Origin of the sequence: Streptomyces johnsoniae, from assembly GCF_031845565.1 — a bacterium.
Lineage (GTDB): Bacteria > Actinomycetota > Actinomycetes > Streptomycetales > Streptomycetaceae > Streptomyces > Streptomyces johnsoniae.
The window spans coordinates 169879-227549 of the sequence record NZ_JAVREV010000005.1; the positions used below are offsets into that span (position 1 = coordinate 169879).

Sequence of the window (57671 nt, forward strand, 5' to 3'; positions counted from 1 at the left end):
TGCGCGCCGGAGAACGAGGCCGTCCGCCGGTTCCTCGCCGAGGACCGCCGACGGACCCAGGGGCTGCTGCGCGACCGCATCGAACGCGGCGTCGCGGAAGGGGACGTGCCCGCGGGCGCCGACACGGCCGCGCTGGCGTCGTTCTACACCACGGTCTTCCACGGGCTGTCGATCCAGGCCCGCGACGGTGCCCCGCGCGCGGAGCTGCTCGGCGTGGTCGACGCGGCGATGGGTGCGTGGGACGGGCTGGCCGCCCGCGGGTGAGGCGGCCCGGCGTCAGCCGGGGATGAGCGCGCGCGCCAGGGTGTCGAGGCCCGACCTGATCCGGTCCCGGTCCATGCCGAGGTCGCGCGTCTGGTGCACGATCAGCGGCGCGGCGAGCGGGGCGAGCAGCGCGTCGGCGAGGTAGCCCGCGTCCGCGTCCGGGCGTGCCTGGGCGGCCAGGCCGGCCAGGTGCGCGCGGTGCGCGGCGTACGCGCCGGTGTGCCGGCCGGTCGGGGCGCCGGTCTCGGCGGCGAGCAGCAGGTCCGTCTCGGCGAGCAGCCGGTCGAGGTAGGCGTGGAGGAACGCGGTGATCCGCTCCCGCGGGGGCGCGCCGGGGCCGAGCGGGGGTGGGCCCTGGAGGAACGCGGTCTGGAGGGCGCGTTCGCTGTCGTCGAGGAGGGCGTAGGCGAGCCCGGACTTGTCGCCGAAGCGGCGGTAGACGGTGCCCACGCCCACGCCCGCGGCGGTGGCGACCTCGTCGAACGAGATCGAGTCGAGGCCGCGCGAGGCGGCCAGCGTCCTGACGGCGGCGAGGATCTTCCTGCGGTTGCGGGCGGCGTCCGCTCGCTCGGGCAACTCGGCGCCCACGACGGGGAGTTGGCCCCGTCTGCTTCCTTCGGCGCGCGGCATGGTGCTCCCCGTGTCTCGGCTCAGGACAGTGGCGAGTGTACCGGCGGGCGACCGGCCGCCTTGCTAAACGGAGGGCTCTCCACTTAATGTGAACGGAGAGTTCTCCGTTTCTTGTCTGCGTCCGTCCGGTCGGTGTGCCGGGCGTCTCCGGCGGGCGGCGAGGCCGGGGCCGTGGTGTGGATGCGAATGTCTGCCCATGCCCCGCCACTTCACCACCATGGCAAGAACACGCCAATAACCTTTCGCCTCCCCCGGTTGAACACCCCAGGTCATGGGCCCGGCCGGGGCCGTGTGCCCCGCCGCCGCACCACTCGGCATACCATCACGGGGGCAGGCAGCCCGGGGGCCCGCGACGCGCATGGAGCGCTCGGCCCCCGTCAACAGGCCACACGGGTGAGGGAATCCACGACCATGCCGACCAAGACGTTCGAGTTCCAGGTAGAGGCGCGACAGCTCCTCCACATGATGATCCACTCGATCTACTCGAACAAAGACGTGTTCCTGCGCGAGTTGATCTCCAACGCGTCCGACGCACTGGACAAGCTCCGCATCGAGGCACTCCGCGACGACACGCTGAACGCCGACGTGTCCGACCTGCACATCGCCATCGAGGCCGATACGGACGCCAGGACGCTGACCATCCGTGACAACGGTGTCGGGATGTCGCACGACGACGTGGTGCAGCTGATCGGCACCATCGCGAAGTCCGGCACCGCCGAATTCCTCCAGCAGATGAAGCAGGCCGAGAACACCGCCGCGGCGGAAGGGCTCATCGGGCAGTTCGGCGTCGGCTTCTACTCCAGCTTCATGGTCGCCGACGAGGTGACGCTGCTGACCCGCCGCGCGGGGGAGACCACCGGCACCCGCTGGGCGTCCACCGGCGAGGGCACCTACACCCTCGAAACGGTCGACGAGGCGCCCCAGGGCACGTCGGTCATCCTGCGGCTCAAGCCGGAGGACACCGAGGACAAGGTCTTCGACTACACGGACCCGGCCAAGATCAGGGAGATCGTCAAGCGGTACTCCGACTTCATCACGTGGCCCATCAGGCTGGCCACGCGGGCGCCCGCGGCGGCGGAGCCGCCGGAGCAGGAGAACGACGAGGCCGGGGAGCGGCCCGAGCCCGAGACGCTGAACTCGCGCAAGGCCCTGTGGGCGCGGTCCAGGGACGAGGTCTCCGACGAGGAGTACCACGAGCTGTACAAGCACATCAGCCACGACTGGGCCGATCCGCTGGAGATCATCCAGATGCGGGCGGAGGGCACGTTCGAGTACCAGGCGCTGCTGTTCCTCCCCTCGCACCCGCCGCGCGACATCTTCTCGCAGGACAACAAGCGGGGCGTGCAGCTCTACGTGAAGCGCGTCCTCATCATGGAGGACTGCGAGGCGCTGGTCCCCGAGTACCTGCGCTTCGTCAAGGGCGTCGTCGACGCGGCCGACCTCTCGCTCAACGTCTCCCGCGAGATCCTCCAGCAGGACCGCCAGATCCAGCTCATGCACCGCAGGCTGGCCAAGAAGGTGCTGTCCACCATCAGGGAGATGAAGGCGAACCGCCCCGAGAACTACGCGTCGTTCTGGCGGGAGTTCGGGCGCGTCGTCAAGGAGGGGCTGCTCAGCGACTTCGACAACCGGGACACCATCCTCGGGATCTCCTCGTTCGCCACGACGCACGACGCGGAGCGGCCGACCGGCCTCCAGGAGTACATCGAGCGCATGAAGGAGGGGCAGCAGCACATCTTCTACATGACCGGCGAATCCCGCTCCGCCATCGAGCGCTCGCCGCATATGGAGGTCTTCCGGGACAAGGGCCTGGAAGTGCTGCTCCTCACCGACCCGGTCGACGAGGTGTGGGTCGGGTCGGTGCCCGAGTACCAGGGCAGGGAGCTGCGCTCCATCGCCAAGGGCGAGCCCGAGCTGGGCACCGAGGAGGACACGGAGGAGGCCAAGGCCGACCGGGAGCAGCAGCGGGAGGAGTACGCCGCGCTGCTTACGTGGATGACGGAACGGCTCGGCGAGGACGTGAAGGACGTGCGGCTCTCCTCGCGCCTCACCGTCTCCCCGGCCTGCGTCGTCTCGGACACGGGCGATGTGACGCCCGCCCTCCAGAACCTGTACCGCGCCATGGGACAGGACATCCCCGCGGGCAAGCGCATCCTGGAGCTGAACGCGGGACACTCCCTCGTCGAGGGCCTCCGCCGGGCCCACGCCGAACGGCCGTCCGACCCGGCCCTGCCCGGCACGGCCGAACTGCTCTACGGCATGGCGCTGCTGGCGGAAGGCAGCCAGATCAACGATCCGGCCCGCTTCACCCAGCTCCTGGCCGAACGCCTGGAACGCACCCTGTAACCGCCGTCCGGGCCCGGCCCGTTGCCGCCGCCCCTTCGACCACCGCCCCGCACAGGAGACGGCCGCGGACCTGTCACCCGCCATGGCCGCGGCCGTCGACCGTGCGGTCGACGGGGGCGGCGGCCCGATCCGCTGTCCGCGTCTCGGCCCTCGACGGGGCCGTCTTCGGCACGCAGCATCCCGATCGCATGACGGCGGCCATCGTCCTCCTCCACCTGGGAGGCATGGAGATCGACGCCATCGTGCGGCTGGCCGGGACCGACTGGCGCGACCTCCTGGTCGCCGCCGGTCTCGAACACCGGGACTGGCCGGACGTCATGGCCGGGCGGGGCCGGGCGGGCCGTGCCCTAAGGCATCGCGGCGGGCCGGAAGGACTCGAAGATGCTGGAGAAGCCCTGCTCGCCCAGGCCCTGCCCGATCCGCCGGTCTATGAGCCGCTTGACGTGGCGCAGCCGCTCGGCGTCCACGCCCCGCGAGGCGCGCGCCTCCACCAGGCGCCCGGAGATGACCTCGTGATCCACGAGCCGGCCGAACGTCTCGGGATCGTAGCGGCCGGTCTCCACCTCCGTGGCCAGGGCGCCGAAGTGCTGCACCAGATCGTCGACGATCTTTCCCGCGGCCGAGGCGAACGACCCGACGGGCAGGCCCTCGGCACCGATCAGGGCCAGGGTGTGGAGGTAGCCGATCCACAGCTCGTAGACCAGACCGAGCAGCGCCAGGTCGAACAGGGCGGGCAGGGCGTGGTCGGCGCCCAGGAAGCGGGTGTCGGGGCCGAAGACCCGCAGGGTCTCCTCGTGGGCGCGGAACAGCGGCTCGCGGCCCGCGTACATCAGCAGCGCCTCGGGCCGGCCGATGATGTGCGCGCCGGCCTGGATGGCGCCGTCGAGGTAGTCCAGGCCCCGCGCCGCCGCCCGCGCCGCGGCGTCCCGCGCCTCCTCCGGGCTGCTCGTCGTCAGATTGACGACCACCCGGCCGGGTGCGGGGTCGATCGCGTCGAGCACGGTCCGCGCGGCCGGGGCGTCCCGCACGCACAGGATCAGCAGCCGGGAGGCCGCCGCCGCCTCGGCGACGTCCCCGGCGTGGACGGCACCGAGGGCGGTCAGGGCCTCGGCCTTGGCGGACGTGCGGTTCCAGACGGTGACGGGGCGGCCCGCCTTCAGCAGGGCCTCGGCCAGGGCCGCGCCCATCAGGCCGGTGCCGAGCACCGTCACCGGCTGCGGGTGGGAAGCGATGTCGGTCATGGTGGTGCATCCGATCTGCCGGGTCAGGGACCCGCCGGCGGGCCCCGCGTAGGTGCCCCCAGCGTGCGGCCCGCCGCTTCCGGTCCGCTTCGGATTCGCTCACGGCCCCCCTGCGGCCGGGCCCGCGGTCATATCCGCCGCACGTAGGCTGCGCGCCACTCCGGCGCGGGGTCGGCACCAGGACTGGTCCAGTACTCCCGGCCCCGGACCACCTTCCCGTCCGCGACCGTCCAGAACGACGCCGCTCGGAACAACCCCGCCGCCTCGTGCGGGACCTCCACCTCGGAGACGACCTCCTCGCCGTCCGCGACGATGCGCAGGACCCGGATCGACCACCCTTCCGGGTACTCCGCGTTGACCGCCACGACATTGTCGCGGCCCACGATCCGCTCGCCGCTGACCGGCCACTCGACCACCACTTCCTCGGCCAGCAGCTCCCCGACCCCGGCCCAGTCCCGCGCCTGCATGCGCGCCCACAATTCCCGCACGATCTCGTAGGACTCCATGGCGCAAGCCTGCCAGCCGGCACTGACAGTCGGCGTCGGCCGCCCGCCGCCGCCCCGCGGGCCCCGCCGTGCCTCCGCCGCGATCGGGCCCGCGGTCGTTACGCTCGCCGCACCGACCGGCCGCCCAGGGACCTCTGAGCAGCCCGCGTGCGGCCGGCCCGCCCGCGAGCCGCCGGGGGAGCCCGGAGAGAGGACGCCATGCCAAGCCCGGTTGTAGTGGGGGTCGACGGATCACCGGAGAGCCTGGCCGCCGCCGCGTGGGCCGCCGATGAGGCGGAGCGCCGTCAGTCGCCCCTGAGTCTGCTCAACGCCTGGGCCGTCCCGGCCGCCGCGTACCCCGTCGGCGTCCTCCCCGAGACGTCCAGGCGGGACGCCGCGGAGGACCTGGTCGGCCGCACCCGCGAGGACCTCGCCACCCGCCACCCGGGGCTGCGCATCGAGGCGCGCGTCGTCGCCGAACGGCCGGTCACCGCGCTGGTCGACGCGGCGGCCGGGGCCGGTCTGCTGGCCGTCGGTTCCCGCGGCCTCGGCGTCATCGGCGGCTTCCTGCTCGGCTCGATCAGCTCGCACGTGGTGGCCCACGCGCCCTGCCCCGTCGTCGCCGTCCGCGCCACCCCGCCCGCGGAGACCACCGAGATCGTGCTCGGACTGAAGCGGACCGGGGAACCCGCGGGCGCGCTCGTCGACTTCGCGTTCGGTGTCGCCGCGCGCCGGCGGCTCCCCCTGCACGTCGTGCACGCCTGGCCCGCCCCGACACCGCTGGTGTCCCGCCACCGGGCCGTGCCCCGGGACCACGCGGGCCCGGACGACGCCCTGGTGCGCGACCTCGCCGCGGCGCTCGCCCCGTGGCGCAGCCGTCACCCGGACGTCTCCGTGCGCGAGACCCTGGAGCCGGGGAACGCGGCCGAGGCTCTCCTCGGCCCGGCCGCCGGGGCCGGGCTGATGGTGGTCGGGCGCCGCAGCACCCGCGGCCCGCGCCTGGGCGGCGTCGCGAACGCCCTGCTGCACCACTCGCCCGCCCCGGTCGCCGTCGTCCCGCACGACTGACCGCGTCCGGGGCTCCGCGGCGGACGGGCCGTCAGGCCGGGGTGCCGGTCACCGTGGTGCCGGTGCGGGTGATGTGGTAAGTCGCGGTCGTTCCGCTCCAGTAGTGGAACGTCAGCGTTACACGGGACCCGTCGTCGACCTCGGCGAAGAACTCGGGCGTCAGGGTGGTGGCGCCCGCCGCGTAGTCCGGGGCGAACGCCCGGTCGAACTCCTTGAAGGACGTCCAGTCGTGCGGGCCCGCGTTGGTCCCGTCGTCGTACGTCGCCTCCATGGTGGCCAGCTGGTCGCCGCGGAAGTCGGTGGGGATCGCGAAGGAACTCGTCGTGCCGGTGGCGGCGTCCAGGGCCGGCGGGTCGTAGGTGATCAGGTTGATCCGCCACGGCACGCCCTGCGAGAAGTGCGCGGACAGCACCGCGTTCGTGCCGTACTCGCGCGAGCCGGAGAGCCGGGTGAGCAGGTCCGCGGTGAGCGTGAGCCGGTCGCCCTCCACCACGTAGTCCGTCCCCGGCGTCAGCTCGGTGTCCCCGTGGCGCAGACCGGTGAACGTGGTGCCGTTCGTGTGCAGCGTGAGCGTCTTGTCGGTGACGGCCTCGGAACGTGCGCTGAACACCAGGTCGGACGACGCCGTGCCCGACCTGGTCGTCCAGCTGGATTCGATCTGCCCGAACAATTCCGGGTCGTTCCACTCGAATCCGGTCCGCTGGAAGTGCTGGCCGTTGTCCCACAGCATGGTGGTGATGTTCTTGGTGCGGGCATAATGCCCGAGGAATTCGAAGAACTTCAGCTTTTCGCCCTGCTGAATGGTGCCGGTGTGCCGGTCGAATCCGAGCAGGCCGTACTCGCCGAGGACGACCGGGATGCCGCGCGCGACCAGGGTGGTGTGGACGCGGTCGAACGCCTCGGTGAGGTCCGCCCGCGCGGTCTCGTCGAAGTGGGTACCGCCCGCCACGTTCACGCTGAACGGCCAGTAGCCGTAGTAGTGCACCGTCGCGATGAGGTTCGGGTCGTCGAGGGCGTCGAACGTGGTGACCAGCTCGTCGAGCCGCGCCTGGTCGGCCGAGGTGTGCAGGGTCGGCAGGACGAGCAGGCGGGCGGCGTTGCCGCCGCCGGAGTCGCGCACGATCCCGTGGAACGAGGTGTTCAGCTCGTGGAGCAGCTCCGCGTTCTCGGCGTCGCCCGAACCGCCGGTGAACTGCGGCTCGTTCACGCTCTCGAACATCAGCTTGGGCGAGGCGTCGCGGAACGCGGCGGCGAGCTGCGTCCAGAGGGCTTCGTAGCGGGCGAGCACGCCGGTGCGGTCGGCCGGCATGTTCGCGATCCACTGCCAGGAGTCGTGGTGGACGTTGAGCATGACGTAGAAGCCGTCCTCCAGGGCCCAGCCGACCACTTCCTGCACGCGCTCCAGGTACGCCGCGTCGATGGCGTGCTCGGGCGCGGGGCCCTGGTGCTGCCCCCAGGTCACGGGGATGCGGATGCTGTTGAACCCCTGCGCCCTGACGTTGTCCAGCAGCTCCTCGGTGATGCGCGGGTTGCCCCACGAGGTCTCGTCCTCGCCGGTGGCGTCCAGCGAGTTGCCGAGGTTCCAGCCCGGCTGCATCGCCGCGACAGCGTCCACCGCGTCCACCGCGTCCCGCGGGGCGGCCGGGGCCGTGGGGGCGGCCGCCCCGGCCGTGCCCGCGGTGGCGATGCCGAGTACCGCGAGCAGCGCGGCCAGGCCGCCCGCGATCAGGCCGGCGAACCGGCGAATCGTTCCAGGACTGCCGCGACGGCCGGCCATGACGCACCTCGTCATTACGTGAAAGGGGTGGGGGGAATAGCCGGACGCATTCGCCGGCCGGGCGGGGCGGCGCGTCCCGGCGCTGCCCCGCCGTGATGGTGGCAGCGTCTCGTCACCGGATCAAGAGCGCTGACAGAATTCGATTGGCGCCTTATCAGGGACCGCTTATTCGATGGCGTTTCCCGATGGCCGGGCGGCGCGGTATTCGCTGTTCACGGCCGTCGAATGGAATTCGACGGTCATGGCCCGAACGCGCGCGCCGCCCGCGTCGTCCTGCCTCAGCAGGTCGAACGGCTGGTGTTGTTGAGGGTCAGGTTGCGGTACGTGATGTTCGTACCGCAGGGACTCTCCCTGAGCGACGTGTTGTTCAGCGTCATGTTCTGGAGGGTGATGTCACGGTTGCCTGGGAACTCGGAACGGGCCGCCAGCCGCACCTCACCGCCGCCGCTGACCGTGCCGCTCTGGCCGGCGATGGTCACGTTGTAGCAGTTCTCGATCAGGATGCTGTTGTTGCCGGTGTTCGTCAGTGTGACCCGGTCGATCACGGCGCCGCCGCTCTCGGAGACGCAGAACACCCCGCGCCCGCCGCCGCGGGCGATGACCTCGCCGACACGGATGTTGGTCGGGTAGCTGTCGCCGACGCGGCCGTTCCTGTTGGCCATGCGGAAGGCCGCGTACCCGGTGCCGGTGCCGGTGTTGTCCGCGTCGACCCGCGTGATGTTGGCGTTGATCGTGTCGTTGAGCAGCAGTCCCGAGTAGCCGACGTCGCGCGCCGTGACGGTGCCGACGGTCAGCCCGTCCACGCCGTAGGTCTCCACGCCCTGATTGGTCGCGCCGGACACGTAGACGTTGTCGATGCGGATGTTGCGCGAACGCACGGAGCGGTCACCGTGGTTGTCGATGCGGATGCCGAGCCCGCCGGACAGCCGCAGGTCGATCTGGCCGAGCACCACGTCGGTGACGTTGCGCATGAAGATCCCGTACAGCGGGGAGCCGGTCACGTTCAGGTGCCCGACCTCGACGTTGGTGGTGCCGCGGGAGTAGATCGGCGCCTGGTCACCCGAGCCGGAGCCGGTGACGTTGATGGTGCCGCACACGTCGATCGCCGTGTGGCTGGGCAGCGATACCCGGGTCCCGGCGCTGATCGAGCCGGACCCCCGCACGACCACGCGTTCCTTCGACGAACGGTTCGGCGTCAGGCTGTTGATCGCCGCCTGCATGGCGTCCCGCATGCTGCCGCCGGTGTAGACGGTGCCGCCGTTCCTGCGGGCCGTCCAGGTGCTGCCGTTGAGCGTCGCCTCCGCGTGGTAGGTCCCGGAGCCGCAGTCGGCGCTGCTGCCGTCGACCGGGACCAGCGCCCACTGCTGGTTGGCGCCGTCGAGGTCGGTGAACTGCGATACCCGCGCGCCGTCCTCGGTGGACCACTCCCATACCTCAAGCGCCTTGCCGCTGTTCCGGTTGATGAGCTGGATGTAGCCGTCGCCCGCGTCGGTGACGGAGAACTGCTGGTTGGCGGTGTTGCCGTCGGTCCACTGCTGGACGTGCGCGCCGTCCGCGGTCGACCACTCGGAGATGTCGAGCACCTTGCCGCTGTGGCGTGATCTCAGCCGGTACTGGCCCGAGCCGGAGTCGACGAACTGCCACTGCTGCCAGGCGCCGTCGTTCCGCGGCCACTGCACGATGCCGGCGCCGTCCTCGGTGGCGAGGTTGTACACGTCGAGCGCTTTGCCACTGTGCCGGTTGACCAGGACGTACCACGTGCCGGTGTCGATCTCGGCCGCGTGCGCGCGCGGCGCGGGCAGGGCGACGAGGGACGCCCCGGCCATCATCGCGACCAGCAGGGCGGCGAGCAGCCCTCGCAGGCTGCTCACACTTCGGAGAAACATGGCGGCTCCTTCTCACTGGAACGTTTCAGTGCGGGATCGCCCGGAGGCCACGCCATGGTGAATCGATTCACGTCCGGGGCGTGCGCCGCTCGGGCGAGGCGTATCTTGGGAGCGCTCCCAGAGCGGCTGGAACGTACCACCGTGATCATGCTCAGGACAAGAAGCGTGCGGGGTGGCGTTCGGCGCCCGCCCCGAGCGGTCGCGCGCCCGGCGGGCGGCGAAGCCGGTCTGCTGCCGCAGCGTGTCCCCGGCCCGGCGGCGGGGCCGCCCGCGTCCGGCCCGAACGCTCCCGCGCGCCGTGGCGAGCCCCCGTTCCGTGTGCCACGCGGGCACGAACCGCGCGTCGGCCCCGACCTCGTCGTCGACGCCGGACACGACGCCGTCCCGGCCCGCACGGTGCGGGCCGGGGCCCGCACGCGCCGCGGGCCCCGGCCCTGAGGTGCCCGCCCGCCCCGGCCAAGAGGGGTGCCGCGGCGGGAGGCCGGCAGGAGAGCCACCGTGCCGGGCCCCGTCAACGCCCCGGGGCGGTATCCGCGGCGCACGGGGGCGAAAGGCGCGGGGCCGGGAGGAGGGCCTTTGCCTCCCGGCCCCGCGGTCATGCGGCGCGCGTCCGGCGCGGCCACGCGGGGTCCGCGGCGGTGCGGACGACGGCGGGGCGGACGACGGCGGCGCGGTGCCGGCCGGCCGCGCCGGCTCACCCGGGTGCTTCCCGGGTCGGGTGACCCGGGCTCAGCCGGGTGCTCCCCGGGGCGGGTCGGGGTGCGCATCGGGTGCGTCGCTGCCGCCGGGAGGTGGGGCAGGTGCCGCTGTGGCCGGGCGGTCGGGCCGGGCGCGGGTCACTGCCGCGGGGTGCGTGCCGGGAGGTGCCAGTCGCGGGCCTCCCGGTACTGCTCGTAGAGACGGGCGAAGTAGCCACCGGCGCGGCGCAGTCCGGCGGGGTCGCCGGTCTCCACGACCCGGCCTCCGTCGAGGGCGACGACGCGGTCGGCCGCGGCAAGGGTGGCGGGCGCATGCGCGATCACCACCACGGTGCGCTCCGGATCGCCGGCGAGCGCCGCGATGGCGTCGCCCACGGCGCGTTCGTTCTCGGGGTCGAGGGCGGAGGCGGCCTCGTCGATGAGCACGATGCGGGACCGCTTGAGGAAGGCGCGGGCGATGGACACGCGCTGGCGTTCGCCGCCGGAGAGCCGGGCGCCGCCCTCGCCGACGCGGGTCAGCCAGCCTTCGGGCAGCCGGTCCGCCACCTCGTCGAGCCTGGCGGCCCGTGCGGCGGCCAGGAACTGTTCGCGGGTGGCGTCCGGGTGCGCAATCCGCACGTTCTCCTCGATCGTGTCGTCGAACAAGTACACGTCCTGGAAGACGATCGCGATGTCCTGGAGCAGTGCGTCGTGGTCGTAGTCGCGGACGTCGAGTCCGCCGACGCGCACGGTGCCCGCGTCGGCGTCGAAGAAGCGGGCGATCAGCCGGGTCACGGTGGTCTTGCCGGACCCGGAGGGGCCGACGAGGGCGGTGGTGCTGCCGGGCGGGCAGCGGAAGGAGACGTCGCGCAGCGCAGGCTCCGCCCCCGGGGCGCCGTAGGAGAAGGTGACCCCGGAGAACTCCACGTCCGCGCGGGCGACGGTGGTGACCGGCGCGCGCGGGGCCGGCAGGGCGGGGGTGCCGAGGACGGACCGGACGCGGCCCACGGCGTTGTCCATCGCCCGCAGTGCGCCGATGAGTTCGATGAGGGTGCCCAGCGGTTCGAGGAACCGCACGGCGAGGACCAGCAGCGCGACGGCCTCGGCAACGGCCAGGGAACCGCTGGTCACCCGGTGGGCGCCGACGAGGAGCACCGCGACGAAGCCGCCCATCACCACGGCGGTGTATGACAGGTCGGGCAGCAGCGAGCGGCGCAGCCCGCGGCGGTAGACCTCGCGGTGCTCCTCCAGCGCGGCCCGCATCCGGACCGTTCCCGTGCTGCCCTGTCCGGCGGCGCGCAGCACCGGCTGGGCCTGGCCGAACTCGACGGCACGGCCCGCGATTCCCGCCGCCGCCCGTTCGAGCTCGATGTCGGCGGCGGAGGCGACGCGCCCGGCCCTGCGCAGCGTCAGCCAGGCGAACGGCACGACGGCGAGGAACAGCAGCGCCGTGCGCCAGTCGACGGCGAGGGTGACCACAAGGACGGTGGCCGGCACCAGGGTGGCGGTGATGGCGGGGGCGCCGATGGTCACGGCGAGCTGGCCGATGGCGCCCGCGTCGGAGGTGACGGCGCGGGCCAGCCGGGCGCGGTGGCCGGCGGTGAACCAGCCGAGCGGCAGGGTGGCGACGTGGCGGACGATCCGGTGGCGCAGCCGCGCGCCCAGTTCCATGGAGGCGGCGAAGCCGACGGGGGTGGCGATGACGGTCAGCACGCCGTGGCCGAGCACTCCGGCGCAGCCGAGCAGCAGCCAGGGGGTGGCCGCGCCGAAGTCCGGTTCGGGGCGCAGCAGGGCGTGGAGGACCGGCACCAGCAGTCCCAGGAGCAGGCCCTGGAGGACGGCGAGCACGGCTTGCAGCGCACCGAGCCGCAGGAGGAGCCCGGGGTCGGGGAGGAGGGCGTGGAGACGGCGGATCATGCGGGGGCTCCGTTCTGCTGGGCGTGCCACATGCGGGCGTAGAGCCCGTCGTGGGCCAGGAGGTCGGTGTGGGTGCCGCGTTCGGCCAGGCGTCCGCCGTCCAGGACGAGGATCTGGTCGGCCCGCCGGATGGTGCGCAGCCGGTGGGCGATGACCAGGACCGTCCGGCCGGCGGCGAGTTCGGCCAGCGCCCGCTGGACCGCGGTCTCGCTATCCGGGTCGAGGGAGGCGGTGGCCTCGTCGAGGACGACGACGGGGGCGCCGGACAGGATGCAGCGGGCGATGGTCAGCCGCTGCCGTTCCCCGCCGGACAGGCCGGCGCCCCCCGAGTCGAGCACGGTGTCGTAGCCCTGGGGCAGTGCCTCGATGACGTCGTGGACGTGTGCCGCCTCGGCCGCCTTCCGCACTTCTTCCTCGCCGGCGCCGGGGCGGCCCAGGCGGATGTTCTCCCGGACGGTGTCGTGGAGGAGGACGACGTCCTGGAAGACGAGCGCCATCGAGGACAGCAGGGTGGTGGTGTCGAGCGCGCGGATGTCGGCGCCGCCGAGCTGGATCGTTCCCGAGGTGACGTCGTGGAAGCGCGGCAGCAGTCCCGCCAGGGTGGACTTGCCGGCGCCTGAGGGGCCGACGACCGCGGTGACGGTGCCGGGTTCGAGGACCGTGCTGATGTCCTCCAGGGCGTGGGTGACGCCGTCGTAGGAGAAGGTGACGCGGTCCAGTTCCACCCGGTGCCCCTGCGGAGTCAGGGGCCGGTCGGGCCGCGGCAGCGGGGGCCGCGCGAGCAGGTCCTCGATGCCCGCGGCGGCGGCCCGGCCCTTGCGCACGCCCTGCGCGCCCTGGATGGCGGGGGTGATGGAGGTGGGCAGGCCGACGCCGACGACGAGGAACGGCAGCAGGTCCGCCATGGTCATCAGGTCGGCGCGGACGAACGCCAGGCCGGCCGCCATGACCACGGCGAGCACGGTCATCTCGGCGGCGAGCAGCCGGGAGGCGGCGGAGCTGTAACGGGTCTGCCGCACCCAGGCGCGCATGGCGGCGGTGTGCTCGCACACACCCTCGTCGAAGCGCTCCAGGACGCGCCCGCCGGTGCCGTACGCCTTCACCACCGCGATCCCGTCGGCGTATTCGACGGCGGCGGCGCTGATGCGCCGCTCGGCGGCCAGCAACCGGTTCACGTGTTCCGTCATCGACCGCATCGCGACCCGGTAGGCCACGGCCATGCCGGCGAGCACCCCGGCGGTGACCAATGCCATGCGCCAGTCGACGAGCAGGAGGTAGCCGAGGCCGACGGTGATCGCGGTGGCCGCGCCGATGACCTCGCCCAGGGCGTGGGCGATGACCTGGTGCATCTCCTCCAGGTCGTTGGTCATGCGCCTCTTGACCAGTCCGGAGCCGCTCGCCCGGAACCAGCCGAGCGGCACCACGCCGAGGTGGTGCACCATGCGCACCCGCAGCCGGTGCAGGATCTCGGCGTCGGCGTAGTGGCCGACGCGGGAGGAGGCGAGGACCAGCACCAGGCGCAGGCAGGCCCCGGCGGTGCCGGTCCAGGCCCACAGCCGGATCGTGTCCGCGGAACCGGAACCGGAACCGGAACCGGAACCGGCAGCCGAGGCGCCGCCATCGCCGAGGGCGAGACGGGCGATCTCGGCGACGGCGAGATAGGGGACGACCCCGGCCGCGGCGCCGAGTGCGGAGAGCAGCGCGCACGTCATCAGGTGGCCGCGGACGGGGCGCAGCAGGCGCGCCAGCGGGCCGGAGGGGAGCAGCCGTGGCCGCGCCGGGAGCGCGTCCGGCACGGCTGCCGGGTCCTGGGAAGGGGAGAGAGCTGTCATCCGCATTCCTTGCTGGTGGTGACCGGGCCGGGGCCGGCGAACCCGGGTGAGGTAAGGCTGTCCTTACCTTGCCGGTTGAAGTCGACGTGATGTCAAATGGCGTCATGACGGATTCCGGAGTCACCATCGGCGAGGCCGCCGCGCTGTACGGCGTCGCGCCCTCGACGCTGCGCTGGTGGGAGCGGCAGGGAGTGCTGCGCCCGCCGGCCCGCGCGGGGGGGCGCCGTTCGTATGCGGCCCACGACCTGCGCCGCATCGGCCTGGCCTACCTGTGCTGTGTGACCGGCACCATGCCGCTCGACCGCGCCGCCATCGTGACTTCGGGCAGGTCGGCGCACACGGCCTGGCAGGAGACGGTGCGGGAGCAGATCGCCCGCCTCGACCGGGAGGCCGAGCAGTTGATGGCGGCCCGCGCCTATCTGGAGCACCTGCTCGGCTGCACGGACGACGATCCCGCGGCGCACTGCCCGGTGCTCGACGGCGACCTCGCCGCGCACACGCCCCGGGGCCGGGTGTCCGAGCCGGGCCTGACGGCCGCGGCCCGCGCCGCCCGCGCGCACCCGCTCCCGGCGCGGCGGGACGGGAGCCGGGTGCAGCGTGGCGAAAAGACGCCGCAGCCCGCGGGGCGTTACGAAAAGGAAGCAGCCGGGACCCCCGAGTGCCCCGGCTGCGGCGGGACGTTCACCCGGGCGCCGCGCGGCAGATCACGCACCTACTGCTCGCCGGCCTGCCGGCAGCGTGCCTACCGTGCGCGGGCCGCGCGGCGCCGGGCGCCCGGCGGGGTCAGTGCTTGACGGCCAGTCCGCACATGGCGTCCACGGGCTGTTCGTCCTCGAAGACGGGGTGTTCGGGGCGCCAGCGTTCGATGGTGACCACGCCGGGGTCCAGCAGCGTCAGCCCGTCGAAGAAGGCCGTGACCTCCTCGGGGCTGCGCAGCGTGTAGTCGCCGGCCAGGCGCGCGTTGTAGTCGCTGGTGGCCGCGTTGAGCGTGGCGTTGGTGTTGGTGCCGTCGCTGATGGCCAGGTAGCTGCCCCGGGACAGCGGGGCGATCAGCCGCCGAACGATGTCGGCGGGCCCGTCCTCGTCGGTGAGGTGCCCGAGGATGCCGAGCATGGTCACGGCGATGGGCCGGGAGAAGTCCAGCAGCTCGGCCGCCTGCTCCAGGATCGCGTCGGGATCGCGCACGTCCGCGTCGATGTACGCGGTCTCGCCCGCCGGGGTGCTGGTGAGCAGCGCGCGGGCGTGCGCGAGGACCAGCGGATCGTTGTCGACGTACACGATCTTGGACTCGGGGGCCACGCGCTGCGCGACCTCGTGGGTGTTGTCCACGGTCGGCAGGCCCGTGCCCAGGTCGAGGAACTGGCGTATGCCCGCCTCCCCCGCGAGGAAGCGGACGGCTCTGGACAGGAACATCCGCTGGTACTGCGCGGTGCGCACGATGCCGGGGTAGACGCGCGTGATCTGCTCGCCCGCGTCCTTGTCCGTGGCGTACCAATCCTTGCCGCCCAGCCAGAAGTTCCACACCCGGGCCGAATGCGCCTTCGAGTTGTCGATCTCCATCTGCTGCCTCCGTCGGCCGTGCTGTTGTGGTCAGCGGAAGCGTAGCCACCCGGGAACGGGCCCCGCGTGCGCGGACGTGTTCGCGGCCTTGTCCTTCCGGGGTCCTTTTCTACACTTGCGGTCGTGAAGGGCTTGCTGCTGCGCCTGTCCTCCCTCGACGCCGACGCGGCCGCCGCGGTGCGGGTGATCGCGCACTTCCAGGCGCTGCTCGGCGCCGGCCGGCTCGATCCGGCGGCCCTGCTGCGTTCCGTCGCCGGTCTGGCCGAATGCCCCGCGGGCCTTGAGCTGGCCGACGGCCGTGCCTTCCGCGCCGGGCCGGACGGCGCCGTCGTGACCGGCCCGCCCGAGCGGGTCTCCGGCGAGGCGGCGCTGCGCCCGGCGGGCCGGGTCTGGCTCGAACGGCCGGGCCGCGCCGGTCCGTTCGACGATCTGGTGCTTGAGTGGCTGGCCATCGCGGCGCATACCGCCCAGCAGCCCTTCCGGGTGGCCGACCCCGCCCTGGTCGAGGTGGTGCTGTCGGCGCGCGAAGCCTTCGCCGACCGGGCCAGGGCGCTGCGCCTGCTCGGCCTCGCGTCCGAACAGCCCCTGCGGGTCGTCGCCGTGATGGGCCCGGGCGACCCCGAGGTGACCGCGCTTGCGCTGCTCGGCCGCGGCGGCGTGCCCGGCACCGTCCGCGTCGCGCACGTCGGCGCGTACGGGGTGGCCCTGGTGCAGCGGGCCGCGGCCGGGTCGCCCGCCGCCGAGCTGCGCGCGGCGGTGCGCGGCGCCGTCCGGGCCGGTATCGGTGGTCCGGCCGACGCGCTGGGTGCCGCGGCCTCCTGGGAACAGGCGCTGGCAGCGCTGCGCTTCGCGCAGCCCGGCGTGCCCGCCGACGCGGTGGCCGACCACGACGAGCTGGGCGCGGTCGTCCTGCTGGCCGACGTCCCCGCGGCCCGGCTCGCGGCGCTGCCCGACGTGCGGCGGCTGGCCGGGATCGTGGAACGCGAGGGCGGCGGGCGGCACGTCGCGGCGCTCGCCGCGTTCTGCCGCACCGGCTCGCTGCGCGCGGCGGCGGCCGAACTGCACCTGCACCACAGCTCGGTGGCGGCCCGCCTCGGCCGCGTCGAGGCGGCCACCGGCTGGCGGCTGCGGGAGCCCGGTGACCGGTTCCGCGCCCAACTCGCGCTGCACGCCTGGCGGCTGGCCGCGACCGGCGAACGCGGGTCCGCTGCCGCGCCGTCCGCTGCCGTGCCGTCCGTCACCGCGCCGCCCGGCGCAGCACCGTGATCTCCTCCGCCGCCATCCGCCGCGCGACGGCCGCGTGCCGTACCAGCGACGCGCCGTGGAACGTGCCGGGGAACAGGTGCAGTTCCGCGAAGACGCCCGCGGTCAGCAGCGAGCGCGCGTAGTCGATGCCCTCGTCCCGCAGCGGGTCGAACGCCATCACCGCCACGTGCGCCGGGGGCAGGCCCGCCAGGTCGCCCGGCGCCGCCCGCGCCGGGGCGGCCGTCGCCGGCACCCCGGCCGAGCCGGGCACGCCAGCGCCCAGGTAGGCGGCCCAGCTCAGCTCCGCGTTGCGCCGGTTCCACACCGGCGTGTCCGTGAACTGCCGCGCGCTCGGCGTGTCCAGCCGGTCGTCAAGGGCGGGGCTGTCCAGGTACTGGAAGCAGATGCCGGGCCCGCCGCGCTCCCGCGCCAGCATGGCCACCGCCGTCGCCAGGCAGGCGCCCGCGCTGTCCCCGGCCACCACCACCCGTTCCGGATCGGCGCCGAGGCGGGCGGCGTTCGCGGCCGTCCAGCACAGCGCGGCGTAGCAGTCCTCCGGCGCGGCCGGGTAAGGGTGTTCCGGCGCGAGCCGGTAGTCGGGGGACACGACGATGCCCGGCAGCGCGCGGCACAGGCGCAGGTTGGCCTCGTGGTCCACGTCGGGGCCGCCCAGCAGGAACCCGCCGCCGTGGATGCGGAGCACGACGGGCAGCGGGTCGCGCGCGGCGGCGGGCCGGTAGAGGCGCAGGGCGGTGCCCGCCTCGCGGACGTCCGTCACCACCACGCCCTCGGTGTCCGCGGCGGCGACCTGGCGGGCCAGCTCGGCCGCCTGCGCGGCCCGCGCGGCGGCCAGGTCGGAGACGTTCACCTCGGGCATCATCGCCAGCGCGGCGGCCAGTTCGGGGTCGAAGGGGTAGCGCATGCGCCCACCGTGGCACCCGCAGAGCGCGCCCGGTACCGGACAGGCGTCGGCGGGGGCGCCCGCGCCGTCCGACAGCCGCACCGGGCGCGCGCCCGCGTGCCGCGGGCGTCGGGCGCGCCCCGCGCGATGCCCGACGCGCGTCGGATGTGCGCGGCCCGCCGCGCGTGGCACCGTGCTCCGGTGATCCGGCACGGGTCCTGGCGCCTCGCCGCGGACGTTCCGCGCCGGGCCGCCGGGTGCGCAGAGCGGCCCCATGGCTCCCGTGCCGCAGTGCGCCTGCCACCGACACCAGGAAAGGGTCCGCCGCCGTGAAGAGAATGTCCGGGGTGCTCCACCTCGCCGCGTCAGGACTGCTCGCGATCGGTCTGCTGGCCGCCTCCTCCGCCGTCGGGGCCGGGGCGGCCGACGGCGGGGACGCGCGGGGCGGCGCGGGGGACGGGGGGCGGCACTGGGTCCATACCTGGACGGCCATGCCGCAGCTGACCGAGCCCGCGAACATGCCGCCCGAGCCGTTCACCGGCGAGGACGTGGTGCTTGCCGACGCCACGCTGCGCCAGACCGTCAGGGCCACGATCGGCGGCGACGATCTGCGGCTGCGCTTCTCCAACGCGTTCGGTGGCGCGCCGCTGCCCCTCACCGAGGTGTCGGTGGCGCTGCCGCGGGACGGCCGGGCGGGCGCGGCCGCGATCGAGCCGGGCTCGGCCCGCCCGGTCACCTTCCACGAACGGTCCGCCACGACCGTGCCGCCCGGCGCCCACGTGGTCTCCGACCCGCTGCCGTTCCGGGTCCTTCCCGGCACGGACCTGACGGTGACGGTGTACCTGGCCGAGGGGCAGGCGTCGCTCGACATCACCTCCCACCCGGGCTCGCGGACGACGTCCCACCTGCTGGCGGGCAACCACGTCGACGCCGCGGAGCTGCCCGGGGCGACTCCCACGGACCACTGGTACTTCCTGAGCGGCCTTGAGGTCCGCGCGCCGGGCGGCACCGGCGCGGCCGTCGTCGTCGGCGATTCGCTGACGGACGGCAGGGGTTCGACCACCAATATGAACGACCGCTGGCCCGACCAGCTGTTCGACCGCCTCGACTCCCGTCCCGCCACGGCCGGTACCGCCGTTCTCAACCAGGCCGCGGGCGGCAACCGCGTGCTGAACGACGGCCTCGGCCCGAACCTGCTCGCCCGCCTCGACCGCGACGTGCTCGCGGCCAGCGGCGCCGAGTGGCTCGTCGTCTTCCACGGCGTCAACGACATCGGCACGGCGGCGGCGACGCCGGCCGCCCAGGCGGACGTCACCGCCCAACTGCTCGCCGCCTACGACCAGATCGTCACCCGCGCCCATGCCCAGGGCATCCGCGTGTATGGGGCGACGCTGCCGCCGTTCGGCGGCAACGAGATGTACGACGACGCCGCGGGGCTGCGGGCGGAGACGCGGCAGGCCGTGAACACGTGGATACGCGAGGCCGGCCGCTTCGACGCGGTGATCGACTTCGACGCGGCGGTGCGGGACCCGGCCGACCCCGGGCGCCTGCTGCCCGCGGCCGACGTCGGCGACCATCTGCACCTCAACCCGCACGGCTACGGGCTGCTGGCGGACGCGGTGCCGGCCCGGCTGTTCCGCTGAGTTCCGGTTCCCGTTCCCTGTTCCCTGTTCCCTGTTCCCGGCGTGGCGGGCCGCCGGTGCCACTCATCGGCCACGCCTATGAGTGGCATCGGCAGCACGTGTTGGACGCCGCGCGCCGCGGCCGGTTGACTCGGCGGCATGACGACCAGGACCTTCCGCATCGCCGCCATACCCGCAGACGGAGTCGGCGAGGAGGTGGTCGCCGCGGGCCGTGCCGTGCTCGACGCCCTGGCCGAGGGCTCGGGCGGCGCGTTCGGCTTCGCCTGGGAGGAGTTCCCCTGGGGCGCGCGCCACTACGCGGAGACCGGCCGCATGATGGACGAGGACGGTCTCGAACGGCTGCGGCCGTTCGACGCGATCTACTTCGGCGCGGTCGGCTGGCCCACCGTGCCCGACCACGTCAGTCTCTGGGGGCTGCGCCTGGCCATCTGCCAGGGCTTCGACCAGTGGGCCAACATCCGCCCGGTGCACTTCCTGCCCGGCGTCCGCAGCCCGCTGCGCAGCGCGGACGACCACGAGCTGGACTGGGTGGTGGTGCGGGAGAACAGCGAGGGCGAGTACGCCGGTCTCGGCGGGCGCAATCTGGCGGCGCGCGGCCCGGGCGGCGAAGTCGCCGTGCAGTCCTCGCTGTTCACCGAGGTGGGCTGCGAACGCATCATCCGCTTCGCCTTCGAACTGGCCCGCACCCGCAGCCGCCGCAAGCTGTCGAGCGTGACCAAGAGCAACGCGCAGCAGTATGGCATGGTGCTGTGGGACGAGGTCTTCCGGCGCGTGGCGGCCGAGTACCCGGACGTGGAGACCGAGAGCGTGCTGGTGGACGCGATGTCCGCGAAGTTTGTGCTGCGCCCGGAGGACCTGTCGGTGGTGGTCGCCTCCAACCTGCACGCCGACATCCTCTCCGACCTCGGCAGCGCGCTGGCGGGCAGCCTCGGCCTGGCGGCGAGCGCCAACCTGAATCCGGAACGGCGTTTCCCCAGCATGTTCGAGCCGGTGCACGGCTCCGCGCCCGACATCGCGGGCCTCGGCCGCGCCAACCCGATCGGCGCGGTGGGCAGCGCGGCGCTGATGCTGGATCACCTGGGGCTGCCGGCCGAGGCCGCCCGCCTGCACCGCGCCATCGCGGCCACCACCGCGGCCGGGGTGCTGACCCGGGACGTGGGCGGCACGGCCGGCACCGAAGAGGTGACCGACGCGCTCATCGGCGCCCTCGGCACCTACGGCACCCTCGACGGCTGAGACGCCGCGGGGGTACCGGGGGTACCGGGGGTGCCGGGGGTGCCCGAGTTGCGGCCGTGTTGCCTCCCGTGGCGATTCCGGCCGCGGGAGGGCGCGAAGCCGCCGGTCAGGCGCCCGGGGCGGGTGGGCGAGCCGCCGTCCCCGGGGAGGCGACCTTGTGGATTCCTGTACGGCATCTGATTATTCACAAGGGAGTCATGCGCACGTCGAATTGACATGCGCATGGCCTAGCTCAGTGTGCTCGCCACCAATGAGGAGGAACCCGGATGGCAGCGATGCGATCCTCACGCCGCCTGCGGGCCGGCGCCACCGTGGCCACCGCCGCGGTGCTTGGCCTCGGGGCCGGCCTGACGTTGCCCGGCGCGGCAAGCGCCGACGACGCGCAGAGAGTCATCGCCAACGCGGGAGCCGAGGGCACCATCCCCGGCAGCTACATCGTCATTCTCGAAGAGGGCACCTTCTCCGCCACCTCCGCCTCGGCCCAGGCGCTCGCGGACCGCCACGACGCGGAGGTGACCAGCACCTTCCGGCACGCGCTCAACGGCTTCGCCGCCGAGCTGACCGAGGCGGACGCCCTGGACCTCGCCGCCGACCCGGCGGTCGCGGAGGTCGTGCAGAACCAGACCATCCGGCTGGACGCGACCCAGGACGACCCGCCGTCCTGGGGGCAGGACCGGATCGACCAGGCCGACCTGCCGCTCGACGACAGCTACACCTACCCGGACACCGCGGGCGAGGGCGTCACCGCGTACATCGTCGACACCGGAGTGCGCTACACGCACGAGGACTTTGGCGACCGGGCCACCTTCGGCTTCGACGCCTTCGGCGGCGACGGCCAGGACGGCAACGGCCACGGCACCCACGTCGCGGGCACCGTCGCCGGCTCCTCCTACGGCGTGGCCAAGGCCGCCGACATCGTCGCCGTGCGCGTTCTCGACGACACCGGCAGCGGCACCGCGGAAACGGTCATCGGCGGCGTGGACTTCGTGACCGGCGACGCCTCGGGACCCGCCGTCGCCAACCTCAGCCTGGGCGGCGGCGCGAACAGCGCGCTCGACCAGGCGGTGCGCAACGCCATCGACGCCGGCGTCACGTTCGCGGTCGCGGCCGGCAACGACTACGGGGCCGACGCCGGCGGGTACTCCCCGGCGCGCGTCGAAGAGGCGATCACCGTCGCGTCGAGCGCGCAGTCCGACGCGGTCTCCGAGTTCTCCAACCTCGGGTCGGTCGTCGACATCTTCGGCCCCGGCTCCGCCATCACCTCCACCTGGAACACCGGCGACGACGCGGAGAACACGATCTCCGGCACGTCGATGGCGACGCCCCACGTGGCGGGCGCGGCGGCCCTGTACCTGGCCGGCAACCCGGCCGCGACCCCGGCTGAGGTGTCCGCGGAACTGGTGGACTCCGCGGTGTGGAACCGCCTCAGCGGCGTTCCGGCCGACACCCCCAACGCGCTGCTGCACACCGGCGGCCAGGGCGGCCAGCCCGAGCCGCCGGACGGCCCGCGGTTCGGCAACGAGACCGCGGCGGCGATCTCCGACCTGACCACCACGGAGTCGACGATCGACGTGACGGGCGCGGGCGTGCTGGACGGCGCCTACCAGGTCGAGGTCACCATCGAGCACACCTACATCGGCGACCTCACCGTCGACGTGGTCGCCCCCGACGGCACCGAACGGCGCCTGCACGACCGGTCCGGCGGCAGCACGAACGACCTGGACACGGTCTACACGCTCAACGGCTCAGGACTCGAAGCCGACGGCACCTGGACTCTGCGGGTGACCGACAACGCGCGGGCCGACGAGGGCACCCTCGTCTCCTGGTCGCTCCAGTTCTGACCGGCCGGCACTCCGGCGTCGCGGTATCCCGGGTGTCCCGGATATCCCGGATATCGCGGCGTCAGGAGCCGGCCTCCCGCCCGGCCGCCCGGTAGATGTCGGGCTCCAGGTAGATGACGCGGGCGATCGGCTCGGCCTCCCTGATGCGCGCCTCGGCCGCGTCGATGGCGGCCGCGACGGTCGCCGCGTCGTCGTCGTGGTCCACCGCGATCTTGGCGGCCACCAGCAGCTCGTCCGGGCCGAGGTGCAGCGTCTTCATGTGGATGACACGGGTGACGGTCTCGCCGTCCACGAGCGCGGCGCGAATCCTGGCCACCGAATCCCTGCTGCCCGACTCGCCCAGCAGCAGCGACTTCGTCTCCAGCGCGAGGACGACGGCGATGACCACGAGCAGCACGCCGATGCAGAGCGTCCCGATCCCGTCCCACACACCGTCACCGGTGGCCAGCGCCAGGCCGACACCGCCGAGCGCGAGGACCAGGCCGACCAGCGCACCGAGGTCCTCCAGCAGCACCACGGGCAGTTCCGGCGCCTTGGCCGTGCGGACGAACTGCGTCCAGGACTGGGAGCCGCGCACCTCGTTCGACTCCTTGATGGCGGTGCGGAACGAGATGATCTCCGCGATGATCGCGAAGACCAGCACGCCCACCGGCCAGTACCAGTGGTCGATCTCGTGCGGATGCCTGATCTTCTCCACGCCCTCGTAGAGCGCGAACAGGCCGCCCACGGAGAACAGCACGATGGAGACGATGAACGCGTAGATGTAGCGTTCGCGCCCGTATCCGAAGGGGTGCTCCTCGCTCGCGGCCCGTCTGGCCCGCTTCCCGCCGAGCAGCAGCAGGGCCTGGTTGCCGGCGTCGGCGACCGAGTGCACGCCCTCGGCCATCATGGAGGACGAGCCGCTGAACACGGCCGCGGTGAACTTGGCCACCGCGATGGCCGCGTTCGCGCACAGTGCGGCGACGATCGCCTTGGTTCCGCCTGAGGCGCTCATGGTTGCTGTCGTCCTTCCGTCAGCGAGGCCGCACGGGGCCCTGAGGCGCACATTGTGTCAGCCGGTGGCCCCCGCTCTCAGGGGAACGGCGGGAGCCGGATCACAGCGCACGGCGCATGCACACCCGCGGCCAGCGGTCGAGGCCGTGCGCGGCCTCCCGGCGCCGGATCTCCCGCAGCCCGGGGCCGACGGCGTCCTCGGGCAGGACGGCGAAGCCGCAGCGCAGGTAGTAGGGCGCGTTCCACGGCACGTCCGCGAAGGTGGTCAGGGTCAGCGCCGGCAGCCCCGCCGTCACGGCGTGCCCGGCCGCGTGCTCGATCAGCGAACGGCCCACGCCGCGGCGGGCGTTCGCGGGGTGGACGGAGACCTGCTCGATGTGGAGGGCGCCGTCGACCCGTTCCGCGACGAGGTAGGCCACGGGGCGGTCGGCGCTGTCGGCCGCTACCCAGGAGAGGCCCGCCCGCAGGTGACGTTCGAGCTCGGCGACGGAGGGCGGCGGGTCGTCGGCGACATCGGCCATGCCGATGCCGCGGAACGGCTCCCCCGCGGCCCGTTCGATGTCCTGGAGCGACGGCAGGTCCGCGGCGCGGGTGTCCCTCAGATGCATGAGGCCATTCTGGTCCCCGGGGCCCGTCCCGGAAGGGGTCATCACTTCGAGTGAAACTTTGGCCGTCTCTTGCGGGCAGACACCCTCTGTTGTCAAGCTGTTGCCGATTGTCAGCAAAGGCAGGAGGGGCCTGTGCCATTCGGTGAGCAGCCCGCGTATCTCCGCGTCGCAGAAGACCTTCGACAGCAAATCGCGGACGGCACCCTGCCGCCGCATACCCGGCTTCCCTCGCAGGCGAGCATCCGCGCCGCCTACGGGGTGTCCGACACCGTGGCGCTGGAGGCACGCAAGGTGCTGATGGCGGAGGGCCTCGTCGAGGGCAGGTCCGGCTCGGGGACGTACGTCCGCGAGCAGCCGCCGCGGCGCACCGTCTCGCGCAGCGGGTACCGGACGCTGGGCGAGTGTTCGACGTTCAGGCAGGAGCAGGCCGACGAGCGCGTGCGCGGCACCTGGGAGGGCAGCAGCGAGCGGGTGGCGGCGCCCGCGGGGATCGCGGAGCGGCTGCGGATCGAGCCGCAGGAGCCCGTGATGTGCACGAGCTACGTGTTCCGCATGGGCGGCGAGCCGGTCATGCTGTCGACCTCCTGGGAGCCGCTGTGCCTGACGGGGCGCACGCCGGTGATGCTGCCGGAGCAGGGGCCGCTGGCCGGGCGGGGGGTCGTGGAGCGGATGGCGGCCATCGACGTCGTCGTGGACAACGTGGCGGAGGAGATCGGCGCGCGTCCCGCGCTGGCCTCGGAGGCGCGGGTGCTCGGCGGCCTGGCGGGGCACGCCGTGCTCGTCATCTCCCGCACCTACCGCGCCGGGAGTCTGCCGGTGGAGACCGCGGACGTGATCGTGCCCGCCGACCGGTACGCGGTCTCCTACCATCTGCCCGTGCGCTGACGGCACCCGCCGGGGTGGGGCAGCCGCTGTCGCTGACGGCGGGCGGCCGCACGGCCGTGACGGGCCGCTCGGACTGGGGCAAGAGCACCCTGCGGGCGCGGGGCGGATCTCCTCGCGCGGGCCGGGCTCGCCGCGCGCGCCGGTGGCCGCGTACGGCGGGACGGTGGTGATGGCCCCCACGACCCGGCGGTGTTCCTGGCCGACGGCCGGCTCGTGAGCCTGCCGGGCAGTCAGCCCGGCAGGCCGGGCAGGCTCAGTTCGAACCACACCGTTTTGCCGACCGGCTCGGTCCTGGTCCCCCAGCGCCGCGACTCCTGCGCGACCAGCGGCAGGCCGCGGCCCCCCTCGTCCTCAAGCCCCGGGGCGCGTTCCCGCGGCGGGTCGGGCATCGGGTCGGTGACCTCGACCAGCAGTGAGGTGCCGTGCACCATCCGCACCTCGACGGGGCCGTGCGCGTGCCGCACGGCATTGGTGACCAGCTCGCTGACCAGCAGCTCCGCCGCGTCCGACACGGCGGAAAGACCCCAGGCGCGCAGGGTGTCGCGCACCGCCCGGCGGGCGTGCCACACCACCTGGCGTTCGGCGGGGAAGGTGCGGCGCAGCACCCGGTCGCCCGGCAGGCGGGAGAGGCGCGCGACGAGCAGCGCCAGGTCGTCGGACTCGCGTTCCGAAGCTTCCGGGCGCATGGCGCCGATGACGTCCTCGCAGATCCCGTCCAGCCGGGCGCCGCGCCCGGTGGCCGGGCCGAGCACCTCGACGAGCCGGTCGATCCCGGTGGACAGGTCCTCGTCGCGGGACTCCACGAGGCCGTCGGTGTAGAGGACGAGCAGCGAGCCGTCGGCGATGTCGAGCCGCCGTTCCTCGAAGGGGACGCCGTCCACGCCGAGCGGCGCGCCCGAGGGCAGGTCGACCGGCCGGGCGGCCCAGGTGCCGGCGGCGGGGTCCTCGCAGACCAGCACGGGCGGCAGGTGCCCCGCCTTGGCCAGGGTGCACACGCCGGTGGCCGGGTCGTAGACCGCGTAGACGCAGGTGGCCAGCACGGGTGAGCCGGGGCTCTGGGCGATGTCGCGGCCGAGGTCGTTGAGGTGGTGCAGCAGTTCCGAGGGGGTGAGGTCGAGCCAGGCGAGGGTGCGCACCGCGGTGCGCAGCTGCCCCATGGTGGCCGCGGCGCGCAGGCCGTGCCCGGTGACGTCGCCGATGACGAACGCGATCCGGCCGCCGGCCAGCGGGATCACGTCGAACCAGTCGCCGCCGATCTCCGCCCCGCTGCGGCTGGGCACGTAGCGGTGGCTGACGTCGATGCCGGGCAGCGTGGGCAGCGACTGGGGCAGCAGGCTGCGCTGGAGCATCAGGGCGCCCTCGCGCTCGCGCGCGTACAGGCGCGCGTTGTCCAGGGAGAACCCGGCGCGGGCGGCCAGCTCCATGGCCAGGGCCAGGTCCTCCTGGTCGAACGCCCGGCGGCCAGGACCCTGGCTGATGACCAGCATGCCGAGCACCCGGCCGCGGGCGCGCAGCGGCAGCGTCAGCATCGAGTGGATGTCGAGCGCGGCGGCGGTGCGCCACCTCGGGTCGTCCGGGTCGGTGTCGGCGAGCAGTTCCTCCCTGGTCCTGGCGAGGTGCGGGGTGCCCGAGGTGAGCACGGCGCCGAAGATCGTGCCGGCCCCGAAGCGGAAGTCCTCGTCGGGCGGCGGCAGGTGGCTCTCGCCCGGCGGCTGCCGTCCCGTGGCCATGGTGACGGGGGTGAGGACCACGTCGGCCAGATCTTCCGCGCGCGGCGGCTCGCCGCCGTGGGCGACCGGGGCGATCAGGGCGACGCCCGCGTAGTCGCCGAAGCGGGAGACCAGGGTGTCGACCAGCGCCTGGCAGATGCGGTGCACGTCCAGCAGGTCGCCGAGCGCCGTGCCCACGTCGTTGAGCAGCGCCAGCCGCTGCCGGGCGCGTTCGACCTTGGCGAGCGCTTCCCTGCGCTCGCTGATGTCCAGGACGGTGCCGCTGACGCCGACGGTGTTTCCCGCGGCGTCGGTGAGGCGGCCGAAGGAGACCGAGACCGCGCCCGAGGCGTCGGGCGGCTGGGTGACGAGGTCGCGCACGGTGCGCCCGGAACGCAGTATCTCCTGCTGGAGCCGGTATACCTCCCGGGCCCTGGCACCCGGCAGCACGTCCAGCACGGTGCGGCCGACCAGGTCCTCTTCGGGGAGGTGGTGGAGGCGGGTCAGGGCCTCGTTCACGCGGACGTAGCGCAGCTCGGTGTCGAAGAGGGCGATGCCCAGCGGCGAGGCGGTGAGGAGTCCTTCGAGGGCCGCGAGATCCCGCTCGACCGCGCGCACGGGCCCTGACTCGGCGAGGGAGATCAGCAGGAACGGCGCGCCGTCGGTGCTGCGCAGCGGCGCGCCGCGCAGCTCGAAGCTCACCGGGTGGCCGTCCCGGTGGCGCAGGGAGACGGTGTCGCGCCAGTCGCGCGCGCCGGCGGGCACCGTGACGGGCCGCGGCCCGGCCGTGAAGTCGCCGACCGGCCGGCCCAGGGTCTCCGCCGCGGGCCGGCCGAGCAGCGTTTCGGCCATCGGGCTCCAGAAGGCGATCCGGCCCGCGTCGTCCAGTACCAGCGTGGCGACGCGGATCACGTCGAGACGCGAAGGGCCGGCCGGCGGGCCGGCGGCGGGGTCCTGGGGCCCCTGCGCTTCTGGAGGATCTTTCCGCACGCTGTCCAAGCCCTCGTCGGGTGGCTTCACCGGGGATAACCGGCGAAGTGGGGCAAATGCCCCATACACCCGATTGTGCCCGGGGTCAGCGGTGCGCGCCGCCTCCGGCCTCGACGCGCTCCACGAGATAGTTGGCCGCGTCGGCCGCAGAGCCGGGGCCGCCGCCCAGGCGCAGGCGCTGGATGAGCCGCTGCGCCTCGGCGCGCGTCGCGCAGTGCCCTATGCGGTAGCGGCTGCCGTTCTCGTCCTCGCGGACGACTTGCCAGGGTTGCAGGGTGCTGCCGTTCATTCCTCACCCCCCATCTGCATATGCCAGACCATACGCCAGCGCCTCACCCACCGAACAGGTCTCAGGCCGCTGCCCCGGCATCACGCAGCGCCAGCACGTGCGCCTCCCTGGCCAGCGCGTCGGCGTGCCAGGCGAACGGCAGCGCCGTCGCGGCATCGTGCGGCGCCACCGACAGCGCACGTTCCAGCCGGTGCGCGGCCTCCGCGAGCCGCGTGCGCGCCGGGCTGCCGACCTCGGAACGGTGCGTCGTCACGTAGTCCCTGACCGCGCTCAGCTCGCTGCCCGCCGTCAGCAGCGCCTCGTCCAGCAGCGTCCTGGCCCGCCGGTTCCGGCTCTCGCGGTCCCGGCCCGACTCGAGCGCCTGCGCCAGCCGGGTGCCGCCGTCGGCCAGGCGGCGCAGCCCGGCGAACGGGTCCCGGCGTCCGGTGCCCGTGTCCAGGCGCGCGTCGGCCAGGGCCTGCACGGCGCGGGCCAGATCCTCGCGCAGCGCGGGCAGATGCGGTGCCGCGGCGACGTCCCCCTCGGTGACCCGGATCGCCTCGGCGAGCGCGAGATCCGCCCGCTGAAGCGACCGCGCCCAGCGTTCCGCCCCGTCCGCCAGGATGGCGGCCTCGCCGAGCGCGGCCTCCGCGTCCAGCACCGCGTCCGCCGCCGCGGCCAGGTCGCCCGCGGCGAGGGCGCGTTCCGCCGCGTCCAGCCGGCCGCCGGCCGCGCACCACCGCTCCCGTGCCACGGCCGGGTGGTCGCGCACCGGTGCGAGGGCCGGCTCCGCGTACGCCTCGGCCAGGCTCCGCAAGCGCTCCGCCACCCGGTCGAGCCGGGCCGGCAGCTCCGCCGCGCGGGCGCGGGCGGCGCGCAGCGCCTCCGCGGCGTCCGCGGGCAGCCCGCGCGCGGCGGCCAGCGAACCGGCCACGGACTCCAGCCGCCGCAGGGCCGCCGTGCAGCGGTCGATGATGTCGTTCAGCAGCCTGCGCCGCTCCGTCTCGTTGCGCCGCACCGCCGGGTCGTCCAGCCGCAGGCGTAGCCGCAGCGCCTCCCCGGCCTCGGCCGCGGCGTCCGCGACGGCCGCGCGGTGCGGCCCGACCGCCTCCTCGCCGGACAGGGCGCCGGCGAAGTCCAGTTGCTCGCGCCGCCGGAAGACCGCGTCGTCCAGCCGGACCAGCAGGTCACGCGCGCGCGAGTCGAGCTCGTCCGCGGGCGGCCCCGCCGCCTGCGCCTGCGCCTCGGCGGGCGGGGCGGTGGGACGGCCGTCCCAGCGGTCGGGCACCGTGCGGTACGACGGGTGCGCGCCGCGCCGCCTGAGGTACACCAGCACCAGCACGGCGGCCGCGATCAGCGCCAGCGGCAGCACCAGCACCACTGCGTCCGGGCTGTCCGCGGCCCGTGCGGCGACACGTGCCGTGTCCATCAGCTCACCCTTCGCCGACGCCGGGGGAACGCCTCCGGATCGACGTTAGGCCGGTCGGGCCAGGACCGCGACCCGGGGAGCCGGGCCGCGGTGCCGTGGGAGCGCGGTCAGTCGTTCCTGCCGCGGCGCCTGATCTTGCTGCCGAGCCACACCAGCGGGTCGTAACGGCGGTCCGCGGCGCGTTCCTTCATGGGGATCAGCGCATTGTCGGTGATCCGGATGGACTCGGGGCACACCTCGGTGCAGCACTTGGTGATGTTGCAGAGGCCCAGGCCGTGCTCCTCCTGGACGGCCCGCCCGCGGTCGAGCCCCTGCCGGTCCGCCTCGTCCAGCGGGTGCATGTCCAGCTCGGCCATCCGCATCAGGAAGCGCGGCCCGGCGAACGCCTGCTTGTTCTCCTCGTGGTCGCGCACCACGTGGCACACGTCCTGGCACAGGAAGCACTCGATGCACTTGCGGAACTCCTGCGAGCGTTCGACATCCTCCTGCCGCATCCGGTACTCGCCCGGCTCCACGCCCTCCGGCGGCACGAACGACGGGATCTCGCGGGCCTTCGTGTAGTTGAACTCCACGTCGGTCACCAGGTCCCGCACCACGGGGAACGTGCGCAGCGGCGTGATCGTCAGGGTGTCCTCCGGCGCGAACACCGACATGCGGGTCATGCACAGCAGCCGCGGCCTGCCGTTGATCTCCGCGCTGCACGAACCGCACTTGCCCGCCTTGCAGTTCCAGCGGACGGCCAGGTCGGGGGCCTGCGTCGCCTGGAGCCTGTGGATGACGTCGAGAACGACCTCCCCCTCGTTGACCTCCACCGTGAAGTCCGTCAGGTCACCGGATTCGGCGTCGCCGCGCCACACCCTCAGGTGCGCGTCGTAGCCGGTGCTCGCCGTCTGGCTCACCGGTCCTTCACCTCCTCGTCCGTCAGGTACTTGGCCAGTTCTTCGTCGTCGAACAGCGCCAGCAGGTCGGCGCGGATCGCCGGCAGGGCGCGGCGCTCCAGACGCACCTGCCCCGCGTGCTCCGTCTGCTCCGCATCCTCCGCGTCCCCGTCCGTGCCGGGCTCCCGCAGCGTGCACAGCAGGTTGACCCGCCGCCAGGTGCGGTCCATGCCCGGGTGGTCGTCCCTCGTGTGGCCGCCCCTGGACTCGGTCCGCTCCCTGGCGGCAAGCGCGACGCACTCGCTGACCAGCAGCATGTTCCGCAGGTCGAGGGCGAGGTGCCAGCCGGGGTTGTACTGCCTGTGCCCCTCGACGCCCGCGCGCGCCGCGCGGCGCCGCAGCTCGGCGAGGTGCGTCAGGGCCCGGGACATCTCCGGCTCGCGCCGGATGATGCCGACCAGGTCGTTCATCACCTGCTGGAGGTCCTGGTGCACCGCGTACGGGTTCTCCGGCTTCTCCGGCTTCTCCGGCTCCTCCGCCTCCTCGCCGCCCGCCTCCGTCCGAGGCGGCTGGAACGGGCGCACCGCCTCGTCCGCCGCCGTGTCGATCTGCGCGGGACCGGCGGCCGGCCGGTCGGGTCCTGCCAGCGCCGCCGCGTACCGCGCGGCGTGCAGCCCGGCGCGGCGGCCGAACACCAGCAGGTCGGACAGGGAGTTGCCGCCGAGCCGGTTGGAGCCGTGCATGCCGCCCGCGACCTCGCCCGCCGCGAACAGGCCCGGCACACCGGTGGCCGCCGCGGTGTCCGGGTCGACGTCGACGCCGCCCATCACGTAGTGGCAGGTGGGGCCGACCTCCATCGGCTCCGCGGTGATGTCCACGTCCGCGAGCTGCTTGAACTGGTGGTGCATGGAGGGCAGCCGCTTGACGATCTCCGCGGCGGGCAGCCGCGAGGAGATGTCGAGGAACACCCCGCCGTGCGGGCTGCCGCGCCCCGCCTTCACCTCGGCGTTGATCGCGCGCGCGACCTCGTCGCGGGGCAGCAGCTCCGGGGGCCGCCGGTTGTGGTCGGGGTCGTCGTACCAGCCGTCGGCCTCGGCCTCGTCGCTCGCGTACTGCGCGCGGAAGACGTCGGGGATGTAGTCGAACATGAAGCGGCGGCCCTCGCTGTTGCGCAGCACGCCGCCGTCGCCGCGGACCGACTCGGTGACCAGGATGCCCTTCACGGAGGGCGGCCAGACCATGCCCGTCGGGTGGAACTGCACGAACTCCATGTTGACCAGCGGCGCCCCGGCCAGCAGCGCGAGCGCGTGCCCGTCTCCGGTGTACTCCCAGGAGTTGGACGTCACCTTGAACGACTTGCCGATGCCGCCGGTGGCCAGCACCACCGCGGGGGCGTCGATGACGAAGAACGTGCCGGACTCGCGCCGGTAGCAGAACACCCCGGCCACCGGATCGGCGGGCCCCGCGCCGTCCGCCTTCAGCACGCGGGTGACGGTGCACTCCTGGAAGACCTTCAGCCGGGACTCGTAGTCGCCCGTCTCCCGCTTGTCCTCCTGCTGGAGGGCCACGATGCGCTGCTGGAGGGTGCGGATCAGTTCGAGTCCGGTGCGGTCGCCGACGTGGGCGAGCCGCGGGTACTCGTGCCCGCCGAAGTTGCGCTGGGAGATCCTGCCGTCCGCGGTGCGGTCGAACAGCGCCCCCCACGTCTCCAGCTCCCACACCCGGTCCGGGGCCTCCTGCGCGTGCAGCTCGGCCATCCGCCAGTGGTTCAGGAACTTCCCGCCGCGCAGCGTGTCCCTGAAGTGCACCTGCCAGCCGTCCCCTGAGTTGACGTTGCCCATGGCGGCGGCGATGCCGCCCTCCGCCATCACCGTGTGGGCCTTGCCGAACAGGGACTTGCAGACGACGGCGGTGCGCAGGCCCAGCTCCCTGGCCTCGATGGCCGCCCGCAGGCCGGCTCCGCCGGCCCCGACGATCACCACGTCCCACGACTGCCGTTCGACGGTGCTCACATTTCCTCCTCGCGTCCGGCGGCCCGCATCAGAACAGTCGCGGGTCGCTGAACACATCGGTGGCCAGCAGGTACACGTACAGGTCCGACGCCGCGAGCGAGAGCAGGGACGCCCAGGCCAGCGCCATATGGCGGCTGTTGAGCCGGCTCACCCACGTCCACAGCCGGTAGCGGACCGGATTTCTGGAGAAGCTCTTCAGCCGCCCGCCCATGATGTGCCGGCAGGAGTGGCAGGAGAGTGTGTACGCCCAGACCAGCACGATGTTGAGCAGGAACAGCAGCGTGCCGAGCCCCATGTGCCCCCACTCGTAGTCGGAGTCACGGAACGTCAGCAGCGTGTCGTAGGTGAGGATGACGGCGATGACGGACGCCGCGTAGAAGAAGTAGCGGTGGCTGTTGTTGAGGATCAGCGGGAACCGCGTCTCGCCCGAGTACGACCGGTGCGGCTCGGCGACCGCGCAGGCGGGCGGCGAGGCCCAGAAGCTGCGGTAGTACGCCTTGCGGTAGTAGTAACAGGTCAGGCGGAAGCCGAGCGGCAGCGCCAGGAAGAGCAGGGCGGGGGACAGGCCCCACCAGTCGCCGAACAGCGCCACGTTGGGGCCGTTCTGCATGTCCACGCAGTTTTCCGCGAGGCACGGCGAGTAGAACGGGGAGACATAGGGCGCCGCGTAGTAGTCGGCGTTCGCGAACGCCCGCCACGTCGAATAGACGACGAAGGCCAGCAGCCCGGCCGCGGTGACGGCCGGGCCCAGCCACCACCGGTCGACGCGCAGGTGCGGCCGGCCGATGGCGGCCCGGCCGGCGCGCGGGGTCCTCGGTTCTGCTTCGGTTGCCACAAGACTCTCCGAAGGTGATCGGCGTACGGGGGGACGGCTCGGCTGCGCGGTGTCAGGGCGGGCCGCCCCGGCCCTCGGGGCCCCGCCGCGCGCCCACGCCCTCGTCGTCGGCGTCCGTCCACAGCCGGTCGTCGTAGGGCGCGTCCGGCACGCCGATGAACTCCGCCTGCGCGTCCCCGGATTCGCCGGGAACGGTGGCGGTGAGCAGCGCCAGGCTCTCCCGCAGGTGCTCCGCGTCGCTGCGCAGACGCCGCGTCTCAAGACCCGGGCCGAGCTCCCGCTCCAGCCGCGAGACACACCGCGCCAGGTCATCCACGCACCGCCGGGCGGCTCGCAGCTCCTCGTGCAGTGACACCCCTGACACCCCTGCCACCTCCATTGGTGGTGCAGTACCGGACGATGCGAGTGTGACGCGTGACACAGCCTGTTGGGAAGAGGGCCGTGCGATGAGATCACCCACGGCGACGGCTCCTGCGGGGGTACGGCAGCGCGGTGCGGCGCGGAAGCGGGGGAACGCACCCGGCCGTGCGCGCCGGGCGCCGTCCGGGCTGGTCCGGTCGGGTGGCCTCGCCGCCACGGCCGCCGTGTCGCCGCGTTCCGGCCCCCGGCCTCCCCTTCAGTGGGGCGCATACGTGTGATCAACGCACCGGTGGAGCCGGAGGTACCAGCATGTCAGGCGCGTCAGCGATCCCGGGCCCGGCCCGTGGCCCCCGCCGTTTCGCGGCACTCGCGGTGGGCACGGCCCTCCTCGTGCCGCTGTTCGCCGTCGCCGGCTGCACCGGCTCCGAGGACCGTGACCGCAAGGCGGCAGGCGCCGCGCAGTCGGTGGCCACCGCCAGGCGCGCGCAGCTGACCAGCGGCGGCACCGCGACCTGGGCCGTCGACCGGCTGCCCGAGACGCTGAACGTTTACCAGTTCGACGCCGACCGGGTCACCGACCGGGTCGCCAGCGCCGTGCTGCCCATGCTGTTCACCATCGACGCGCACGGCAGACCCCAGCTGAACACCGACTATCTGCGGTCCGCCGAGATCACGGCGCGCGAGCCGCGGCAGACGGTCCTCTACACGCTGCACCCGGACGCGGCCTGGAGCGACGGGGAGCCGGTCGCCGCGGCGGACTTCGTCGCCCAGTGGAAGGCCCTCGCCGGCGAGGACAAGGCGTACTGGTCCGCCCGCAACGCCGGCTACGACCGCATCGAGAACGTGACGAGGGGCGCAGAACCCGGCCAGGTCGAGGTCACGTTCACCAAGCCGTACGCCGACTGGAAGTCCCTCTTCAGCCCGCTCTACCCGCGCTCCGTCACCTCGGAAGCCGACCGGTTCAACGACGGCGCCCGCGACGAACTGCCCGCGGCGGCAGGCCCGTTCCGGGTCGAGGGCATCGACAGGGAGGCGGGCACCGTCACCCTGGTGCGCAACGACGCCTGGTGGGGCGAGCCCGCCCTCCTCGACCGGCTGGTCCTGTCCGCCGTGCCGCGCGACGAACGCCGCGCGGGCCTGCTCGCGGGCGACCTCGACATCGCCGAGGTCGGCCCGGACGACGCCGACGGCATCACCGCCGCGGGCGCGGCCCGCGGCACGGAGGGCGAGCAGCAGGAGCGGCCGGAGAACGACGCGAAGAACGACGCGAAAGGCGCCGCCCCCGCGGACGGCCCCGGCGGCGGCCCGGCGACGACGGACGCCCTGCACGAGCTGGCGACGGCGCGGCTCGCCGGGGCCGACGCGGCGGGGGCGACCGAACGGTTCGCCCACGCCCACGCCGAGGCGCAGCGCGCCAGGGAACGCGCCTTCGCCACCCGCGAGGAGGCGGTCAGGCAGCGGCTCGCGGGCTTCACCGTGCACCGCGCCTACGACGCGGCCTACACCCACCTCGCCCTGAACGGCCAGTCACCCGCGCTCGCCGACGAGCGCGTGCGCTGGGCCGTCGCCCGCGCCCTCGACCGCAAGGAACTGGCCGCGCAGGTGCACGACCCGGCGGGGCTGCCGACCCGCGCGCTCGGCAGCCACCTGCGGGTGCTCGGCCAGACCGGCTACCGGGACAACAGTGACGCGCTCGGCTCCTCGGGGACCGACTCCGCGGCGGCGCTGCTCGAAGAGGCCGGGTGGCTGCGGGAGGACGTGAAGGCCGCGGGCAAGGAGGAGGACGGCGGTGCGGACGACGGCCGGGCGCCGGCCGCCGGGTCCACGCCCGTCCGCGCCAAGGACGGCACGTCGCTGGAGCTGCGCTTCGTGCTGCCGGAGGGGCCCGAGGCGGCGGAGCTGCGCAGGACCGGCCGGAGCATCGTGGAGATGCTGGCCCCGATCGGCGTCGCCGCGGAGATCGTCAAGGTCGACCGGGAGACGTTCTTCACCGACCACATCGCCCGCGGCGATTTCGACCTCGCGCTGTTCTCCTGGCCCGCGACGGCCTACCCGGCCACCGACGCCAAGCCGCTGTTCACCAAGCCGCGGCCGATCCCGGGCGGGGAGGCGCTGATCGAGCAGAACTACACGCGGGTCGGGACCGACCACATCGACCAGCTCCTCGACCAGGCGGCGGGCGAGCTGGACGAGGAGGAGCACGACAAGATCCTCAACCGGGCCGACGCCCGCATCTGGGCCGCGGCCGGCTCCGTTCCCCTCTATCAGCGCCCGCAGCTGGTCGCCGTCCGCAACGATCTGGCGGGCGCCGGGGCCTTCGGCCTCGCGACCCCGCGCTGGCAGGACATCGGCTACCGCAAGTAGCGCCCGGCGGGGAACCCGTACGATGACGGGTGAGGCCGGTGCTGCCGCCCTTCCCGGTGGCCGCCGCTGCCGCCGGTTGGGCGCTTCCCGCCGAGCCGTCTCAGTCACGATTCCGGGAGAAGCGCCCCAGCCATGCCTACGCGCCATGACATCCGCAATGTCGCCATCGTCGCCCATGTCGACCACGGCAAGACCACGCTGGTCGATGCCATGCTCAAGCAGGCCGGTGCCTTCGCCGCCCACCAGCACGTCGACGAGCGGGTCATGGACACCGGTGATCTCGAACGCGAGAAGGGCATCACCATCCTCGCGAAGAACACCGCGGTCCGTTACCACCCCAAGGGCGGCGGCACCCCGGTCGTCATCAACATCATCGACACCCCAGGACACGCCGACTTCGGCGGCGAGGTGGAGCGCGGTCTGTCGATGGTGGACGCGGTCGTCCTCCTCGTCGACGCCTCGGAAGGCCCGCTGCCGCAGACCCGTTTCGTGCTCCGCAAGGCCCTCCAGGCGCGGCTGCCCGTCATCCTCTGCATCAACAAGACGGACCGCTCGGACGCCCGCATCTCCGCGGTGGTGAACGAGACCTACGAGCTGTTCCTCGACCTGGACGCCGACGAGGAGCAGATCGAGTTCCCCATCATCTACGCCTGCGCCCGGGACGGCATCGCCTCGCTGACCCAGCCCGCGGACGGCACGGTGCCGGGCGACAGCGACAGCCTCGAACCGTTCTTCTCCGCCCTGCTCGACACGGTCCCCGCGCCCGTGTACGAGGCGGACGCCCCGCTCCAGGCGCACGTCACCAACCTCGACGCCGACAACTTCCTCGGCCGCATCGCGCTGTGCCGCATCCGCCAGGGCAGCCTGCGCAAGGGCCAGACCGTGGTGTGGCTGAGGCGCGACGGTTCGGCGCAGAACGTTCGGGTCACCGAGCTGCTGATGACCGAGGCCCTCACCCGCAAGCCCGCGGAGGTGGCGGGCCCGGGGGACATCTGCGCGGTCGCCGGCATCCCGGACATCATGATCGGCGAGACCCTGGCCGACCCCGAGCGCCCGGCGGCGCTGCCGCTGATCACCGTCGACGAGCCGGCGATCGCCATGACCATCGGGACCAACACCTCCCCGCTCGTCGGCCGCGGCGGCAAGGGCCACAAGGTCACGGCCCGGCTGGTGAAGGACCGCCTCGACCGCGAGCTGGTCGGCAACGTCTCGCTGCGTGTGCTGCCGACCGAGCGCCCTGACGCCTGGGAGGTGCAGGGCCGTGGCGAACTGGCGCTGGCGATCCTGGTGGAGACGATGCGCCGGGAGGGCTTCGAGCTGACGGTGGGCAAGCCCGAGGTGGTGACGCGCGAGATCGACGGCTCGGTGCACGAGCCGGTGGAGCGCATGACGATCGACGCCCCGGAGGAGCACCTCGGCGCGATCACCCAGCTGATGGCCGGCCGCAAGGGCCGCATGGAGACCATGACCAACCACGGGTCCGGCTGGGTCCGCATGGAGTTCCTGGTGCCCTCCCGCGGCCTGATCGGGTTCCGCACCGAGTTCCTGACCGAGACCCGGGGGACCGGCATCGCGCACAGCATCTTCGAGCGGCACGAGCCGTGGGCCGGCGAGCTGCGGACCCGCAAGAGCGGTTCGCTCGTCGCCGACAGGCCGGGCGTGGCCACCCCGTACGCCATGCTCAACCTCCAGGAGCGCGGGACGATCTTCGTCGAGCCGGGCACCGAGGTCTACGAGGGCATGATCGTCGGGGAGAACTCCCGGTCGGACGACATGGACGTCAACATCACCAAGGAGAAGAAGCTCACCAACATGCGGGCCGCGGCGGCCGATACGACGGAGAGCCTGGTGCCGCCCCGCAAGCTCTCCCTGGAGCAGTCGCTGGAGTTCTGCCGCGAGGACGAATGCGTCGAGGTGACCCCCGCGGATCTGCGTATTCGCAAGGTGGTCCTCGACCAGCGCGATCGGGCGCGGGCCACGGCGCGCGCCAAGCGCCAATGATTCGGCCGTGTTGCACCGTGCGACACATTCCCCCCGTATGTGTCAAGCAGGTTTCGTCCCGGATGTGAGATCTACCGTCCGGTATCCGGACCGAGGGACTTGACTTACGTCACATCAGTCCGGATACCGGAGAGAGTTCACCTGTGCTTTGTCCGGATATGCGGGTTGTCGTCTCCTCATCTTCATCAAAATGAGATAGCCGATCGGTGGTTTCGCCGCAGGTTTATGCCCAATAGTTGTGGGCATTGCGAACCGGACGCGGGTAGACCTCCGCGCTCCGGGGTTCCCTGTGCATGAAAGCGGATTCCCAAGGAGGCAGAGCCCATGCGTGGTGCGCGCAGCGCCAAGTGGGTCGCCAGTGCGATAGTCGTGGCCCTCGCCGCGACGGCTTGCGGCGGCGGCGATGATGACGGCGGCGACGGCGGTTCGGACGGGGCCGCGGGGAACCCGGATGGCATCGTCCGGATCGACGGTGGTGAGCCGCAGAACCCGCTCATCCCGATGAACACCAACGAGGCCCTCGGCGGCCTGGTGATCGACAACCTCTTCTCCAAGCTCCTCGACTTCGACGACGAGGGCCAGATCTTCATGGTCGCGGCCGAGTCCGTCGAGCCCAACGAGGACAACTCGGTCTGGACGGTGACCCTCAAGGAGGGCTGGACGTTCCACGACGGCACGCCCGTCACCGCCGAGAGCTACGTCAACGCCTGGAACTGGGCGGCGAACGTCACCAACAACCAGAACGGCAGCTTCTGGTTCCAGGACATCGTCGGCTACGAGGACGTGCACCCGGAGGAGGGCGAGCCCACCGCCGACGCGATGTCCGGCCTCCAGGCCGTCGACGAGACCACGTTCACCATCGAGCTGAACGACCCGGTCCCGTACTACGACTACAAGCTGGGTTACTCCACCTTCACCCCGCTGCCGGAGAGCTTCTACGAGGACCCCGAGGCGTTCGGCGAGAGCCCGGTGGGCAACGGCCCCTACTCCTTCGTCGAGTGGAACCACGGCGAGTCCATCGAGCTCACCCGCTACGACGCGTACGCCGGCGAGGACGCCGCGCAGAACGGCGGCATCCACATCCAGGCGTACGACGGCCTGGAGGCCGCGTACACCGACCTCCAGTCGGGCAACCTGGACATCATCCGCCAGGTGGGGCCGCGCGACCTGCCGCTCTACCAGCAGGACCTCGGCGAGGACCGCACCGTCGCCCAGCCCTACAACGGCATCCAGACCATCACGCCGGTCTGGTACCAGTGGGAGGACACCCCGCCGGAGGTGCTCCAGGGCGTCTCCATGGCGATCGACCGGGAGACCATCACCCAGACGGTGCTGAACGGCTCCCGCACCCCGGCCGACAGCTTCGTGCCCCCGGGCGTGTACGGCTACGAGGAAGGCGCCTCGGGCGACATCACCACCTACGACCCGGAGCGCGCGCGCCAGCTGGTCGAGGAGAACGGCGGCATCCCCGGGAACCAGATCACCATCCAGTACAACGCGGACGGTGGTCACCAGGAGTGGGTCGAGGCGGTCTGCAACAGCATCATCGACGCGCTGGACGTGGAGTGCGTCGGCGACTCCAAGGTCGACTTCGACACCGACCTGGAGGCCCGCGAGGCCAATGAGGTCGAGAGCATGTACCGCGGCGGCTGGCTGGCGGACTACCCGCTGAACGTCAACTTCCTGAAGGAGCTGTACGCGTCCTACGCGCACAGCAACTACGGCCGCTTCGAGAACGCCGAGGTCGACGAGCTGTTCGCCGAGGGCGACCGGGCCGCCACGCTGGACGAGGCGGTGGCCGCCTACCAGGAGGCCGAGGCCCTGCTGTGGCAGGAGATGCCGTCCATCCCGCTGTGGTACCAGAACGTCAACGGCGGCTGGGGTCCGAACGTGGAGAACGTGCGCTTCGACACCGCCGGCGTGCCGGTGCTGAACGAAGTCACCGTCAACGAGTGACCACGGGCCGGACAGCAGCGTAAGCGTGCTCGCGGGCCGTCCCCGACCGGGACGGCCCGCGGGCCACGCCGACTGACATGGAGGAATGATGGGGCGCTACGTCGTACGGCGACTGCTCCAGATGATCCCGGTGTTCATCGGGTCGACCTTCATCATCTTCATGATGATGTACGCCCTGCCCGGGGACCCCGTGCGGGCTCTGTGGGGCGAACGGGCCCCGGACGAGGCCCAGATGGCCGCGATCAAAGCGGATCTCGGCCTCGACGACCCGATTCTGCTCCAGTACTGGAATTATCTTGTCGGCCTGGTGCAGGGGGACTTCGGTACCCAGATCCAGAGCAGACGCGAGGTCATCGACGTCATCTCGGACGCGCTGCCCGCCACCCTGCGGCTGACGGCGCTGGCGTTCCTCATCACCGCCGTGGTCGGCATCGGGCTCGGCCTGCTGGCCGGGCTGCGGGCCGGCAAGAAGACGGACCGCGGCATCCTGTTCCTCAGCCTGCTGCTGATCTCGGTGCCGGTGTTCGTCATCGGCTACCTCTACCAGACCTACTTCGGCGTCAAGTGGGGGTGGATCACCCCCACGGTCCGCGACTCGGAGAACTGGGGGGAGCTGCTGCTCCCCGCCCTCGCGCTGGCCTCGCTCTCCCTGGCCTACGTCATGCGGCTGACCCGCTCGACGATCGTGGAGAACCGGCGCGCCGACTACATGCGCACGGCGCGCGCCAAGGGGCTGCCCCAGCGCCGTGTGGTCGGCAACCACCTGCTCCGCAACTCGCTGATCCCGGTGGTCACCTTCCTCGGCGTCGACCTCGGCAACCTGATGGCGGGCGCCATCGTCACCGAGGGCATCTTCAACATCAACGGGATCGGACGGACGGTGTACGAAGCGCTGAACGCGCGGGAGGGCGCGACCGTCGTCGGCATCGTCAGTTTCATCATCATCGTCTACCTGGTGATCGCGCTGCTCGTCGATCTGCTCTACGCGGTGCTCGACCCAAGGATTCGCTATGCCTGAGGCAAGGGCCACCATCGGCAAGAAGGAAGCCGTTCCGTCCGGCGGTGGGGCGGTCCCCGCCGCGGTCGCGGTCGATGCCGGGCCCGCGCCCGGCAAGCCGCGGAGCCTGTGGTCGGACGCGTGGCACGACCTGCGGCGCAAGCCCAGCTTCGTGATTCCCGCGCTGATCATCCTGCTGCTGCTCGTGGTGGCGGCGTTCCCCGGCTGGTTCACCTCGGTGAGCCCACGGGCGGCCGACCTCACGAACAACTACCTGCGCGAGCCTGAGCTGACCCACTTCTTCTCACCGGAGTGGCTCGGCTACAACCAGCAGGGGCAGAGCATCTGGACGCGGATGCTGTACGGCACCCGCGCGTCCATCGTGATCGGCGTCGCGGTGACCGTCCTGGTGACGGTGCTCGGCAGCCTCGTCGGCATGATCGCCGGCTACTTCGGCGGCTGGGTCGACGCGCTGCTCTCCCGGGTCATCGACATCTTCCTGGGCATCCCGTTCCTGCTGGGCGCCATGGTCATCCTGGTCTCCTTCGACACCAGGACCGAGTGGACGGTGACCTTCGCGCTCGCCTTCCTCGGCTGGACGACCGTGGCCAGGGTGATGCGTGGCTCGGTCATCTCGATCAAGCAGTCCGACTACGTGGCCGCGGCCCGTTCGCTCGGCGCCGGCACGTCCCGCATCCTGCTGCGGCACGTCCTGCCCAACGCCATGGCCCCGGTCATCGTGGTCGCCATGATCGCGCTCGGCGGGTACATCACCGCGGAGGCCGTGCTGTCGTTCCTGGGTATCGGCCTGAGCGAGCCGTCCATCTCCTGGGGTGGCGACATCAACCGGGCACAGGGCCAGATCCGGATCGCCGAACACATCCTGCTGTACCCGTCGATCCTGCTGAGCATCACCATCCTGTCCTTCCTGATGCTGGGTGACGCCGTGCGTGACGCCCTCGACCCCAAGCTGCGCTGAGGGAGCACGCTCGTGTCGATCGAAATGACCAAGGCGGACATCCCCGGGGTACCGCTGCTCGAAGTCCGGGACCTGCATGTGGAGTTCCGCACGCGGGAGGGCCAGGCCAAGGCCGTCAACGGCGTCAGCTACACCGTGGACGCCGGGGAGACGCTGGCCGTGCTCGGCGAGTCGGGCTCCGGCAAGTCCGTGACCGCCCAGACCATCATGGGCATCCTGGACATGCCGCCCGGGCGTATCACCGGCGGGGAGATCCTGTTCCGCGGCGAGGACATGCTCAAGATGCCCGAGGACCAGCGGCGTCGGGTGCGCGGCGACAAGATCGCGATGATCTTCCAGGACGCGCTGTCCTCGCTGAACCCGGTGCTGTCGGTGGGCTACCAGCTGGGGGAGATGTTCCGGGTGCACCGGGGCATGTCCCGCAAGGAGGCCAAGGCCAAGTCCGTCGAGCTGATGGACCGGGTGCGCATTCCCGCGGCGAAGGAGCGGGTGAACGACTACCCGCACCAGTTCTCGGGCGGTATGCGGCAGCGCATCATGATCGCGATGGCGCTGGCCCTGGAGCCGGACGTGATCATCGCGGACGAGCCGACGACGGCGCTGGACGTGACCGTCCAGGCGCAGGTGATGGACCTGCTGGCGGAGTTGCAGCGCGACTACAACATGGGGCTCATCCTCATCACCCACGACCTGGGTGTCGTCGCCGACGTGGCCGACAAGATCGCGGTCATGTACGCGGGGCGCATCGTGGAGCACGCCCCGGTGCACGAGCTGTACAAGCGGCCCGCGCACCCTTACACCAAGGGCCTGCTGGACTCGATTCCGCGCCTGGACCACAAGGGCAAGGAGCTGTACGCGATCAAGGGCCTGCCGCCCAGCCTCACGGCGGTCCCGAGCGGCTGCGCGTTCAACCCGCGCTGCGCCATGGCGCGGGACGTCTGCCGGACCGAGGTGCCGCCGCTGGCCGAGGTGACCGAGCGCGACGGCAGCCCGCTGGGCGGCCGGACCAGCGCCTGCCACTTCTGGAAGGAGACGATCCATGGCTGACGAAGCAGCCGGCCCGCGCGAGCCGATCCTCGAAGTCCGCGCACTGGTCAAGCACTTCCCGCTCACCCAGGGCATCCTCTTCAAGCGGCAGGTCGGCGCGGTCAAGGCCGTGGACGACATCTCCTTCACGCTGCGCCAGGGCGAGACCCTGGGGATCGTGGGGGAATCGGGCTGCGGGAAGTCGACGGTGGCCAAGCTCCTGATGAACCTGGAGCAGCCCACCTCCGGGGAGATCCTGTACAAGGGCGAGGACATCTCCAAGCTGTCAGGGCGCGCGCTGAAGGCGGTACGGCGGAACATCCAGATGGTGTTCCAGGACCCGTACACCTCGCTGAACCCGCGCATGACGGTCGGCGACATCATCGGGGAGCCGTTCGAGATCCACCCGGAGGCGGCCCCGAAGGGCGACCGGCGCCGCAAGGTGCAGGAGCTGCTTGACGTCGTCGGGCTCAACCCCGAGTACATCAACCGGTACCCGCACCAGTTCTCCGGCGGCCAGCGGCAGCGCATCGGCATCGCGCGCGGCCTGGCGCTGAACCCGGAGGTCATCATCTGTGACGAGCCGGTCTCCGCGCTCGACGTGTCGGTGCAGGCGCAGGTGATCAACCTGATGGAGCGCCTCCAGAACGAGTACGACCTGGCGTACCTCTTCATCGCGCACGACCTGTCGATCGTCCGGCACATCTCCGACCGGGTCGGGGTGATGTACCTCGGGAAGCTGGCCGAGATCGGCACGGACACCGAGATCTACGACCACCCGACGCACCCCTACACGCAGGCGCTGCTCTCCGCTGTCCCGCAGCCGGACCCCGAGGGCCGCGACACCAGGGAGCGGATCATCCTCACCGGCGACGTGCCGTCCCCGGCGAACCCGCCCTCCGGCTGCCGCTTCCGCACCCGCTGCTGGAAGGCGCAGGACAAGTGCGCCGAGGAGGTGCCGCTGCTCGCCGTGCCCGAGCGGTTCAAGGACAGCGACACCGGCGCGCGGCACGACTCGGCGTGCCACTTCGCGGAGGACAAGGACATCGTCCACGCGTGAACGGCCCGGCCGCCCGGCTCCGGCCGCCCGGCTCCGGCCGCCCGGCTCCGGCCGGGCGGCTCAGCCGCGGTTGCCGCCGAGGATGAGCGTGTGCCAGGTGAACCCGTCGGCGGAGATGCGGTAGTGGCCCGGGTTCCCGATGTCCGTCAGCAGGTAGCCGCCGGGCGTCAGTGCCGGCTCCTCGGGCGGCGGCCCCGGGCGGGTGGTCTCGAACGTAGCGCCGCCGTCCCTGCTGGTGTAGATGCCGTCGTCCGCGTAGACGACGAGGCTGCCGTCCGCGGCGGCGATGGGCGTGCCGAGCAGCGACCTGGGTGAGGCACCGCCCCCGCCGGTCCACACCCGTTCCCAGGTCCGCCCGTCGTCCGCGCTGCGGTGCACCGCGATCAGCGATCCGGCCGTGGTGCCGCGGTACACGTCGCTCAGCAGCACGCCCGTTTCGAACGCGTACAGGGCGTCCTCGGCGGCGACCAGGGCGCGCAGCTCGGCGTGGTGCCCGTGGCCCGGCGGGGTCGGCAGCGGGGGCAGCAGCTCCCAGGTGCGGCCCAGGTCCCGGGTGACGGCGGCGGCCGGTTCGCCGGTGCCGCGGTCCTTGCCGCGCGTCCAGTAGGTGCCGTCGGCCAGCAGGTCGAGCCGGTCGATGCCGGTCAGCGGCGGCTGTTCGGCGAGCACCTTGTACTCGGCGGTGTCCGGCATGAGCACGTTGACCTGCTCGTCCGCCACCAGCAGCGCGCCGCTGGGGATCTCCGGCGCGGTGCCCGCCGGCTCGGCCGGGGCTGGCTGCCAGGTCGCGCCGCCGTCGGTGGTCAGCCAGCTCTCCTCGTGTCCTTCGGCGTCCCGCTGGGACAACCGCGCGCTGCCCGGCCCTGCCACCTGGAGGGTGTGGTCGGTGCCGTCGCCCACCGTCGCGCCCGCCGGGGTGTCCCGCAGCTGCCAGCCGTCGTCCGCCAGCACGGCGGCGCGCACGGCGCAGGCCCCGTCGTCGCGGCAGTCCGTCAGCAGCGCGAAGGCGTGTGCGGCATCGGCGAACCTGAGCAGGACGTCCTGACCTGGCAGTTCGGTGGCCGAGGGGATGCGGGGCGGCTCGGCCGAGGGGGTGGGGAGGAGGGTCGCGGACGGGCTCGGTGCCTCGGTAGGCCCCGGCCGGTCCTGCTGCTCGGCGGTGCAGGCCAGGAGGGTGGCGGCGAGCAGGACGACCGGGGGGAGTGCTGACCGCATGCTTCGGACGATAGCGGAGGACCGCCCTGAGGCATATGGGGGGTTTCGGGCAACACTCCGGGCGGCCCCCGAGGTCGTTCGCCAGCCCTGGGGGATATAAGCGGTTTTATTGGTCTCTGTTGGTCTGCATATGGCTTCACCGGCCCGAGGAGGCACCCATGCGCCGAAGCATCCGCCTGACCAGCGCCGTCGCCGGCCTGACGGTCATCGTCGCGGCGGCCACGGCGTGCGGCGGCGGGGACGACTCGGGGGGCGGGGGCGGCGGGGGGATGATCCGTGCCTCCTGGGGCGATCCGCAGCATCCGCTGGAGCCCGCGAACACCAACGAGGTGCAGGGCGGCAAGGTCCTCGACATGATCTTCCGCGGCCTGAAGCGCTACGACCCGGAGACGGGCGAGGCGAAGGACGAGATGGCGGAGTCGATCGAGACCGACGACCAGCAGAACTTCACCGTCACCATCGAGGACGGCTGGACGTTCAGCGACGGCACGCCCGTGACCGCCGCCTCCTACGTGGACGCCTGGAACTACGGCGCCCACATCGAGAACGCGCAGGTCGCCAGCTACTTCTTCCAGTTCATCGACGGCTACGACGAGGTGCACCCGGCCGAGGAGGACGCCGAGGCCACCGCGGACACCCTCAGCGGCCTGCGCGTCGTCGACGACCACACCTTCACCGTCCGCCTCAGCGAACCGTTCTCCCTGTGGCCGGAAACGCTCGGCTACGCCGCCTACGCGCCGCTGCCGCGGGCGTTCTTCGACGACCACGACGCGTGGCTGGCCAAGCCCATCGGCAACGGCCCCTACGAGATCGAGTCCTACCAGCGCAGCCAGAGCATGACCCTGGTGCGGTACGAGGGCTTCAAGGGCGAGGACGCGGCGCAGAACGACGGCGTGGAACTGCGCGTCTACACCGACAACAACACCGCCTACACCGACCTCCAGGCCGGCAACCTCGACCTGATCGACGACGTGCCCGCCTCTCAGCTCCAGAACGCGCAGAACGATCTCGGCGACCGCTACATCAACCAGCCGGCCGGCATCATCCAGACCGTCTCCTTCCCGCTCTACGAGGAGGCCTGGGAGGGCGAGGACGGCGCCGCGCTGCGCCGCGGGCTCTCCATGGCGATCAACCGCGAGGAGATCACCTCGCGTATCTTCCACGACACCCGCACCCCGGCGAGCGACTTCACCTCCCCCGTGCTCGGCGACGCCGGCGGCTACGAGGAGGGGCTGTGCGGCGAGGTCTGCACCTACGACCCGGACCGCGCCAAGCAGCTGATCGAGGAGGCGGGCGGGCTGCCGGACGGGCGGATCACCCTCACCTCCAACGTGGACACCGGCTCCCACCGGCAGTGGATGGACGCGGTCTGCAACAGCATCAACAACGCGCTGGACGACACCGGCGCCTGCACGGTCAACCCCGTCCCGACCTTCGCCGACTTCCGCAACCAGGTCACCGGCCGTGAGATGACCGGTATGTTCCGCACGGGCTGGCAGATGGACTACCCGCTGATCCAGAACTTCCTCCAGCCGCTCTACTACACGGACGCCTCGTCCAACGACTCCGTCTACCGCAGCGAGGAGTTCGACCGCCTGGTCGACGAGGCCAACTCCGAAGCCGACGAGGCCGAGGCCGTCAACACCTTCCGGGAGGCGGAACGGGTGCTGGTGGAGGATCTGCCGGCGATCCCGCTGTGGTACCAGAACGGGACCGCGGGGCACTCGGAACGCCTTGAGAACGTCAAACTCAACCCGTTCTCCGTCCCGGTCTTCACCGAGATCAAGGTGAGCTAATCCCCATGGGGCGCTACGTCATCCGACGCCTGCTCCAGATGATCCCGGTCTTCATCGGGGCGACCTTCCTCATCTTCGTCATGGTCTACGCCCTCGGCGACCCGGTGTCCGCGCTGTTCGGCGACCGCGGCCCCGACCCGGCCACCGCCAAGGCGCTGCGCGAGGAGTTCAACCTGGACCACCCGCTGTGGCAGCAGTACCTGCTGTACATGGGCAAGATCTTCTCCGGCGACTTCGGCACCGCGTTCAACGGGCAGCCGGTCACCGAGCTGATGGAACGGGCGTTCCCGATCAGCTTCCGGCTCGCGCTGGTCGCCCTCACCTTCGAGATCGTCCTCGGCATCGTGCTCGGCGTCGTCACGGGGCTGCGCCGCGGCCGTTCCCTCGACACCACGGTGCTGATCCTGACCCTGGTCGTCATCGCGGTCCCCACCTTCGTGCTCGGCACCACCGGGCAGTTCTTCCTCGGCGTCGAGGCCGGCTGGATCGACCCGGCGGTCAGCCCGGACGCCCGGCTGGACGAGCTGATCGTGCCCGGCCTCATCCTCGCGCTGGTCTCGCTCGCCTACGTCACCAGGCTCACCAGGACCTCCGTCGCCGAGAACACCCGCGCCGACTACATCCGCACCGCCATCGCCAAGGGGCTGCCGCGCCGCCGGGTGACGGTCCGCCACCTGCTGCGCAACTCGCTGATCCCCGTGGTCACCTACCTCGGCGCGGACATCGGCACCCTGATGGCCGGCGCCATCGTGACCGAGCGCATCTTCAACATCCAGGGCGTCGGCTACCAGCTCTACCAGGGCATTCTGCGGCAGAACTCGCCGACCGTCGTCGGCTTCGTGGTCGTCCTGGTGCTGATCTTCCTGCTGGCGAACCTGCTCGTCGACCTCCTCTACGCCGTGCTCGACCCGAGGATTCGCTATGCCTGACCACCAGTCCGACAAGACCCCGTTCGGCGCCCAGGAGGTGGCCGCCGCCAAGGGGCTGACCGCCGGGACCGCCACCGCGCCCGAGACCACGGCCGCCCGCAGTCTTATGACCGACGCCTGGCACGACCTGCGCCGCAATCCGGTGTTCATCGTGTCCGCGCTGCTGATCCTCTTCCTCGTGGTGATCTCGCTGTGGCCGGGGCTCATCGCCTCCCGCGATCCGCAGCGCTGCGAGCTCGGCCGTTCCCTCGAAGGCCCGTCCGCCGGGCACTGGTTCGGCTTCGACACCCAGGGCTGCGACGTCTACACGCGCACCGTGTACGGGGCGCGCGCCTCCATCACCGTCGGCCTGTGCGCGACCCTCGGCGTCGCCGTGCTCGGCGCGGTGGTCGGCGGCCTCGCCGGGTTCATCGGCGGTTTCTGGGACACGCTGCTCTCCCGCCTGACCGACGTCTTCTTCGGCATCCCGCTGGTGCTCGGCGCCATCGTCTTCCTCAGCATGATCACCCTCACCGGCATCTGGCCGGTGGTGCTGGTGATCGCCGCGCTGAGCTGGCCGCAGATCGCGCGCATCTCCCGCGGTTCGGTCATCACCGCCAAGCAGAACGACTACGTGCAGGCCGCGCGGGCGCTGGGCGCGAGCAATGCCCGGATGCTGCTGCGGCACATCCTGCCGAACGCGGTCGCGCCGGTGATCGTGATGGCGACCATCATGCTCGGCACGTTCATCGCCCTGGAGGCGACGCTCAGCTATCTGGGGGTGGGGCTGCGCCCGCCGACCGTCTCCTGGGGCGTCGACATCTCCGCCGCCTCCGACGGCATGCAGTTCCGCAACGCCCCGCACATCCTGCTGTACCCGGCCGCCGCGCTGAGCCTCACCGTGCTGGCCTTCATCATGCTCGGCGACGCCGTCCGCGACGCCCTGGACCCCAAGCTCCGCTGATGTGAAGCCGAACCGACAGGAGTTGCGATGCTGCTCGACGTCCAGGACCTGCACGTGGACTTCCGCACGCGCGACGGAGTGGTCAACGCGGTCAACGGGGCCGGCTTCTCCGTGGACGAGGGTGAGACGCTGGCCGTGCTGGGCGAGTCGGGCTCCGGCAAGTCGGTGACCGCGCAGGCCGTCATGGGCATTCTCGACACGCCGCCGGGCCGCATCACCCACGGCCGCGTCCTGTTCCGGGGCCGTGACCTGCTCACCCTCGGCCGGGAGGAACGGCGGCGCATTCGCGGCGAGCGGATGGCGATGATCTTCCAGGACGCGCTGTCCTCGCTGAACCCGGTGCTGTCGGTGGGCTACCAGCTGGGGGAGATGTTCCGGGTGCACCGGGACGCCTCCCGCAAGGAGGCGAAGGCCAGGGCCGTCGAGCTGATGGACCGGGTGCGGATTCCGGCGGCCAGGGAGCGGGTGAACGACTACCCGCACCAGTTCTCCGGCGGCATGCGGCAGCGCATCATGATCGCGATGGCGCTCGCCCTCGAACCCGAGCTGGTGATCGCGGACGAGCCGACGACGGCGCTGGACGTGACCGTGCAGGCACAGGTGATGGACCTGCTGGCGGAGTTGCAGCGCGAGTACCGGATGGGCCTCATCCTCATCACGCACGACCTCGGGGTCGTCGCCGACGTGGCCGACAAGATCGCGGTCATGTACGCGGGGCGCATCGTGGAACACGCCCCGGTGCACGACGTGTACAAGCGGCCCGCGCACCCCTACACCAAGGGCCTGCTGGAGTCGATTCCGCGGCTCGACCACAAGGGGGGAGAACTGCTGGCCATCAAGGGCCTGCCGCCGAACCTGCTGCACATCCCCGCCGGCTGCCCGTTCCACCCGCGCTGCCCCCAGGTGCGCGAGGTCTGCCGGCACGATCCGCGCCCGCCGCTGTACGAGGTCGGCGAAGGCCGGTCGAGCGCGTGCCACTTCTGGAAGGAGACGATCGGTGAGTGACGTGGCGCAGAAGTCGCCGGAGCCGATCCTCGAAGTCCGCGGGCTGGTCAAGCACTTCCCGCTCACGCGCGGCATCCTGATCCGGCGCGGGATCGGCGCGGTGCAGGCGGTCGACGGGGTGTCGTTCGACCTGCGGCCGGGCGAGACGCTGGGGATCGTGGGCGAGTCCGGCTGCGGGAAGTCCACCGTGGCCAGACTGCTGATGAATCTGGAGCGGCCGACCGTGGGCAGCATCCTGTACAAGGGCGAGGACATTTCACGGCTTTCCGGGCGGGCGCTGAAGGCGGTGCGGCGGAATATCCAGATGGTGTTCCAGGACCCGTACACCTCGCTGAATCCACGGATGACGGTCGGGGACATCGTGGGGGAGCCGTTCGACATCCATCCGGAGGCCGCGCCGAAGAAGGACAGGCGGCGCAAGGTGCAGGAACTGCTCGATGTGGTCGGGCTCAATCCGGAGTACGTGAACCGGTATCCCCACCAGTTCTCCGGCGGGCAGCGGCAGCGCATCGGGATCGCGCGCGGACTCGCCCTCAACCCGGAGATCATCGTGGCCGACGAGCCGGTCTCCGCGCTCGACGTGTCCGTCCAGGCGCAGGTGATCAACCTGATGGAACGTCTTCAGCAGGAGTTCGGCCTGGCGTACATGTTCATTGCGCACGATCTGTCCATCGTGCGGCATATCTCCGACCGGGTCGCGGTCATGTATCTGGGCCGGATCGTCGAAACGGGCACCGATCAGGAGATTTACGAGCACGCCACCCATCCGTACACGCAGGCGCTGCTGTCCGCCGTTCCCGTGCCCGACCCCGAGCTCAGTCGCAGCCGCGAACGCATCATTCTCGTGGGAGACGTGCCGTCCCCGGCCGATCCGCCGTCCGGCTGCCGTTTCCGCACCCGCTGCTGGAAGGCGCAGGCGCTGTGCGCGGAAGTGGACCCGCCGCTCGCCGTGCCCGCCGAGTTCGCCGCGGCCACGGGGCCGGTGCGGCACGCCTCCGCCTGTCACTTCGCCGAGGACAAGGGGCAGTTGGTCAGCGGCTGAGTGCGGATGTGCACCGGGGCGGCGCCTGCCTTCCGGCCGCGCCGCCCCGGTCTACGGCACCCGCACGGCCGTACCGCCACAGTCTGGGCCGTTCGCATATCGGTATAGGGTCTGGGGTGTTGCCGCCTTGTTAACAGGCCGGGTCACCACTTATCCCCACATTCCCGATCGCCGATGGCGCGGTCAAGCACGTTTTCGTGCCGATCTGCATAATCTTCGCTCACCAAAATGACCGTCATAGGTTTATACCATTGCTACTCCTTGACGGCTGTCTGTGTGCCTTGCCACAGTCGCGATCTACACGCATCGCATGCGCAGGACCGCACCCGTCGGGGGGACTTGATGTCCAGCCAAACCGTGGCCGCCGAGGCCGTTCCGGTCGTCGAGGCCGGCGCCGTCGGCCGCTCGCCCGGCCGGCTGATGTGGCGCCGCTTCCGGCGTGACCGGGTTGGTGTCATCTCCGCCTGTGTCGTGCTGTTCTTCTTCGCCGTCGGACTGTTCGCGCCGGTCATTTCCTGGCTGTACGGAAAGGACCCGTACACCAGATACGGCCAGTTGGAGAGCGGTCTGCTCAACGAGTACGGCTATCCCGTCAAGCCCAACGGCGGTATCGATGGCGAATTCTGGTTCGGGCTCGAACCCGGCACCGGACGTGACGTTTTCATGGAGCTGGTCTACGGAATACGCACATCCCTCCTCATCGCCCTCGCCGTCACGATTCTCGCCACGCTCACCGCGATCGTGCTCGGCATCGCCGCCGGCTACCTCGGCGGCCGGTGGGACACCGCCATCAGCCGCCTCATCGACCTGCTGATGGCCTTTCCGCAGCAGCTGTTCTTCGTCGCGTTCCTGCCGATCATCGCCACCCTCTTCGTCGACCCGCGGCAGGAGACACCGACCCACGTCAAGGTGATCTCCGTCATCATCGTCCTGTGGGCGCTCGGGTGGATGACACTCGGCCGCATCCTGCGCGGCGCCACCCTCTCCCTGCGCGAACGCGAGTTCGTCGAGGCGGCCAAGGTGAGCGGCGCCTCCCCGTGGCGCATCATCCGCAAGGAGCTGCTGCCCAACGTGGTCTCGCCGATGCTGGTGCAGGCCACCTACATGCTGCCGAACTTCGTCACCACCGCCGCCGCGCTGTCCTTCCTCGGCGTGGGCCTCACCGAGCCCACCCCCGACTGGGGCCGGATGTTCGCCACCGCGGCCGAGGTGTACCGCAGCGACATCACCTACATGTTCTTCCCCGGGGTCTCGATGGTGATCTTTATCGTCGCCTTCAACCTCCTGGGGGATTCGGTCCGGGACGCCTTCGACCCCAAGACCGTCCGATGACATCCCTCAACAGGAACGGGCAGGTGCACAGCAACCCATGAGCATCCACACCTTGCGCAGAGGGCGCACGGCCGGGGTGTCGATCGCCCTGGCGGGCGCGCTGCTCCTCGGCGCGTGCAGCGGCGGCGGAGGCGGCGGGGCCGAAGACGGCGAGAACGGCGAGGAGCGGTCCGCCCCCGAGGAACTGACCTCCATATCCTTCGGCGACGAGGCGGCCTCCACCGGACCCGCGGAAGAAGTGCCCGACGCCCAGCCTGGCGGCACGGTCAACGTGTTCGAGGACATCCCGCCGGACCACCTGGACCCGGCGCAGATCTACGTCCAGCACGAGCAGAACATCGCCCGCCTCGTCCACCGCGGCCTCACCGCCGTGAAGCTGGACAACGACGGCAACTACACCGTGGTCGGCGACCTGGCGACGGACTCCGGGCAGGTCTCGGAGGACGGCCTGACGTGGACGTACACCCTGAAGGACGACATCTTCTTCGCCGACGGGACGCCCATCACCTCCGCCGACATCCGGCACACGTTCGAGCGGCAGTTCGCGCCGTTCATCACCCAGGGTCCCACCTACATCCAGCAGTGGCTGGCCGACGCGGACGGCACCGACTACCGCGAACTGCTGCCCGAGGGCCCCTACAACGGCGACCACCTGCCCGATTCCGTGCTGGAGACCCCGGACGAGCGCACGGTCGTCTTCCACTTCGCCCAGCCGCAGAACGACCTGCCGTACGCCCTGTCGATCGCCGGCTACGCGGTGGTCTCCGAGGAGCACGACACGCGGGAGGCGTACGACCAGGAGCCGATGACCTCCGGGCCCTACCGCATCGAGGAGCACCGCCCCGGCCGTTCCATGACGCTCACCAGGAACGAGCACTGGGTCCCCGAGACCGACCCGACGCGGAACGCCTACCCGGACGCCTTCGAGATCAGCTTCGGGCACAGCCAGGAGGACTCCACCGCCCGGCTGATGGCCGACAACGGCGAGAACCGGAACGGCATCAGCTTCAGCAACGGGCTCGACCCTGGCAACGGCCCGACCGTGATGGAGGACCCGCAGTACCGTGAGCGGCTGGTCGACGGCTACCAGTCCTACGTGTGGAGCCTCGCCATCAACATGGACACCGTCACCGACGAGCGCGTCCGGCAGGCCATCGCCTACGCGCTGCCGCTCAACGGCATCCTCAACGCGTACGGCGGCTCCATCGGCGGCCAGTACACCGCCAGCATGATCAGCCCGCTGCTGCCCGGCTACCAGCCGGACTACGACCCGTTCGGCAAGGTCGCCAACCCGCAGGGTGACGCGGAACGCGCCCGCGAACTGCTGGAGGAGGCCGACGCCGTCGGCTTCGAGCTGTCCTTCGTGCACCACACCGCCGCCGAGGACCAGCAGGCCGCCGTCGCCATCGCCGACGCCCTGGAGACGGCCGGCTTCGAGGTCAACCGCAGCGAGGTCCCGCCGGAGACCTACTACGACACCATTGGCGTCGTCGACGGCGGCTACGACATCTACCGCAGCAGCTGGGGCCACGACTGGCTGTCCGCCGGCACCGTGATCCCGCCGCTGTTCGACGGCCGGCAGATCCAGGACGGCGCGTCCAACTACAGCCACCTGAACGACGAGCACGTCAACGCGGAGATCGACCGCATCCGCGGCATCGAGGACGCGGCCGAGGCGGCCGCGGCCTGGGTCGAACTGGACGCGTACATCCAGGAGGAGCTGGTGGCGGCCGTGCCCGCATTCGCCTACCGGCAGACGATCATGCACGGCTCGATGATCGGCGGCGCGGTGTTCAACGACGACTTCGGCACCGTCGACATGCGCCGCATCTACGTCATCCAGGACGAGAGTTAGCCACCCGCCGGCCGGCCCGGACGACCGGGGCCGGCCGGCGCACGGCACCTACCGAAGGCAGCCACCTACGATGCTCCGATTCCTCATGAGGCGAACGCTCGGCGCCGTCGCCATCCTGCTGGTCATCAGCGCCGTCACGTTCTTCCTCTTCTACGCGATCCCGCGCAATCCCGCGCTGCTCGCCTGCGGCAAGGGCGTCTGCACCGAGGAGCAGCTCGCCATCGTCGAGCACAATCTGGGCATCGACAAGGCCATTCCCGTGCAGTACTGGGAGTACATGGTCGGCATCTTCGCCGGCCGCGACTTCCCCGCCGGCCACTGCCCGGCACCCTGCCTCGGCTTCTCCTTCCGCGACAACCGGCCGGTGCTGGACACCATCATGGACCGGCTGCCGACGACCGTCTCCCTGACCATCGGCGGCGCCGTCGTCTTCCTGATCCTCGGCCTCGGCCTCGGCATGCTGGCCGCCGCCAGGCGCGGCACGCTGCTGGACAAGACGGTCAGTTCCACCTCGCTGGTGCTCAGCTCCATGCAGATCTACTTCCTCGGCCCGCTGGCCCTGGCGGTCCTGGTGTACAACACGGAGCTGCTGCCCCAGCCCTCGGACGCCTCGGCCTTCACGGAGGAGCCGTGGGAGTGGTTCAAGGGACTGCTGCTGCCCTGGCTGGTGCTGGCGACGATCTTCACCGCCAACTACACCCGTATGTCGCGCGCCACCCTGATCGAACAGCTCCAGGAAGATCACGTCCGTACCGCCAAGGCGAAGGGCATGTCCCGGCCCACGGTCTTCTTCCGCTATGCCTGGCGCGGTTCGCTCATCCCCATCGTCACCATCTTCGGCATCGACCTCGGCTCCCTCTTCGGCGGCGCCATGATCACCGAGGTGACGTTCTCGCTGCACGGTCTCGGCAGACTCGCGGTCGACTCCGTCACGCAGTCCAACCTGCCCATGCTGATGGGCGTGATGCTGTTCGCCGCGCTCATGATCGTTCTGTTCAACATCATCATCGACGCCTGCTATGCGCTGATCGACCCGCGCGTGCGTCTCGGCTAGGAGCGGACCGACGTGACCACCACAGAAGAAGCCGCCCCGGAACCAGCCGCCCCGTTCCTGTCCGTGCGCGACCTGCGGGTGCGCTTCGCCACGGAGGATGGCGTCGTCAAGGCGGTCGACGGGCTGTCCTTCGACGTCGAACGCGGCAGGACCCTCGGCATCGTCGGCGAATCCGGGTCGGGCAAGTCGGTCGCCAACCAGACCGTTCTCGGCCTGCACAACCCCGACAACACGACCGTCACCGGCGAGATATACCTCGACGGCGAGGAGTTGACGGCCGCGCCGGAACGCCGCATGGAGCGGCTGCGCGGCAACAAGGTCGCGATGATCTTCCAGGACCCGCTGACCGCGCTCTCGCCCTACTACACGATCGGCCGCCAGATCGCCGAGCCGTTCCGCAAGCACCGGGGCGCCACGCGGCGCGAGGCGCGCGAGCGCGCCATCGAGATGCTGGGCAAGGTCGGCATCCCCAACCCGCACCGGCGGGTGGACGACTACCCGCACCAGTTCTCGGGCGGCATGCGGCAGCGCGCCATGATCGCGATGGCGCTGATCTGCAACCCGGACCTGCTGATCGCCGACGAGCCCACCACCGCGCTCGACGTGACCGTCCAGGCGCAGATCCTGGACCTGCTGCTCGACCTCCAGCAGGAGTTCGGCTCGGCGATCATCATGATCACCCACGACCTCGGTGTGGTCGCCCAGGTGTCCGACGACGTGCTGGTGATGTACGCGGGCCGTGCCGTCGAACGCGGCGGCGTCGACGACGTGCTGCGCCGCCCCCAGCACCCCTACACCTGGGGCCTGCTGGGCGCCATGCCGCGGCTGACGGGCGACGTCTCCCAGGAGCTGGTGCCGATCCCCGGCAGCCCGCCCAGCCTGCTCGACCCGCCCGCCGGCTGCCCGTTCACCCCCAGGTGCGCCTTCCCCGAGGAGGTGGCGGACCCGGTCTCCTGCGCGGGCGACCGGCCCGCGCTGCCCGAGGGGCGCGGCGCGGCCTGCCATCTGAGCGCGGAGCAGAAGCGGACCTTCTTCGTCGAGCGCATCCGGCCCCGGCTCAGCCAGGGCCGGCCGAATTGAGGACAGCGATGACCAGCACCACGTGGGACAAGGACGACCGGGTGCCCCTGATGACCGTCGAGGGTCTCGTCAAGCACTTCCCGGTCAAGGGCGGCTTCCCGATCAAACGCACCGTCGGCGCCGTCAAGGCCGTGGACGGTCTCGACCTGACCGTGCACGAGGGCGAGAGCTTCGGGCTGGTCGGCGAGTCGGGGTGCGGCAAGTCGACCACGGGCCGGCTGCTCGCGCGGCTGCTCGAACCCAGCGCGGGCACCATCACCTACCGGGACCTCGACATCACCCACGCCTCCAGGCGCCGGCTCGCGCCGGTCCGCTCGGAGATCCAGATGATCTTCCAGGACCCGTACTCCTCGCTCAACCCGCGACAGACCGTCGGCACGATCATCGGCGGCCCCATGGAGATCAACGGCATCGACCCGCCCGGCGGCCGGGAGGCCAGGGTCCGTGAACTGCTCGGCACCGTCGGCCTCAACCCCGAGCACTACAACCGCTTCCCGCACGAGTTCTCCGGCGGCCAGCGGCAGCGGATCGGGGTGGCCCGCGCGCTGGCGCTCGAACCGAAGCTGATCATCGCCGACGAGCCGGTCTCCGCCCTCGACGTCTCCATCCAGGCGCAGGTCGTCAACCTGCTGCGGCGCGTGCAGCGCGATCTGGGCATCGCGTTTCTCTTCATCGCCCACGACCTCGCGATCGTGCGGCACTTCTCGCAGCGCATCGCCGTGATGTACCTCGGCAAGATCGTCGAGGTGGGCGACCGGCAGTCCATCTACGAGCGGCCGCGCCACCCCTACACCCACGCGCTGCTCTCCGCGGTCCCCGAAGTCGCCGCGGACACCGGGGAAGACGCCGCGGCGGGCCCGGGCGATGCCCCGCCGCCCCGGGAACGGATTCGCCTCAAGGGGGACGTGCCCTCGCCCACCGACCCACCCTCCGGGTGCCGTTTCCGCACGCGCTGCTGGAAGGCCGAGGACAAGTGCGCCGCCGAGGAGCCGCCGCTGGTCAGGCTGTCGGGGAACGGGGCGGGGCACCTCACCGCCTGCCACTTCCCCGAGGAGGGCACCACCCTCGCCCGCTGACCGCGGGCGACGGGCCCGGCAGCACCGTGAGCCGGGGGCGTGCGCCCCTCTTCTGCACCCGTGCACCGAACCGTGAGCGGGGCGTTGATCGCTATGATCCAGAACGCGTGGTGGAAGGACACTTCCAGGCACGGAAGGTCTCGTTGGCCTGCCCGAAGCCGGGTGCGACTTCATGGAGGTGATCTTGATGGGGCTGTCCATCTCCGCGGTACTGCTCTTCACGATCATTGTCGTTTTGCTGGTCAGGAAGTCGGGACTGAAGGTCCTGCACGCCATCGTCTGCGTGCTCCTGGGCTTCTACCTCGCCGGGTCCAACATGGCACCGGCCATCGACGACTTCTCCACCGGCCTCTCGGACATGATCAGCGACATCAGCTTCTGACCCGGGGCCCGCGTCAGGGCCGTTAAGCTCGCTGCCATGAGTTCCGGCCAGGCGCGCGTGCTG

The 57671-nt window shown here is 71.9% G+C and carries 47 protein-coding genes (2 of these 47 only partly in view); 28 read left to right on the forward strand and 19 right to left on the reverse strand.

Annotated elements, in window-relative coordinates:
• Positions 1-264 carry the final stretch of a TetR/AcrR family transcriptional regulator gene (locus RM779_RS10955; protein ID WP_311617491.1) on the forward strand. 345 nt of this gene lie to the left of the window's left edge, so 264 of the gene's 609 nt are visible here — the last part of the coding sequence; its start codon lies off the left edge, out of view; the stop codon is at positions 262-264.
• A gap of 12 nt (positions 265-276) precedes the next feature.
• Here the strand turns inward: RM779_RS10955 and RM779_RS10960 are convergent, their stop codons facing one another.
• The gene (locus tag RM779_RS10960) at positions 277-894 is read right to left on the reverse strand and encodes a TetR/AcrR family transcriptional regulator (RefSeq protein WP_311617492.1); all 618 of its coding nucleotides are present in this window, start codon (positions 892-894) and stop codon (positions 277-279) included.
• A gap of 411 nt (positions 895-1305) precedes the next feature.
• Here RM779_RS10960 and htpG point away from each other — a divergent pair, with 411 nt between their 5' ends.
• On the forward strand, positions 1306-3240 hold the full coding sequence (gene htpG / locus RM779_RS10965; RefSeq protein WP_311617493.1) for a molecular chaperone HtpG: 1935 nt from the start codon (positions 1306-1308) through the stop codon (positions 3238-3240).
• 347 nt (positions 3241-3587) lie between these two features.
• On the opposite strand, the gene RM779_RS10970 is transcribed toward htpG, so the two are convergent.
• The gene (locus tag RM779_RS10970) at positions 3588-4481 is read right to left on the reverse strand and encodes an NAD(P)-dependent oxidoreductase (protein ID WP_311617494.1); all 894 of its coding nucleotides are present in this window, start codon (positions 4479-4481) and stop codon (positions 3588-3590) included.
• A gap of 128 nt (positions 4482-4609) precedes the next feature.
• Positions 4610-4987 carry a nuclear transport factor 2 family protein gene (locus RM779_RS10975; protein WP_311617495.1) on the reverse strand — a complete coding sequence of 126 codons (378 nt, stop codon included), beginning with the start codon at positions 4985-4987 and terminating at the stop codon, positions 4610-4612.
• A 198-nt stretch (positions 4988-5185) separates the two neighbouring features.
• Between RM779_RS10975 and RM779_RS10980 the strand changes: the two genes are divergently transcribed.
• Complete coding sequence (locus tag RM779_RS10980; protein WP_311617496.1) at positions 5186-6034, forward strand: universal stress protein; 849 nt, start codon at positions 5186-5188, stop codon at positions 6032-6034.
• Between the two features lie 31 nt (positions 6035-6065).
• Here RM779_RS10980 and RM779_RS10985 read toward each other — a convergent pair whose 3' ends face one another.
• The 4 genes from RM779_RS10985 to RM779_RS11000 all read right to left on the reverse strand — a co-directional run bounded on the left by RM779_RS10985 (position 6066) and on the right by RM779_RS11000 (position 14123).
• The gene (locus RM779_RS10985) at positions 6066-7811 is read right to left on the reverse strand and encodes a cellulase family glycosylhydrolase (RefSeq protein ID WP_311617497.1); all 1746 of its coding nucleotides are present in this window, start codon (positions 7809-7811) and stop codon (positions 6066-6068) included.
• 278 nt (positions 7812-8089) lie between these two features.
• A complete protein-coding gene (locus tag RM779_RS10990; RefSeq protein ID WP_311617498.1) occupies positions 8090-9697 on the reverse strand; it encodes an RICIN domain-containing protein in 1608 nt (535 codons plus the stop codon).
• A gap of 836 nt (positions 9698-10533) precedes the next feature.
• A complete protein-coding gene (locus RM779_RS10995; protein ID WP_311617499.1) occupies positions 10534-12291 on the reverse strand; it encodes an ABC transporter ATP-binding protein in 1758 nt (585 codons plus the stop codon).
• Entirely contained in the window at positions 12288-14123 is a 1836-nt protein-coding gene (locus tag RM779_RS11000) for an ABC transporter ATP-binding protein (RefSeq protein WP_311617500.1), read from the reverse strand. Before RM779_RS11000 ends, RM779_RS10995 begins: the two co-directional genes overlap by 4 nt.
• Before the next feature lie 104 nt (positions 14124-14227).
• Between RM779_RS11000 and RM779_RS11005 the strand changes: the two genes are divergently transcribed.
• Entirely contained in the window at positions 14228-14917 is a 690-nt protein-coding gene (locus RM779_RS11005; protein ID WP_311617501.1) for a helix-turn-helix domain-containing protein, read from the forward strand.
• Here RM779_RS11005 and RM779_RS11010 read toward each other — a convergent pair.
• Positions 14907-15683: an SAM-dependent methyltransferase gene (locus RM779_RS11010; RefSeq protein ID WP_311617502.1), complete on the reverse strand. Its 777-nt coding sequence runs from the start codon at positions 15681-15683 to the stop codon at positions 14907-14909. The two genes, RM779_RS11005 and RM779_RS11010, sit on opposite strands and share 11 nt — an antisense overlap.
• A 123-nt stretch (positions 15684-15806) precedes the next feature.
• On the opposite strand from RM779_RS11010, the gene RM779_RS11015 reads away from it, so the two are divergent.
• Complete coding sequence (locus RM779_RS11015; protein ID WP_311617503.1) at positions 15807-16949, forward strand: PucR family transcriptional regulator; 1143 nt, start codon at positions 15807-15809, stop codon at positions 16947-16949.
• On the opposite strand, the gene RM779_RS11020 is transcribed toward RM779_RS11015, so the two are convergent.
• Entirely contained in the window at positions 16921-17850 is a 930-nt protein-coding gene (locus RM779_RS11020; RefSeq protein ID WP_311617504.1) for an alpha/beta hydrolase, read from the reverse strand. The genes RM779_RS11015 and RM779_RS11020 overlap by 29 nt on opposite strands.
• Positions 17851-18167: 317 nt before the next feature.
• Here RM779_RS11020 and RM779_RS11025 point away from each other — a divergent pair, with 317 nt between their 5' ends.
• The 3 genes from RM779_RS11025 (at position 18168) to RM779_RS11035 (ending at position 22549) form a co-directional block, all read left to right on the forward strand.
• Positions 18168-19472, forward strand: a complete 1305-nt coding sequence (locus RM779_RS11025) for an SGNH/GDSL hydrolase family protein (protein WP_311617683.1) — start codon at positions 18168-18170, stop codon at positions 19470-19472.
• Positions 19473-19610: 138 nt separating this feature from the next.
• Positions 19611-20708 carry a tartrate dehydrogenase gene (locus RM779_RS11030; RefSeq protein ID WP_311617505.1) on the forward strand — a complete coding sequence of 366 codons (1098 nt, stop codon included), beginning with the start codon at positions 19611-19613 and terminating at the stop codon, positions 20706-20708.
• Between the two features lie 266 nt (positions 20709-20974).
• The gene (locus RM779_RS11035) at positions 20975-22549 is read left to right on the forward strand and encodes a S8 family peptidase (RefSeq protein ID WP_311617506.1); all 1575 of its coding nucleotides are present in this window, start codon (positions 20975-20977) and stop codon (positions 22547-22549) included.
• 61 nt (positions 22550-22610) lie between these two features.
• Here the strand turns inward: RM779_RS11035 and RM779_RS11040 are convergent, their stop codons facing one another.
• Complete coding sequence (locus RM779_RS11040) at positions 22611-23543, reverse strand: cation diffusion facilitator family transporter (RefSeq protein WP_311617507.1); 933 nt, start codon at positions 23541-23543, stop codon at positions 22611-22613.
• A 100-nt stretch (positions 23544-23643) separates the two neighbouring features.
• Positions 23644-24150: a GNAT family N-acetyltransferase gene (locus tag RM779_RS11045; protein ID WP_311617508.1), complete on the reverse strand. Its 507-nt coding sequence runs from the start codon at positions 24148-24150 to the stop codon at positions 23644-23646.
• A gap of 132 nt (positions 24151-24282) precedes the next feature.
• Between RM779_RS11045 and RM779_RS11050 the strand changes: the two genes are divergently transcribed.
• Complete coding sequence (locus RM779_RS11050; RefSeq protein ID WP_311617509.1) at positions 24283-25035, forward strand: GntR family transcriptional regulator; 753 nt, start codon at positions 24283-24285, stop codon at positions 25033-25035.
• Positions 25036-25265: 230 nt separating this feature from the next.
• On the opposite strand, the gene RM779_RS11055 is transcribed toward RM779_RS11050, so the two are convergent.
• The 7 genes from RM779_RS11055 to RM779_RS11085 all read right to left on the reverse strand — a co-directional run bounded on the left by RM779_RS11055 (position 25266) and on the right by RM779_RS11085 (position 33520).
• Positions 25266-27656 carry a SpoIIE family protein phosphatase gene (locus tag RM779_RS11055; RefSeq protein ID WP_311617510.1) on the reverse strand — a complete coding sequence of 797 codons (2391 nt, stop codon included), beginning with the start codon at positions 27654-27656 and terminating at the stop codon, positions 25266-25268.
• Between the two features lie 163 nt (positions 27657-27819).
• A complete protein-coding gene (locus RM779_RS11060; RefSeq protein ID WP_311617511.1) occupies positions 27820-28023 on the reverse strand; it encodes an SPOR domain-containing protein in 204 nt (67 codons plus the stop codon).
• Between the two features lie 61 nt (positions 28024-28084).
• Positions 28085-29431, reverse strand: coding sequence for a hypothetical protein (locus tag RM779_RS11065; RefSeq protein ID WP_311617512.1), 1347 nt, complete (start codon positions 29429-29431; stop codon positions 28085-28087).
• 107 nt (positions 29432-29538) lie between these two features.
• Entirely contained in the window at positions 29539-30330 is a 792-nt protein-coding gene (locus RM779_RS11070; RefSeq protein WP_077059191.1) for a succinate dehydrogenase/fumarate reductase iron-sulfur subunit, read from the reverse strand.
• Complete coding sequence (locus tag RM779_RS11075) at positions 30327-32321, reverse strand: fumarate reductase/succinate dehydrogenase flavoprotein subunit (RefSeq protein WP_311617513.1); 1995 nt, start codon at positions 32319-32321, stop codon at positions 30327-30329. Before RM779_RS11075 ends, RM779_RS11070 begins: the two co-directional genes overlap by 4 nt.
• A 28-nt stretch (positions 32322-32349) precedes the next feature.
• Entirely contained in the window at positions 32350-33156 is an 807-nt protein-coding gene (locus RM779_RS11080) for a hypothetical protein (protein WP_311617514.1), read from the reverse strand.
• 52 nt (positions 33157-33208) lie between these two features.
• On the reverse strand, positions 33209-33520 hold the full coding sequence (locus RM779_RS11085) for a hypothetical protein (RefSeq protein ID WP_394813268.1): 312 nt from the start codon (positions 33518-33520) through the stop codon (positions 33209-33211).
• A gap of 305 nt (positions 33521-33825) precedes the next feature.
• Here RM779_RS11085 and RM779_RS11090 point away from each other — a divergent pair, with 305 nt between their 5' ends.
• The 7 genes from RM779_RS11090 (at position 33826) to RM779_RS11120 (ending at position 43899) form a co-directional block, all read left to right on the forward strand.
• Entirely contained in the window at positions 33826-35880 is a 2055-nt protein-coding gene (locus RM779_RS11090; protein WP_311617515.1) for an ABC transporter family substrate-binding protein, read from the forward strand.
• Positions 35881-36012: 132 nt separating this feature from the next.
• Entirely contained in the window at positions 36013-37881 is a 1869-nt protein-coding gene (gene typA, locus RM779_RS11095; protein ID WP_311617516.1) for a translational GTPase TypA, read from the forward strand.
• 324 nt (positions 37882-38205) lie between these two features.
• Entirely contained in the window at positions 38206-39837 is a 1632-nt protein-coding gene (locus tag RM779_RS11100; RefSeq protein WP_311617517.1) for a peptide ABC transporter substrate-binding protein, read from the forward strand.
• An 88-nt stretch (positions 39838-39925) separates the two neighbouring features.
• Positions 39926-40855, forward strand: a complete 930-nt coding sequence (locus RM779_RS11105; RefSeq protein ID WP_311617518.1) for an ABC transporter permease — start codon at positions 39926-39928, stop codon at positions 40853-40855.
• Positions 40848-41813 carry an ABC transporter permease gene (locus RM779_RS11110; RefSeq protein WP_311617519.1) on the forward strand — a complete coding sequence of 322 codons (966 nt, stop codon included), beginning with the start codon at positions 40848-40850 and terminating at the stop codon, positions 41811-41813. The genes RM779_RS11105 and RM779_RS11110 overlap by 8 nt, the downstream gene beginning before the upstream one ends.
• A gap of 24 nt (positions 41814-41837) precedes the next feature.
• A complete protein-coding gene (locus tag RM779_RS11115) occupies positions 41838-42860 on the forward strand; it encodes an ABC transporter ATP-binding protein (protein ID WP_311617685.1) in 1023 nt (340 codons plus the stop codon).
• Entirely contained in the window at positions 42853-43899 is a 1047-nt protein-coding gene (locus tag RM779_RS11120) for an ABC transporter ATP-binding protein (RefSeq protein WP_311617520.1), read from the forward strand. The genes RM779_RS11115 and RM779_RS11120 overlap by 8 nt, the downstream gene beginning before the upstream one ends.
• A gap of 60 nt (positions 43900-43959) precedes the next feature.
• Here the strand turns inward: RM779_RS11120 and RM779_RS11125 are convergent, their stop codons facing one another.
• Positions 43960-45114 carry a sialidase family protein gene (locus RM779_RS11125; RefSeq protein WP_311617521.1) on the reverse strand — a complete coding sequence of 385 codons (1155 nt, stop codon included), beginning with the start codon at positions 45112-45114 and terminating at the stop codon, positions 43960-43962.
• A gap of 158 nt (positions 45115-45272) precedes the next feature.
• On the opposite strand from RM779_RS11125, the gene RM779_RS11130 reads away from it, so the two are divergent.
• From RM779_RS11130 to mshB, 12 genes are all read left to right on the forward strand, one after another.
• A complete protein-coding gene (locus tag RM779_RS11130) occupies positions 45273-46910 on the forward strand; it encodes a peptide ABC transporter substrate-binding protein (protein WP_311617522.1) in 1638 nt (545 codons plus the stop codon).
• A 5-nt stretch (positions 46911-46915) separates the two neighbouring features.
• Positions 46916-47839, forward strand: coding sequence for an ABC transporter permease (locus RM779_RS11135; protein ID WP_077059179.1), 924 nt, complete (start codon positions 46916-46918; stop codon positions 47837-47839).
• Complete coding sequence (locus tag RM779_RS11140; RefSeq protein WP_311617523.1) at positions 47832-48782, forward strand: ABC transporter permease; 951 nt, start codon at positions 47832-47834, stop codon at positions 48780-48782. The genes RM779_RS11135 and RM779_RS11140 overlap by 8 nt, the downstream gene beginning before the upstream one ends.
• A gap of 27 nt (positions 48783-48809) precedes the next feature.
• The gene (locus RM779_RS11145; RefSeq protein WP_311617524.1) at positions 48810-49787 is read left to right on the forward strand and encodes an ABC transporter ATP-binding protein; all 978 of its coding nucleotides are present in this window, start codon (positions 48810-48812) and stop codon (positions 49785-49787) included.
• Positions 49780-50829 (forward strand): ABC transporter ATP-binding protein, encoded by a 1050-nt coding sequence (locus RM779_RS11150; protein WP_311617525.1) that lies wholly within the window; start codon positions 49780-49782, stop codon positions 50827-50829. Before RM779_RS11145 ends, RM779_RS11150 begins: the two co-directional genes overlap by 8 nt.
• 420 nt (positions 50830-51249) lie before the next feature.
• Entirely contained in the window at positions 51250-52161 is a 912-nt protein-coding gene (locus RM779_RS11155) for an ABC transporter permease (protein ID WP_394813280.1), read from the forward strand.
• Between the two features lie 37 nt (positions 52162-52198).
• Positions 52199-54016: an ABC transporter substrate-binding protein gene (locus RM779_RS11160; RefSeq protein WP_311617527.1), complete on the forward strand. Its 1818-nt coding sequence runs from the start codon at positions 52199-52201 to the stop codon at positions 54014-54016.
• A 70-nt stretch (positions 54017-54086) separates the two neighbouring features.
• Positions 54087-55070 (forward strand): ABC transporter permease, encoded by a 984-nt coding sequence (locus RM779_RS11165; protein WP_311617528.1) that lies wholly within the window; start codon positions 54087-54089, stop codon positions 55068-55070.
• A 12-nt stretch (positions 55071-55082) separates the two neighbouring features.
• Positions 55083-56150 carry an ABC transporter ATP-binding protein gene (locus RM779_RS11170; protein WP_311617529.1) on the forward strand — a complete coding sequence of 356 codons (1068 nt, stop codon included), beginning with the start codon at positions 55083-55085 and terminating at the stop codon, positions 56148-56150.
• Positions 56151-56158: 8 nt separating this feature from the next.
• On the forward strand, positions 56159-57226 hold the full coding sequence (locus RM779_RS11175; RefSeq protein ID WP_311617530.1) for an ABC transporter ATP-binding protein: 1068 nt from the start codon (positions 56159-56161) through the stop codon (positions 57224-57226).
• A gap of 187 nt (positions 57227-57413) precedes the next feature.
• Positions 57414-57608, forward strand: coding sequence for a hypothetical protein (locus RM779_RS11180; RefSeq protein WP_311617686.1), 195 nt, complete (start codon positions 57414-57416; stop codon positions 57606-57608).
• Positions 57609-57644: 36 nt separating this feature from the next.
• Positions 57645-57671, forward strand: partial view of an N-acetyl-1-D-myo-inositol-2-amino-2-deoxy-alpha-D-glucopyranoside deacetylase gene (gene mshB / locus RM779_RS11185; protein WP_311617531.1) — the start only. 843 nt of this gene lie beyond the right edge of the window; the window shows 27 of its 870 coding nt (coding positions 1-27); it begins with the start codon at positions 57645-57647; its stop codon lies off the right edge, out of view.

What these genes read in the sequence shown, in the direction of transcription:
- RM779_RS11010 (WP_311617502.1), bottom strand. Translation starts at nt 15,683, where the DNA reads ATGGAGATCGACAACTCGAAGGCGCATTCGGCCCGGGTGTGGAACTTC.
- RM779_RS11155 (WP_394813280.1), top strand. Translation starts at nt 51,250, where the DNA reads ATGTGGCGCCGCTTCCGGCGTGACCGGGTTGGTGTCATCTCCGCCTGT.
- RM779_RS11125 (WP_311617521.1), bottom strand. Translation starts at nt 45,114, where the DNA reads ATGCGGTCAGCACTCCCCCCGGTCGTCCTGCTCGCCGCCACCCTCCTG.
- RM779_RS11065 (WP_311617512.1), bottom strand. Translation starts at nt 29,431, where the DNA reads ATGGACACGGCACGTGTCGCCGCACGGGCCGCGGACAGCCCGGACGCA.
- RM779_RS11100 (WP_311617517.1), top strand. Translation starts at nt 38,206, where the DNA reads ATGCGTGGTGCGCGCAGCGCCAAGTGGGTCGCCAGTGCGATAGTCGTG.
- RM779_RS10980 (WP_311617496.1), top strand. Translation starts at nt 5,186, where the DNA reads ATGCCAAGCCCGGTTGTAGTGGGGGTCGACGGATCACCGGAGAGCCTG.
- typA (WP_311617516.1), top strand. Translation starts at nt 36,013, where the DNA reads ATGCCTACGCGCCATGACATCCGCAATGTCGCCATCGTCGCCCATGTC.
- RM779_RS11020 (WP_311617504.1), bottom strand. Translation starts at nt 17,850, where the DNA reads ATGCGCTACCCCTTCGACCCCGAACTGGCCGCCGCGCTGGCGATGATG.
- RM779_RS10985 (WP_311617497.1), bottom strand. Translation starts at nt 7,811, where the DNA reads ATGGCCGGCCGTCGCGGCAGTCCTGGAACGATTCGCCGGTTCGCCGGC.
- RM779_RS10960 (WP_311617492.1), bottom strand. Translation starts at nt 894, where the DNA reads ATGCCGCGCGCCGAAGGAAGCAGACGGGGCCAACTCCCCGTCGTGGGC.
- RM779_RS11130 (WP_311617522.1), top strand. Translation starts at nt 45,273, where the DNA reads ATGCGCCGAAGCATCCGCCTGACCAGCGCCGTCGCCGGCCTGACGGTC.
- htpG (WP_311617493.1), top strand. Translation starts at nt 1,306, where the DNA reads ATGCCGACCAAGACGTTCGAGTTCCAGGTAGAGGCGCGACAGCTCCTC.
- RM779_RS11040 (WP_311617507.1), bottom strand. Translation starts at nt 23,543, where the DNA reads ATGAGCGCCTCAGGCGGAACCAAGGCGATCGTCGCCGCACTGTGCGCG.
- RM779_RS11090 (WP_311617515.1), top strand. Translation starts at nt 33,826, where the DNA reads ATGTCAGGCGCGTCAGCGATCCCGGGCCCGGCCCGTGGCCCCCGCCGT.
- RM779_RS11035 (WP_311617506.1), top strand. Translation starts at nt 20,975, where the DNA reads ATGGCAGCGATGCGATCCTCACGCCGCCTGCGGGCCGGCGCCACCGTG.
- RM779_RS11115 (WP_311617685.1), top strand. Translation starts at nt 41,838, where the DNA reads ATGACCAAGGCGGACATCCCCGGGGTACCGCTGCTCGAAGTCCGGGAC.
- RM779_RS11180 (WP_311617686.1), top strand. Translation starts at nt 57,414, where the DNA reads ATGGGGCTGTCCATCTCCGCGGTACTGCTCTTCACGATCATTGTCGTT.
- RM779_RS11110 (WP_311617519.1), top strand. Translation starts at nt 40,848, where the DNA reads ATGCCTGAGGCAAGGGCCACCATCGGCAAGAAGGAAGCCGTTCCGTCC.
- RM779_RS11045 (WP_311617508.1), bottom strand. Translation starts at nt 24,150, where the DNA reads ATGCATCTGAGGGACACCCGCGCCGCGGACCTGCCGTCGCTCCAGGAC.
- RM779_RS11030 (WP_311617505.1), top strand. Translation starts at nt 19,611, where the DNA reads ATGACGACCAGGACCTTCCGCATCGCCGCCATACCCGCAGACGGAGTC.
- RM779_RS10995 (WP_311617499.1), bottom strand. Translation starts at nt 12,291, where the DNA reads ATGATCCGCCGTCTCCACGCCCTCCTCCCCGACCCCGGGCTCCTCCTG.
- RM779_RS11005 (WP_311617501.1), top strand. Translation starts at nt 14,228, where the DNA reads ATGACGGATTCCGGAGTCACCATCGGCGAGGCCGCCGCGCTGTACGGC.
- RM779_RS11175 (WP_311617530.1), top strand. Translation starts at nt 56,159, where the DNA reads ATGACCAGCACCACGTGGGACAAGGACGACCGGGTGCCCCTGATGACC.
- RM779_RS11120 (WP_311617520.1), top strand. Translation starts at nt 42,853, where the DNA reads ATGGCTGACGAAGCAGCCGGCCCGCGCGAGCCGATCCTCGAAGTCCGC.
- RM779_RS11145 (WP_311617524.1), top strand. Translation starts at nt 48,810, where the DNA reads ATGCTGCTCGACGTCCAGGACCTGCACGTGGACTTCCGCACGCGCGAC.
- RM779_RS11140 (WP_311617523.1), top strand. Translation starts at nt 47,832, where the DNA reads ATGCCTGACCACCAGTCCGACAAGACCCCGTTCGGCGCCCAGGAGGTG.
- RM779_RS11060 (WP_311617511.1), bottom strand. Translation starts at nt 28,023, where the DNA reads ATGAACGGCAGCACCCTGCAACCCTGGCAAGTCGTCCGCGAGGACGAG.
- RM779_RS11135 (WP_077059179.1), top strand. Translation starts at nt 46,916, where the DNA reads ATGGGGCGCTACGTCATCCGACGCCTGCTCCAGATGATCCCGGTCTTC.
- RM779_RS11165 (WP_311617528.1), top strand. Translation starts at nt 54,087, where the DNA reads ATGCTCCGATTCCTCATGAGGCGAACGCTCGGCGCCGTCGCCATCCTG.
- RM779_RS10975 (WP_311617495.1), bottom strand. Translation starts at nt 4,987, where the DNA reads ATGGAGTCCTACGAGATCGTGCGGGAATTGTGGGCGCGCATGCAGGCG.
- RM779_RS11000 (WP_311617500.1), bottom strand. Translation starts at nt 14,123, where the DNA reads ATGACAGCTCTCTCCCCTTCCCAGGACCCGGCAGCCGTGCCGGACGCG.
- RM779_RS11105 (WP_311617518.1), top strand. Translation starts at nt 39,926, where the DNA reads ATGGGGCGCTACGTCGTACGGCGACTGCTCCAGATGATCCCGGTGTTC.
- RM779_RS11160 (WP_311617527.1), top strand. Translation starts at nt 52,199, where the DNA reads ATGAGCATCCACACCTTGCGCAGAGGGCGCACGGCCGGGGTGTCGATC.
- RM779_RS11025 (WP_311617683.1), top strand. Translation starts at nt 18,168, where the DNA reads ATGTCCGGGGTGCTCCACCTCGCCGCGTCAGGACTGCTCGCGATCGGT.
- RM779_RS10970 (WP_311617494.1), bottom strand. Translation starts at nt 4,481, where the DNA reads ATGACCGACATCGCTTCCCACCCGCAGCCGGTGACGGTGCTCGGCACC.
- RM779_RS10990 (WP_311617498.1), bottom strand. Translation starts at nt 9,697, where the DNA reads ATGTTTCTCCGAAGTGTGAGCAGCCTGCGAGGGCTGCTCGCCGCCCTG.